Origin of the sequence: Pseudomonas sp. FYR_7 (assembly GCF_043106155.1) — a bacterium.
GTDB lineage: Bacteria > Pseudomonadota > Gammaproteobacteria > Pseudomonadales > Pseudomonadaceae > Aquipseudomonas > Aquipseudomonas parafulva_B.
Genome location: NZ_JBICMI010000018.1, coordinates 1 through 54,543 on the forward strand (window position 1 = coordinate 1; position 54,543 = coordinate 54,543).

Here is a 54,543-nt window from a genome sequence, read left to right on the forward strand (position 1 = left end):
CAAGAGCAAGAGCAAGAGCAAGAGCAAGAGCAAGAGCAAGAGCAAGAGCAAGAGCGAAACAGCGCATTACTCTAGAACTGATATTCGAGCAGATTCCAAACTTTAAAGCCACACACAACCCCTGCAGGCGCGGCCCATCGCGGCACAAGGCCGCTCCAATCGATTGCAGGCAATTGGCTAAGAACCCTTATGACCTTTCATATATTCATCAGCCACAGATCACTACAGTTCAATGACTCGAAACCACCGCAATCGAACTGAGACCAATAGTTGAGCGCACCAAAAGATCAAGGCTGCGAAGCGATAGCTTTCTCAATCGCTGCCTTAAACTCGGCATCATCCGGTTTCGTCAAACTCGAAAAACTACCAATCACCTTGCCCTGACGATCAATCACATACTTGTAGAAATTCCACTTGGGCGCACTGCTCTGCCTGGCCAACTCCGCAAACATCGGAATCGCATCCTTGCCCCGCACCGCCTGTTCCTTGGTCATGGTGAACGTCACGCCATAATTCGCATAACACACCTTCGCCGTCTTCTCGCTGTCCGCATCCTCCTGCTTGAAGTCGTTCGAAGGCACGCCCAGCATCTCCAGCCCACGGCCATGGTACTGTTTGTACACCGCCTCAAGCCCCTCGAACTGCGGCGCAAACCCGCAATAACTGGCCGTGTTGATCACCACCAACGGCTTACCGGCAAACCGCTCGCACAACGCGACCTCACCCTTGCCCCGCAACTCCGGCAGCGTGTCCTGCAACACGGCCGGGCATTCGGCCGCCCTGCTGGACGCGCTGGCCATCAACGCCAATACCGGCACCACCATCCACTTCACGCTCATGACATCTCGCTCCTGCTCGATCAACCTTGAACTGGCAGCGTAGCGGCTAACAGACGCCCATGCCCAATTGCATGAGCGCCATGCCGCCCTCGTGCCACCCCCACCAGGCCAGCATCAGCACCAAAAGCGCCACCAGCGCAAGAACCATACGGGTCAATACTGGGTTCATGCCGCCGTTACCTGCAAGCGTGCCACAGGCCGTTCACGGACCGGCCAGTTGAGCGCCGCAGCCAAGACACTCAGCAGGATCGCGATCTGCCAGACCAGGTCATAGCTGCCAGTGCGGTCATACACGACGCCACCCAGCCAACCGCCCAGAAACGCCCCGAGCTGGTGGAACAGGAACACGATACCGCCAAGCATCGACAAGTTACGCACGCCGAAGACCGTGGCGACGATGCCGTTGGTGAGCGGCACCGTGGACAGCCACAACAGGCCCATCGCTATACCGAACAGGTACGCGCTGAATGCACTCACCGGCGCCCAGAGAAACAGCACGATGACGACCGCACGCAGCAGGTAGAGCCCAGTCAGCAAGCGTGGCTTGGACAGGCGCCCGCCCAGCCAACCAGCCGTGAACGTGCCCACGATATTGAACAGCCCCACCAGGGCCAGCACCGTGGTGCCCGTGGTGGCTGGCAGATGCTGGTCCACCAGGTACGCCGGCAGGTGCACCCCGATGAACACCACCTGAAAGCCGCACACGAAAAAGCCCAGCGCCAGCAGCCAGAAACCGGCGTGCCCACACGCCTCACGCAGCGCCTCGCCCAGCGTCTGCTCGTTGCCGTAAGAGGGCAAGGGACGGTCGCGCAACAGGCCTACCAACGGCACGATGAAGGCCACCAGCAGGCCCAGCACCAGCAAAGCCGCCGACCAGCCGAGCCATTGGATCAGGCCGAGGGTGCCGGGCAGCATGGCGAACTGACCGAACGAACCGGCGGCGCTGGCAATGCCCATGGCCATGCTGCGCTTTTCAGGCGGCACGGCCCGGCCGACGACGCCCAGAATGACCGAAAAGGACGTTCCCGACAGGCCAATGCCGATCAACAGGCCGGCGCTCAATGACAACGACCAGGCAGAGTCGGCCATGCCCATCATCGCCAGGCCCACCGCATACAGCACGCCGCCAACCATCACCACCCGCGAGGCGCCAAGGCGATCGGCCAACGCCCCGGCAAAGGGCTGGGCCAGGCCCCAGATCAGGTTCTGCAAGGCGATGGCGAAGGCAAAGACGCCGCGCCCCCAGCCAAAATCGGCGCTCATCGGTGCCAGGAACAAGCCAAAGCCGTGCCTGACGCCAAGTGACAGCGCAAGGATCAGCGCCGCCCCAGTCAACACCCATCCACTGGTTCGCCATACAGACGTCATTGTTATTGTCTCCAGCCCATCGCAAGGTCGTCAGGTGCTGCCGTTGATGAAACCTGGCACTGCAAGGCCATCCACCGCCACGTACGCCAAGTCATCAAGGAAGCATTTGGTTACAGCATGAACGCTGAAGCTGACTGACAGCAAGCAGGACGTCAGCGCAGGTCGTCATTGATCTGTCGCCAGTCGCTTGCGGATGGGTTCGAACGCGGGGGTCGCTTGCCGCGGCAGCGGGTCGGCCAACCCCTGGTCGATCGCCTGCCAGTAGCGCCAGGGCACTTTGGCGGTGCCCAATTCGTAGTCCATCCCGTCCCAGCTGTCTTCGCGGAAACTGTAGAACGCCCAGTGCAAGCGGTACTGATCGAGCACGCCCAGTACGTCCTCCAGGTACTGGCGGCAGCCTGACAGGCGGCGCATGCAGCCAAATTCGCCCACCACCAGGCGGGAACGGGGCACGTTCATGGTATCGGCCCAGTTCAGCGGGGCTTGCAGGTACTGCGCCACGCGCTGGCCGTCCCATTGCTGAAGCTGGCCGGCGAAGGGCACCGCCCCTGGATAGGCCAGCGGCTGTCGGCGGGTCATGTTGGGCGCACTGGTCGCTGCATAGGGTTCGTACATGTGCACGCTGTAGAGCACCCTGTCATCGGGCAGCGGCGCGGGCCAATAGGTGAAGGCATCGGCGGCGGCATACCAGCCCGAATCCACCATGATCGGCGTTACCGCATCCTCCTCGCGTATGGCCGCCGTCAACCGCCGGTACAGCGCCGGCAAATCACGCGCACTGCCTTGCTCGCGCGCATACCAGCGTTGCATGCGCTCCGGGCTGGCATGTTCGGGCAGATCGCTGCGCTTTTCCGGTGCGGGCTCGTTCACCAGGTTGTACGCAGCGACCGCAGGATGATCCTTCAACGCACGGGCGACGTCGCGCCAAAAGGCTGCGGCCTGCGCCCAGTAGGTCTTGTCCTGCCACAGTCGGTCGTCGAAGGTGCCGCTATTGTTCTGCGACCAGCGCATGCCCGGCAATGATAACGGTGCGATCACCACTTTGAGGCCGGCTCGATGGGCCCGATCCAACACCGACCGCAGGGTAGCCAGGTCGCTGGCGGGCAAACCGTGATAGCCATCGGCATTGCCCAATAGAAAGTCCCTCTGCGCAGGTCGCCATTTGTCATAGGACACCCGAACCCAGGTCGCGCCATAAGCCCGGAGGGCATCAAAGTAGGCCTGGTCAGGGGGCAATCGATTGAAGCTGTTGCCCCCATGCCGGGGTTGGTCCCAGAACGCCATGAGATCGGCTGCCTGGGCGGCAGGTGGAGTGAAGCCCAGCAGGGCCAGGAAGAGCAGCCAATAATGCATCACACACGCCTCTTGGAAACAAGCGCCTGAGGGTAGTGCATCCGGTGAAGGCGTTTTACAGGATTAGTTTGCCGGCTTTTTTTCAGATGATCTTTGCAGAAGGCGCCTTCAGAGTCGTCCTACATAATTGGATAAATCCCAAGCCACGCTGCCCCGATTGGCTTACGGGATCACGACAAGGCCCAGCAGAACGGTGAGCTCAAGCAGCTCCAGCAGTGCACCTGCGGTATCGCCCGTGGTACCGCCCAGGCGATTGCACATCAGCCTGCGCAAGGCGACGAACACGACCGCCGTCAGCACCATTGCCCAGCCAGCCAATGTCAGGCCCAGGCCGGCACAGATCAACAGTACCCACCCTGCTGCGCGGCGGGGCATGTGCTCGGCCAGCGCCTGGCCCAACCCGCCAGGCCGCACATAGGGGGTACACAGGAACAGCCCCAGCAGCGCTGCTCGACCGATGACCGGTGCCAGCATCAGTTGCAGGCCAGCTCCCTGCTCGATCAGTGCCCACAAGGCGCAGAACTTGAGCAGCAGCACCAAAACCAGCGTCACCACCGCTGCCGGCCCGCTGCGCGGGTCTTTCATGATCTGCAGCGTGCGTTCGCGATCACCAAACCCGCCTAGCCAGGCGTCTGCGCTATCTGCCAGGCCGTCCAGGTGCAGCGCGCCACTGAGCAGCACCCAGAGGCTCAGCAGCAAGGCGGCATGCAGCGGCGCCGCAACGCCTGCGAGACAGTGGCTGGCCAGCCATAGCAGGAGACCGAACAGCAGCCCGACCAAGGGGTAGTACAACAACGAGCGGCCTACCTGGCGTGGCGTTGGCATGCCGGGCAAGGTGACAGGCAGGCTGCTTAGAAACTGCAGGGCAATCCAGAATGGCAGCATGCTAACCCCCCTCAACCAGCTGGCCATCCTCGCCGACTTGCAAGCGCACCAATGCGCCATGGCCGACTTCCACTTGCAACAGCTGCGCCCTGGGCAGGCCACGCGCGCGGGCCAACAGCAGCCGCATGACACCACCATGGGTGACCAGCAGTACGCGCTTGCCAGCATGCTGGCGGTACAACCCCTCGATGGCCGTCAGGACGCGCTGCGCAAACGCCTGGACCGGCTCGCCATTGGGCGGCGTATAGCCGTAGGGATCAGCCCAGAACTGCCCAAGCGCCTGGGCGTCGTGTTCCATGATCTGCAACGCCGTGCGCCCTTCCCAATCGCCGAAATGCAGTTCTTGCAATGCAGGCTCGCGCTGCACGGGCAGGCCCAGCCTGGCGCCCAGCTCATCGGCAAATCGGCCACAGCGCTGCAATGGCGAACTGGCCAATGCCTGCCAAGGCCCTGCGTCGGCCACGGCGGCGCGCATTTGAGCCCAGCCCTTTTCGGTCAGGGCGTCATCGAGGCTGCCACGCAGACCACCTTGCTCGGTTTCCCCGTGGCGCAGCAGGTCGAGCCTCATGCCGGACGGTCCGCCACGGCAGCCTCGGCAAAGGTCGCCATTTGCCCGTGTAGCGCGCAGGCCAGCCGCAGCAACGGCACGGCCAGCGCGGCACCACTGCCCTCACCCAGGCGCAGCCCCAGAGCCAGCAAAGGCTCGGCCTGCAAGGCGCTCAGCACCGTCTGGTGGCCGGGCTCCGCACCCTGATGGGCGAACAACAGCCAAGCGCGGCACTGGGGGTTGAGGCGCACGGCCACCAAGGCCGCCACCGTGCAGATGAACCCGTCCACCAGCACCGCCACACCCGCCTGGGCACACGCCAGATAAGCGCCGGCCAGCGCCGCCAGCTCGAAGCCCCCCACGCAGCCCAGTGCACGCAGCGGTTCATCGGCCGCCAGGCGGTGCAAGGCCAGAGCCCGCTCGATGACGTGTGCTTTGTGCTGCACGCCGGCACTGTCTAACCCAGTGCCTGGCCCGCTCAGCGTGGCTGGCGGACAGGCGAGCAGTACGCTGGCCAGCGCCGCCGCTGCGGTGGTGTTGCCGATACCCATTTCACCGCCGATGAACAGCTGTGCGCCGTGGGTCGCCGCCCGCAGCGCGCTGTCACGACCTGCCTGCAAGGCGGCCTGCAATTGTGCCTCGCTCAGGGCAGGCTCTCGGGCGAAATTGGCCGTGCCGGGGCCAAGGTGCACGTGGCGAACGCCCGGCAGTGCGAGCGTCGGGTCGACCGTGCCGAGGTCGACCACCTCCAAGGTGGCGTGCAGTTGGCGCGCCAGCACACTGATGGCGGCACCCCCGCCGACGAAATTGCGCAACATCTGGCTTGTCACGGCCTGAGGATACGCCGAGACGCCCTCCTCGACCACGCCGTGGTCGCCGGCGAACAGGCTGATCGCAACGTGCTCGAGCACCGGCCGTTCGCAGCCCTGCAGGCCTGCCAGCTGAATGGCGAGCGTTTCGAGCTGGCCGAGCGAACCGGCAGGCTTGGTCAATTGTTGCTGCCGCTCGCGTGCTGCGGCCATGGCAGCACCGTCGATGGGCCGGCAGGGCATCTGCCACCAGACAGGGTTCATGATGCAGGTCCTTTGAGCGTGAGTGGGAGGCCAGCGACCGTGAGGATCACCTGCTGGCAACGTTCGGCCACCGCCTGGTGCACGACACCGGCCAAATCGACGTAACGTCGCGTCAACTCGCCCATGGGCACCACACCCAGGCCAGTCTCGTTACTGACCAGGATGATGTGGCCGGGCAGGTGTTCAAGGCAGCCCAACAGGGCATCACGTTCCTCGGCCAACCGGCGCGGGTCATCCAGCATCAGCAGGTTGGTCAGCCACAGCGTCAGGCAGTCCACCAGCAGGCAGCGGTCAGCAGCAGCTTCGGCCTTTAGTACAGCAGCCAGGGCCAAGGGTTCTTCGATCAACCCCCACTCCACGGGCCGGCGCTGGCGGTGCAGCTGCACCCGCTCATCGAGCTCGCCGTCCAGCGGCTGACTGGTGGCGATATAGGTCACGGGCAGGCCGCAGTCGGCTGCCCGCTGCTCGGCCAAGCGGCTCTTGCCAGACCGGGCTCCGCCGATCACGAACGTACGCACGTCAGGGTACTCCACACAATTGGCGCAGGCGCTGGGTGTCCAGGTGCTTGTCCACCAGATCAGCCAGGCGTTCGATATCGCGCTCGCGCAACGCCTCGTAGTCGATCAGTTGCACGTCTTCAAGCCCAGCCCAGCGCAGCAGGGCCGCGCAGGAGGCGCTGCCCTCGAACAACCCGTGCAGGTAAGTGGCCAACACCTGGCCGTCCGTGCTGATGGCACCCTCGCAGCGGCCGTCGGCCAGGCGTACCGCCGGGTGCGCCAGCGCAGGGCCAGTGGTGACACCGGCATGGATCTCGTAACCGGTCACGGGCGATGCGTCCAGGTGCAAGGTTCCGGAGACATTGCGCAACTGCTTGTCGGCTTCCAGCACCGTGGCGTAGTCCAGCAGGCCGAGGCCGGGGCTGGAGCCTGCAGCGCCCTCCAGGCCCAGCGGATCGTGCACCTCGCGCCCAAGCATCTGCAGGCCGCCGCAGATACCGATTACCTTGCCGCCATAGCGCAGATGGCGTTCGATGGCCCTGTCCCAGCCACGCGCGCGCAATTGCGCAAGGTCGCCACGCACGCTCTTGGAACCCGGCAGGATGATCAGGTCCGCTGGCGGCACCGGCTGACCAGGGCCAATGAACTGCAGGTCGACCTGCGGGTGCAGGCGCAGCGGGTCGAAGTCAGTGTGGTTGCTGATGCGTGGCAGCACCGGCACGATCACCTTGAGCACGCGCTGCTGCTTTTCGCTCTGGCGCCGGTCGATGCCGTCCTCGGCTTCAAGGTGCAGGTCGGTGACGTACGGCAGCACGCCTAGCACGGGTTTGCCGGTGCGCTGCTCCAGCCAGTCGAGCCCAGGTTGCAACAAAGCGATGTCGCCCCTGAAACGGTTGATGACAAACCCTTTGATCCGCGCCTGCTCGCTGGGCGACAGCAGTTCGAGGGTACCGACCAGGTGGGCGAACACGCCCCCGCGGTTGATGTCGGCGACCAGGATCACCGGGCAGTCCACGGCTTCGGCGAACCCCATGTTGGCAATGTCGCCGGCCCGCAGGTTGATCTCCGCCGGCGACCCTGCGCCCTCGACCATGACCACTGGCCAGCCCTGGCTCAGGCGCTGGTGCGAGGCCAGCACGGCCTGCATGGCGATGGCCTTGTAATCGTGGTAGGCAACCGCGTTCATGCTGGTCACCGCACGGCCATGGATGATCACCTGGGCGCCTGTGTCGCTGTTGGGTTTGAGCAGCACCGGGTTCATGTCGGTGTGCGGCGCCAGGCGACAGGCCTGGGCCTGCACCGCCTGGGCCCGGCCAATCTCGCCACCGTCGGCGGTCACGGCGCTGTTGAGGGCCATGTTCTGCGGCTTGAATGGCACCACGCCGATGCCCTGGCGCAGCAGCCAGCGGCACAGGGCAGTCACCAGGGTGCTTTTGCCGGCATCGGAGGTGGTGCCTTGCACCATCAGGGTCGTCATGTAAGGTCCTTGGGGTAGGCACTCAGGGCCTGGGCCAATCGTCGTTCGTCTGCCTGGCTTGGCGGCAAGCCGAAACGCAAGGCCGCCGGGCGCTCGAACTGGCGCACCAGCACCCCGTGTCGGGCAAGGTGATCGTGCAATCGCGCGGCATGCTCGCACCGCACGTACTGGAACAGGTCACACCCGCCGGCGGGCGCCAGCCCTGCATGGGTGAGCAAAGCCGCCAAGCGTTCGCTGGCGTCTGCACAGCGCTGGCGCTGCAGCTGCTGCATGGCCAGGTCGGTCAGGCTGGCCTGGGCCAGCACCCGGCTGGGACCATTGATGGTCCACGGGCCGAGCAGTTCGGCCAGGCGCAGCAGCAAGCTATGCTCTGCGGCCACGAAGCCCAGGCGCACACCGGCCAGGCCGAAGAACTTGCCGAACGAGCGCAGCACGATCAAACCGGGGCGCTCGGCACTTTCCATCACGCTGTTTCCGGGGCTGTTGTCCATGAAAGCTTCATCGACCACCAGCCAACCACCGCGCGCTGCCAGGCGCTGATGCCATCCCAGCAGCGTGGGCGCAGGCACGACACGGCCGGTGGGGTTGTTCGGGTTGACCAAGACCAGGACGTCGAGGTCGTCGAGCGCGTCGTCGACCTGATGCTCATCGAGCTCGAGCAACGCGTGTCCAACGCGCTGCCAGGCATAGGGATGCTCGGCATAACAGGGCGTCAGCACCCCGACCCGGCTCGGGCTGCGCAACAGCGGCAGGGCCTGGATGGCAGCCTGTGAGCCCGCTACGGGTAGCAGTCGCGTGGCGCCGTAGTAGCTACACGCCGCCTGTTCGAGGCCATCGTCTGTTTCCGGTAGCCGTGCCCAGGCTTCGAGTGGGATCGGCGGTATCGGGAAGGACCAGGGCGCAATGCCGCTGGACAGGTCCAGCCACTGCTCGCGGGCGATGCCGTACTGCCGAACCGCGCGCAGCAGCCGGCCTCCATGTTCAAGCATTCAGATAAGCTCCCAGACAGAACACCAACAGCCACAGCCATACCCCACGCTGCACCAGCGTCCAACCGCCCTCGATGGCATCGGGGCTGGCCGGTGGGCCGTCGCCCAGGCGCGGGCGGTCGTGCAGCTGGCCGTGGTACACCGCCGGCCCGCCCAATTCAACACCCAGGGCCCCTGCCCCGGCCGCCATGACCGGGCCGGCGTTGGGGCTGTCCCACAGTGGCCCCTGGCGCCGCCAGCAGGCCAGCGCCAGACGGGTTTTGCCCAGCACCGCATAAGTAAGCGCGACCAGGCGCGCCGGCACGTAGTTGAGTAGGTCATCGATGCGCGCCGCGCACCAGCCGAAGCGCTCGAAGCGCTCGTTGCGATAGCCCCACATGGCATCGAGGGTGTTGCTCAGTCGATAAAGCACCACCCCTGGCGCCCCGGCCACAGCAAACCAGAACAAGGCGGCGAACACGGCATCGCTGCCGTTTTCCAGCACCGACTCAGTGGCTGCCCGCGCTACCGCCGTCTCGTCCAGCTCACGGGTTTCACGGCTGACCAGATACCCCACCCGCCGCCGTGCTTCTTCCAGATCCCCCTGGCGCAGGGCCGTGGCCACCGGCAGCACATGTTCGCCCAGGCTGCGCAGCCCCAGGGCGCAGTACAACGCCAGCACATCGACCAGCCAGCCGATCACAGGCAGCCAGGAGAGCATGAGGGCCAGCAAGGTCAGGGGCACCACCGCCAGGAACCAGGCGCTCACACCATGACTGCGCCAACCACGCCCGCCGGCATTGAAGCGCCGCTCAAGGCTGCTGGCCATGTTGCCGAACGCAACCAGCGGATGGCGCCGCCGGGGCTCGCCGAACAATGCATCCAGGGCCACACCGGCCACGGTCAGCAACGCCACGCTCATGCGCCTTCTCCCCAACGGTTTTCAAACAGCATCTGGTGCAACGGCCGTTCTTCGGCCCAGTTCTGCATGACCAGCATGGGTGCAGGGTAGAATGCCGCCACCGGCCCCAGGCACAGCACGGCCACGGGTTTGGCGCCGCTGGGCATGCCAAGCAACGCTGCCAGCGCCTTGGGATCGAACAGCGATACCCAGCCCATGCCCAGCCCTTCGGCACGGGCGGCCAGCCAGAGGTTCTGGATGGCGCAGGCGAGCGAGGCCAAGTCCATCTCAGGCAGCGTGCGGCGCCCGAAAATGTGGGGCTCACGGTTGTCCATCAAGGCGGCGACCCACAGTTCGGCGCAATCGTTGATGCCCTCTACCTTGAGCTTCATGAATTCGTCCGAGCGCTCGCCCAGCGCCTGTGCAGTCAACGCCCGCTCGGCCTCCACCAGTGCCTGGATGCGCCCACGCAAGGCCCGCTCGGTGATGCGGATGAACCGCCATGGCTGCATCAAGCCCACGCTCGGTGCCTGGTGGGCTGCGCTGAGTAACCGTGTCATGACCTGCGGCGCCACCTCGCCTTGAACGAAATGGCGCATGTCGCGCCGCTCGCCGATGGCGCGATAGACCGCGGCACGCTCCTGGTCGCTGAACGCATGCTCGCTCATGGGCAAAGCAGCGCTGCGGCCGCCTCCGGGTTGGAGGGGAAGTAGAAGTGCACGTAGGACGCGGTCAAGCGGCCCAGCCGATACACGGCTTCGTTGCCGCGCCCGCCGTTGGGGCTCAACCCACGTGCCAGCGGCTTGAGCGCAGTGCTGGTCAGGGAGTGGTGGTAGGTATGGCCGCGCAGTGTGCCCTCGGGCAGCTCGACCGCTTGCAGGGCCAGGGCCGCCAGGCGCTTTTGCATGGTCGCTTCACCTGGCAGCAACCCGAGCAACTCGACCCTGTCCCCGGCCACGTCGGTCAGCGCGTCGAGCAGATACAGCATGCCGCCGCATTCGGCCAGCAGTGGCTTGCCTTGGGCGTGATGGGCGCGGATGGCCTGGCACATTGAGGTATTGCGCGCCAGGGCATGATGGTGCAACTCGGGGTAACCGCCGGGCAGGTACAGGCTGTCCACTTCGGGCAGCTGCGCATCATGCAGGGGGGAGAAAAACTGCACCTGTGCGCCTAGACGGCGCAACAGGTCCAGGTTGGCGCCATAGAGAAAGGCAAAGGCTTCGTCGCGGGCTACACCGATACGTACACCCGCCAAGGTAGCCTGGGCGGATAGCGGATCGGCCGGCTCGAAGGTGACGGCCGGTGGCAACGCGGCATCGCAGCTGGCGCCCAATGCTTGGGCAGCAGCGTCCAGACGTGCGTCCAGGTCGTTCAACTCGCTGGCCTGCACCAACCCCAGGTGACGGCTGGGCAGTTCGATGCCGCGCTCGCGGGACAAGCCGCCATACCAACGCAGGCCCTCCGTCAGGCTGCCTTCGAGCAGTTGCGCATGACGCAGGCTGCCCACCCGGTTGGCCAACACTCCGGCAAACGGCAGGTCCGGCTGATAACGCGCCAGGCCCAGGGCCAGCGCGCCAAAGGTCTGGGCCATGGCCGTACCATCAATCACCGCCAGCACCGGCACGCCGAAGTGACGCGCCAGGTCGGCACTCGAAGGGGTGCCGTCGAACAGCCCCATCACCCCTTCGATGAGGATCAGGTCGGCTTCACCTGCCGCCTCCCAGAGCAGCCGGCGGCTCTCCTCGGCACCGATCATCCACAGGTCGAGCTGGCGAACGGGTGCACCGCTGGCACGTTCGAGAATCATGGGGTCAAGAAAGTCAGGCCCGCATTTGAACACCCGCACCTTGCGGCCCAGATTCCGGTGCAGGCGCGCCAGCGCGGCAGTGACCGTGGTCTTGCCTTGGCCAGAGGCCGGTGCGGCAATCAGAACGGCGGGGCAATGGCGGGCCTGGCTCACAGCTCGACGCCCTTCTGGGCACGGATACCGGCCTGGAACGCGTGCTTGAGCATACCCATTTCGGTCACGGTGTCGGCCAGCTCGACCATTTCCGGCTTGGCCGCGCGACCGGTGACGATGACGTGCTGCATGGGAGGGCGGGCCTGGATGTCCGACAGCACCTGGTCCAGATCAAGGTAGCCGTGCTTGAGCGCGATGTTGAGCTCGTCGAGCACCACGAACTGCACCGCAGGATCCTGCAGCAGTTGCCGGGAGACGGCCCACGCCGCTTCTGCCGCCGCAATGTCACGCTGGCGGTCCTGCGTCTCCCACGTGAAGCCCTCGCCCATCACGTGGTAGCGCACCTGTTCGGGAAAGCGCCTGAAGAACAGCTCTTCGCCGGTGCTGTTGCGGCCCTTGATGAACTGCACCACGCCGCACTGCATGCCGTGGCCCAGGGCCCGGGCCAGCATGCCGAAGGCCGAGCTGCTCTTGCCCTTGCCATTGCCGGTGAGCACCAGCAGCAGGCCGCATTCGTTAGGGGAGTTGGCAATGCGCTCGTCAATGACCGCTTTCTTGCGCTGCATCCGTGCCAGATGGCGTTCGTCGCGCTCGGTGGCGTCGCTCATGGGAAGTTCTCCGCTGGCTGACACCACGATCGAGCGCCGTGTCAGGGAATGGGCAGGCAAACGGAGCGCGCGCAGGGGCATTGGCCAAAGCCAGAGTGCACCGCGCATCACCCTCCGTGATGCCGTTGGCAGTATCAGGCCGGTCTCCGGGCTCGTGAGCGGGCCACTGGCCCTGACCTGCGCGCCTTCCCGGGGATCGTACCCAGTGGCCCTGCGCGGCCGTCTCTCACCTACCGTTGCGGGGGCAGCGCCGGAATCGCACCCTGCGGGCGCTCACCGACTTCCCAGTTTCACCCTGGCCAGACGTGGCTGGCGGGGCACCTGAAACACGCGCGAAGGTTAGAGGGTTGCACCCGGAGCGTCAATCGACGCGGCTCGCCTGGCGGCACAGCAGCGATCGCCGAGCCGCCGATGCAGCCCCTGCCGCCTGTGCGAATGAACCCGCGGCATTCCCTACCCTCTGAATCAATAGAACCTGCCGAGGACGCCGACCATGAACCGCGTGGCACTGCCTGTTGCACTTGTTGTAAGCCTGGGCTTGAGTGGCTGCGGCGAAAGGGCGCGCCTGACAGTGGCCGACGGCACCGGCCCCGCGCCGCAGCTGCCCTCCCCCGCCAAGACCCTGCTACCCACCGTGAACATCGCGCCAGCCGTCGGCTGGCCCGCCGGACGCATGCCCCAGGCTGCACCCGGGTTGCAGGTGTCGCGCTTTGCCGGTGACCTCGACCATCCGCGCTGGCTCTATGTGCTGCCCAATGGCGACGTGCTGGTGGCAGAAACCAACGCACCTGCCAAACCCGAAGACGCCAAGGGTATTCGCGGATGGGCCATGAAGCGGGTCATGGCACGCGCGGGGGCCGCCGTGCCCAGCCCTGATCGCATTACCTTGTTGCGCGACGCGGACCAGGACGGCGTTGCGGAAATCCGCCATACCTTTGCCGACGGGCTGAACTCGCCCTTTGGGATGGCACTGGTGGGCAACGATTTTTACGTGGCCGATACGGATAAACTGCTGCGTTTTCACTACCAGCCCGGTGCACGCCAGGTAACCGGTCCGGCAGAGGTAGTCACCTCACTGCCAGCCGGCCCGTTGAATCACCACTGGACCAAGAATGTCATCGCAAGCCCCGATGGACGGCGCCTCTATGTCACCGTGGGCTCGAACAGCAACGTGGGTGAAAACGGCCTCGATCAGGAGCAGGGGCGCGCCGCGATCTGGGAGATCGACCCCAGCACCGGCAAGCACCACCTGTTCGCCACCGGCCTGCGCAACCCCAACGGGCTTGCCTGGGAGCCTCACAGTGGCGCGCTCTGGACCGCAGTCAACGAACGTGACGAAATCGGCAGCGACCTGGTACCGGATTACATCACTTCGGTACAAGCAGGTGGATTCTATGGTTGGCCCTATAGCTACTATGGCCAGCATGTGGATGAACGCGTGCAGCCCCAGGATCCTGCCAAGGTCGCCCGGGCACGAGTACCCGACTATGCCGTGGGGCCGCATACCGCTTCATTGGGGTTGGCCTTCGCCGGCTCGGGTGTATTGCCGGCGCGTTTTGGGGCAGGTGCATTGATTGGCCAGCACGGGTCCTGGAACCGCAAGCCGCACAGCGGCTACAAGGTGATATTCGTACCCTTCGACGCCTCGGGAAAGCCGTCGGGCAAGCCCATGGACGTACTCGATGGGTTCCTGAATGAAAGCGGCCAAGCCATGGGCCGCCCCGTGGGGGTTGCCCTGGATGGCCACGGGGCCGTGCTGGTAGCTGACGATGTAGGCAATGCCATCTGGCGCGTCAGCAAAGCTCGGTGATCGGGCTCAGGGGTTCTGGGCCAGGTGCCCTTGTGGGATGACCCGCTTGGCCTGCAGGTAGGCCTTGGCCCAGTAGCTGTTTGACAGATAGTCCAACCGCACCGTACCGCCGGTGCGGGGCGCATGCACGAAGCGCCCGTCCCCTACGTAAATGCCAGCATGGCTCACCTGCGAACCGCCACTGGTCGCGAAGAACACCAGGTCACCGGACTGCAAGGATTTCACATCCACAGTAGGCGCACGCATGCCGATCATCTCCCGCGTGGAGCGCGGCAGGCTGATGCCGGCGGCATCGCGGTAGACGTACTTGATCAGACCACTGCAGTCGAAACCCGAATCGGGCGTATTGCCGCCCCAGCGGTAGGGCGTGCCAACCAGACCAATGGCGCGAATCAGTACGTCATCGGCAGTGGGCGAGAAGCTGGGTTGGCTATAGGTAACCTGAGGCTGCACGACCCGTGTAGGGGCAGGTGCCTGGGGTTGGCTCGAGCAGGCCGCCAATAAGGCTGCCAGGGAAATGAAAGCGAAGCGCGCCATCGTTGTCATGGCCAAAACATCCTGTATGGGAACGCTGGGCCGCAGCGGGATAGAGTTGAGAAATTAGATTAGACGCTTTCTGTAAATACGCACGGCGTCGAGCTTTTTTGCAAAGCAGCGACGCCGTGGTTAGGACACATCAGATTGCCATTAGTTGCGCGCGATATGAGTCGGCGCCATGGCCAAGGCACGTTTGGCCTCAAGGAAGGTCTTGCTCCAGTAACGGTCACCGAGGCTATCGATGCGCACACCGCCGCTACGACGGCTGCTGGAGTGGATGAACTGGTTGTCGCCCAGGTAGATCCCGGCATGGCTGACACGGCCACGGCCATTGGTGCTGAAGAACAGCAAGTCGCCTGGCTTGAGTTTGTTGCGCGCCACCTTCGGCGCATCGACGTTGATCATCTCGCGAGTAGAACGCGGCAAGGTCATGCCTGCCTCCTCGCGGAACAGGTAGCCGATGAAGCCGCTGCAATCGAAGCCGGACTGTTCCGAGGTACCGCCAAAGCGATAGCGGGTGCCGATCAACGACATGCCGCGCTCCAGAATGCTGTCGGCCAGCACGGGCAACTGATAGGGCTTGCTGCTGGAGAAGACCTCCAGTTCATCGTCGGTAGCCACTTCCTGGGGTTCGCCAAACACTGGCGAAGACGAGGCCTTGGCCTTGATCGCCGGCTGTACGGCGACCGGGGTGTGATCCTGGGGCTGGGATACCGGGCCTTGAGCCGCGCAGCCAAAAAGCAGGGTCACGAGTGCGAGTGGCACGAGGGGTGCGAAGCGCTTGAGCATGGGCACAACCGTGTCTGTAATCCTTTAGTGGGGTGGAACTATGCCCACTATAAGTTCCATTTGCAAATTTTATCGAAAAAGATGTGACTTTTCCGTGGGATGGCTCTGGCCCCGTGTTTCCAGGGGCTTACCAGCCGAGGGTTTCCTTCAGGAAAGGAATGGTGAGTTTGCGCTGGGCTTGCAGGGAAGCCTGATCGAGCCGTTCCAGCAGATCGAACAGCGCACTCATGCTGCGCGCGCCGCGGGTGAGGATGAAGTGACCCACTTCGTCGGTCAGGTGCAGGCCGCGCCTGGATGCCCGCAATTGCAAGGCACGTAGCTTGTCTTCGTCAGACAGGCCGCGCATCTGGAACACCAGGGCAAGGGTAAGACGGGATTTCAGGTCAGGCAGCTTGACCGGCAATTCCCGCGGGGAAGCGGAGGCTGCCAGTAGCAGTCGACGGCCGCTGTCGCGCAGGCGGTTGAACAGGTGGAACATGGCCTCCTCCCAGTCCGGCTTGCCGGCAATGACGTGCAGGTCATCGATGCACACCAGCTCGTACTGGGCCAGGTAGTCCAGAAGACCGGTACCGCGCTCGAGCAGCTGCGCCAACGGCAGGTAGACGGCAGGCTCGCCCCGCTGCTGGAAGCGATGGGTGGCCGCTTGCAGCAGGTGCGTGCGGCCCACGCCTTGTTTGCCCCACAGGTAGATGAGGCTCTCGGTCCAGCCGGCGTCGGCTTCGCAAAGCCGCTCGACATACCCCAACGCAGCGGCATTGGCGCCCGGATAGTAGTTGATGAAGGTGGCGTCGTCGCGCAGGCGCACACCCAGGGGCAACTGGATCGGTGGTTTCATGCTCGCGGGCGGTCGACAGGACCGCTGGGGGCCTTTTGTGGACAATCGGCAAAGTCTATACCTGCCAAGCGGGGTGCACAATGACGCCGCTGCAGAGTCCAAGCAAAATCAATGGGTTGCACTATCGCCGCAGCAACCGAGGCTCACCTGCCGGCCTGTCACGGCTGGTCGGGTGCAGGGGGATCGAGGTGGACGGGAGCCGGCGCATCCCCTGCATACATGTCCGACTCCTTGTACAAGCCGTGCACGTGGCGCAGCAGCACCATGATGACCGCCGCCACCGGAAGCGCGAGCAGCACGCCTGTGAAACCGAACAGCTCTCCGCCGGCCAGGATGGCGAAGATCACCGCCACAGGGTGCAAACCGATCCGGTCGCCTACCAACAGAGGTGTCAGCACCATGCCCTCCAGTGCCTGACCGACCATGAAGACCGCGACGATGCCGAGCATGGGATACAGATCGCCACCGAACTGGAACAGCCCTGCCACCAGCGCCGCACCGATGCCAATGATGAAGCCCATGTACGGGACGATGGCCGCCAGGCCTGCCAGCATGCCGATCAACAACCCCAGTTCAAGACCCACCAGCATCAAGCCTGCCGAATAGATGATGCCCAACGCGACCATCACCAGCAGTTGCCCACGCACGAACGCACCCAGCACCTCATGGCACTCGCTGGCCAGCCCAACGATTTGTGGCTCCCTCTGGCGCGGCAACAAGCTGCGCAACTTGGCCATCATCAAGTCCCAGTCACGCAACAGGTAGAACCCGACCACGGGGATCAGCACCATGTTGGCCACCCAGGCCATCAGCGCCAGGCTGGAGGCCGTTGCCTGGGACAAGAGCATGCTGACGATATCGGTGGTTTGCCCCATGTGCGCGCCGATGGCCGCTTTGATCTTGTCGAATTTCCAGAACCCATCGGCAAGGCCCAGACGCCCCTGCACCCATGGCAAGGCGACATGTTCGAGCCAGTCAAGCATCTGCGGCGCCAGCGCGTACAGGCGCACCAACTGCTTGGCCAACATGGGGATGAGCACGAGCAACAGTGCAAGCATCAGCAGCGTGAACAGCCCGAACACCACCACTACGCCCCAGGTCCGCGACAAACCCAGGCGCTCCAGGCGATCGACCAGCGGGTCGGCCAGGTACGCCAGCAGAATGCCGACCAGAAACGGCGTGAGAATATTGTGCAGGCTATAGAGCAGGGCGATAGCGATCAATGCCACGCCCAGCCAGATCCAACGACGCATGTCAGTCATGAACGACCCTCTTACCAACTAAAGCGCAAGCCATCGAACGGTTTGGTGGCGGCCGCAGGCGACACCGATGTCCCGTCTGGGGACGTACCCAATGGCCCCGGGGTCACCTGCGGCGCAGGTGCCTGCTCGGCTGGGACTTCCCTGAGCTTGGCCAATGCCAGCTGAGCCCGGAGTTGTTCGCGACTGGCGGTGACCGAATAGGTCAGCACGTCGCCGTCGACCCGCTTCAACTGCGCGCCGTAGGACTCCAGCACCCGGGCCAGCTCAGCGTAGCGCGGCAGGTTCATGCCCTGGACCTGCATCTGCACCTGACCACTGGCCCCGGGACGCGTTACGTAGCGCGGTGCCAGCCGCGTGCTCACGGCAAGCATCACGGCGTCGGCCAGCGCTGCCGGGTCCGCTCCTTCGGCACTGCCCTGCTCGCGCCCCTCGCCCAGCCACAATTGCCATTTGCCTTGCCATTTGCCGTCGATCTCCTGGGCGTGCACGGCCAACACGGCATCGGCGCCGTAGCGCTGGGAGACCTCACGCAGCGGCCCAGGATCCTTGGCTTCGATATGCTTGGCGTCGGCCACCAGTTGCTCCTGCAGATCGGCCAGCGGCAGACGCAGCGGCAAGCCCCGGTGACGGGCCGCGCGCCGCAACGGCTGGGCGCTAGGCTGGCCGTCCCCTACCAGGCTAGTGCCGTCAACACTCTCGACGAGCCACCAACCCAGAATCGACGGGCGATTGCTGCCCCACAGACTGAGGCCCGCCTTGCGCAGGGCACGTTCGGTGCTGCCAGGGTCGAACTCGACCCGGACGGTTTCGGGTGGCCCTGCGTCGCTGCCCACCTGGTTGACGATCGGTTGCGGATCCTTGCGCAACGCGGCCAGCGCCGGGTTCTGCACGGCCTTGGGGTTGCCGGTCAGGCGCAGCACGAGGGTGTCGAAGGCCTGGCTGGTCGCCGCCGCACGCGCCTCGGCGCCCTGCCCGGCCACCGGCTCGCGCACCTGATAAAGGCCGGAGACGTTCTCGGCCTGGGCCGCCCCTGCGATCAACCACAGACATCCCATGACCCAAGTAGTGAACAAGCGCATCGTTGTGTCCTTGTGCTCTGGAACGGCGAGTTTCAAGCTTCAGCACTCATACCTCAAGCGGCACGGTTAAAGGTAGCACCGGCAAGGCCAGGCTTCTGGCGATCTTGCACCGGCGAGAGCCCTAAATTCACCTGCCCGTCGGCCGGAGGATGGCCGCTGCACGGCAACCCTGATAAAATCGCGCGCCTTCACAGACCACTGATGTCACGGTTAGCCGCTGCATGGCTGCCGGCCCTTGCCGTCAGGGTCGTTTTTACGAATCCCTCCCTCCTAAAGGCCTGGATCAATGAGCAAGCAACCCTCCCTGAGCTACAAGGACGCCGGTGTAGACATCGACGCCGGCGAAGCACTGGTCGAACGCATCAAGGGCGTGGCAAAACGCACCGCACGCCCTGAAGTCATGGGTGGCCTGGGCGGCTTCGGCGCCCTTTGCGAGATCCCGGCTGGCTACAAGCAGCCGGTGCTGGTCTCCGGCACCGACGGCGTGGGCACCAAGCTGCGCCTGGCGCTGAACCTGAACAAGCACGACAGCATCGGCCAGGACCTGGTCGCCATGTGCGTGAACGACCTGGTGGTCTGCGGTGCCGAGCCGCTGTTCTTCCTGGACTACTATGCCACCGGCAAGCTCAACGTGGACGTGGCGGCTACCGTGGTCACCGGTATCGGCGCAGGTTGCGAACTGGCAGGCTGCTCGCTGGTCGGCGGCGAAACGGCCGAGATGCCGGGCATGTACGAAGGTGAAGACTACGACCTGGCAGGCTTCTGCGTAGGCGTGGTGGAGAAGGCCGAAATCATCGACGGCTCGCGCGTGGCCACCGGCGATGCGCTCATCGCCCTGCCATCCTCGGGCCCGCACTCCAACGGTTACTCGCTGATCCGCAAGATCCTCGAAGTCTCGGGCACAGACGTCGAAAGCACCCAGCTCGACGGCCAGCCGCTGACCGAACTGCTGATGGCGCCAACGCGCATCTACGTCAAGCCGCTGCTGCAACTGATCAAGAACACCGGCGCGGTCAAGGCCATGGCCCACATCACCGGTGGCGGGCTGCTGGACAATATCCCGCGCGTACTGCCGGCCAATGCCCAGGCGGTCATCGACGTGGCCAGCTGGAAGCGCCCAGCCGTCTTCGATTTCCTGCAGGAAAAGGGCAACGTCGACGAGCATGAAATGCACCGCGTGCTCAACTGCGGCGTGGGCATGGTGATCTGCGTAGGCCAGGACCAGGTCGAAACCGCCCTGAGCGAACTGCGCAACGCCGGTGAACAGCCTTGGGTCATCGGCCACATCACCGAGGCCGCAGAGGGCGCTGCCCAGGTCGAGCTGCAGAACCTCAAGGCACACTGATGCCGAGCAAGTCCTGCAATGTGGTGGTATTGCTGTCGGGTTCCGGCAGCAACCTGCAAGCGCTGATCGACAGCTGCGCCATCCCGGACAGCGCCGTGCGCATTGGCGCGGTCATCTCCAACCGTGCCGATGCCTACGGGCTGCAGCGTGCAGCCGCTGCCGGTATTGACACCGCGGTCCTTGACCATACCGGCTTCCAGGGCCGCGAAGCCTTCGATGCGGCCCTGGTGGCCTGTATCGATGGGTTCGCTCCGGACCTGGTGGTGCTGGCGGGTTTCATGCGTATCCTCAGTGGCGACTTCGTGCGCCACTACCAAGGTCGCCTGCTCAACATCCACCCTTCGCTGCTGCCTCGCTACAAAGGGTTGCACACCCATAGACGCGCCCTGGAAGCAGGGGATGTCGAGCACGGGTGCAGTGTCCACTTTGTCACCGAGGAACTCGATGGGGGCCCGTTGGTCGTACAGGCTGTCGTGCCGGTGGCACCCGATGACACGGTCCAAAGCCTGGCTCAGCGGGTTCACACACAGGAACACGTCATCTACCCAATGGCTGTTCACTGGTTCGCCAACGGCCGCTTGCGTCTTGGCGAACAAGGTGCATTACTGGATGGCCAGCCCCTGTCGGCCAGCGGTCATTTGATTCGATCCTAGGAGATACTATGCGTCGTGCCCTGCTCTTGGCTCTTGCCGTGCTTGCCCTGCCCCTCCAGGCAGCAGACCTGAAGCCGTTCTCGGCCAGCTACACCGCCGACTGGAAGCAACTGCCCATGAGCGGTACCGCCGAACGTAGCCTGGTCAAGAATGCCGATGGTACCTGGGACCTGAACTTCAAAGCGTCGATGATGATCGCCAGCCTGACCGAGCAAAGCTCGCTGCGCCTGGATAACGACACCTTGCTGCCGCAGCGTTACCACTTCGAGCGCGGCGGTCTTGGCAAGGCCAAAAAGGTCGACCTGAACTTCGACTGGGCTGCCAAGAAAGTGACCGGCAGCGATCGTGGCGATGCCATCACCCTGCCGCTCAACCGTGGGGTGCTCGACAAGTCGTCCTATCAGCTGGCGCTGCAGCACGATGTTGCCGCTGGCAAGAAGAGCATGACCTACCAGGTGGTCGATGGTGACGAGATCGACACCTATGACTTCCGCGTACTGGGTACTGAGAAAGTCACCACCAAGACCGGCCAGGTGGATGCCGTCAAGGTCGAACGTGTGCGTGATCCAAGCCAGAGCAAGCGCATCACCGAGCTGTGGTTTGCCAAGAACTGGGACTACTTGCTGGTGCAATTGCGCCAAGTGGAAACCGATGGCAAGGAATACGTGATCGTCCTGCAGGACGGCACGGTCGATGGCAAGTCGGTTAAAGGTAACTGACACTCAAGCTTGTCGGCGTTGAGCCATAACGCAACACCAAGCCCCGCCCCGTGCGGGGCTTTTATTTGGGCGGGCATAAAGCAGTCGGGCCTAGGCATACCATGGCTACATGAAACTTGTTTCATGGCCGTTTTATTTACTTAGGCTGCTAACAAACTCTATAAATAAGGCGTGCGACAGACTGTCGCACCCAACCAGAAAAAGTGGAGTTTAACGATGACAGTTCAAGTGACCGAACGCGACGAATCGAAAATGTCCCACGAAGGCCTGGCCGCAGGCGTGCGGATCTGGGATGTGCACCAGCAGGGCCAGTTGGTCGGGATGTTCCACAACGAACACGAGGCGCAACAGTACCGTGTCGAACTGGAAGACCTGGAAAAGCAGCGCACCACACAGTGACAGCGATCTTTAGAAAAAACGTGACGTGAATACCCGTCATGGCGCCAGGGGCCGCCTTGCGGCCCATCGCCGCACAATGCGGCCCTGACCACCCGGTGGACGTTCAGACAGGGCCTTGCAGCATTACCACATCAGATCGTCAGGGATCTTGTACGCCGCATACGGATCGTCGTCGTCGGCTTCCTCGACATGGGTATTGAGCAGCAATACCCGGCCCGGGTCGCGTTCCTGGATCTTGACGGCCGCCTCGCGGGGAATGACCTCATAACCGCCCCCGTAGGACACCACCGCCAGCGCACCATGGCTCAATTTGCTGCGCATCAGGGCATTGACCGCGATACGCTTGACCTTTTTGTCGTCGACGAAGTTGTAGTAATCCTCGGTCGTGAGCTTGGGCAGGCGGGTCGCTTCGATCAGTTGCTTGATCTGCGCGGCGCGTGCCTTCTTCTCGGCTTTTTCCTGCTGTTCACGGTTGAGCGCCTGGTCACGCTTGGCCTTTTCGGCCATGGCTTCCTTGGCCAGCCGCTGCTGGGTATCGTCCACCTCGACCTGGCCTTTGTGCTCCAGGCGCTTCTGTTTCTTTTCAGCCTTGTTGGCCTGAGAAACCTGTTTCTGGTTGACCAGCCCGGCTTTGAGCAATTGGTCGCGAAGGGAAAGGCTCATGAATGTTCACTCACTTATGCAACAGCTCAGCCGCAGCTGGGCAGGTTCTTTTCCTGACGCTTGGCTTCACCCCAAAGGGTGTCCAGCGCATCAAGGTTACAGTCTTCAATGGCAGTGCCGCTGTCACGCAACGCCTGCTCGATAAAGCGAAAACGTCGCTCGAACTTACGATTGGCTCGGCGCAAGGCGTTTTCGGGGTCATGCTTCAAGTGACGCGCCAGGTTGACTACCGCGAACAGCAAGTCACCGACTTCATCTTCCAGCGCATCGCTGTCCCCGTCGGCCATGGCCTGCAACACTTCGTCGAGTTCCTCACGCACCTTGTCCACAACCGGCAAGGCCTCGAGCCAGTCGAACCCGACGGTGGCCGCACGCTTTTGCAGTTTGGCCGCCCGGGACAAGGCAGGCAATGCCGTTGGCACATCGTCGAGCAATGACAGCTGTTCTGGACGGCTTTTCTGCGCCCGCTCCTGCGCCTTGATTTCTTCCCAGCGTGACTTGACCTGCGCATCGCTCAGGCTGGGCGTCTCCAGCGGCGCATACAGGTCCCCGGTTGGAAAGACATGGGGGTGTCGACGAATGAGCTTGCGGGTGATGCCGTCCACCACGCCGTCGAACGCGAAACGGCCCTCCTCCCGGGCAAGTTGGCTGTAGTAGACCACCTGGAACAGCAGATCGCCCAGCTCGCCTTGCAAGTCCTCGAAATCGCCGCGCTCGATGGTGTCCGCCACCTCGTAGGCTTCTTCGAGGGTGTGTGGGACGATGCTGGCATAGTCCTGCTTCAGGTCCCAAGGGCAGCCGTATTGCGGGTCGCGCAAGCGGGCCATGAGGTGGAGCAGGTCCTGGAGGGTGTAGGTCATTCAGGCAAGTCCTTGACGGTCGGGCTTGGCGGGCAAACCGGCCCCTAAGGGGCGGGATGCCCGCGAATCGTGCACGCGGGATTCAGGGCGTACGATTACGCCGTGTCTCGATGATGTTCGGCAACTGCGAGATACGCCCCAGTAAGCGCCCAAGGGCATCCAAACCGGGGATCTCGATGGTCAGCGACATCAGCGCCGTGTTGTCTTCCTTGTTCGAGCGGGTATTGACCGCCAGCACGTTGATCTTCTCGTTGAGCAGCACCTGCGACACATCGCGCAGCAAACCGGGGCGATCATAGGCACGGATGATGATATCGACCGGGTAAGTCTGTACCGGAATCGGCCCCCAGCTGACCTGGATCATGCGCTCCGGCTCTTTGCCGGCCAGCTGCAACACCGAGGCGCAATCCTGGCGGTGGATGCTCACACCGCGACCCTGGGTGATGTAGCCGACGATGGCATCGCCAGGCAACGGCTGGCAGCAACCGGCCATCTGCGTCAGCAGGTTGCCCACGCCCTGGATCTGAATGTCGCCACGCTTGCCCCCACGCGGCCCGCTGGGCTTGCGCGGCACCAGCTCGATCTGCTCGATGCGCTCAGGCTCGAGCAGCTGTTGCGCCGCATTGACCAGATGCGCCAGGCGCAGGTCCCCAGCGCCCAGGGACGCAAACATGTCCTCGGCCGTCTTGACGTTGGTCTTCTCGGCCAGGCGCTCGAAGTCGACCTGCGGCAGGCCCAGCCGGCTGAGCTCACGTTCGAGCAGCGTCTTGCCGGCGGCAACGTTCTGGTCGCGCGCCTGCAGCTTGAACCAGTGCACGATCTTGGCCCGCGCGCGCGAAGTGGTGACATAGCCTAGGTTCGAGTTCAGCCAGTCACGGCTCGGGTTACCGTGCTTGCTGGTGATGATTTCGACCTGCTCGCCGGTCTGCAGGCTGTAGTTGAGCGGCACGATGCGCCCGTTGATCTTGGCGCCCCGGCAGTTGTGGCCGATCTCGGTGTGCACCCGATAGGCGAAGTCCAGGGGCGTCGCCCCTTTTGGCAGGTCGATGGCGTGACCGTCCGGGGTGAACACGTACACCCGGTCGGGCTCGATGTCGACCCGCAGTTGCTCGGCCAGGCCCCCGATGTCGCCCAGCTCTTCATGCCACTCCAGCACCTGGCGCAGCCAGGAAATCTTTTCTTCGTAGTGGTTCGAGCTGGGCTTGACGTCGGTGCCCTTGTATCGCCAGTGGGCGCAGACGCCAAGCTCCGCTTCCTCGTGCATGCCGTGGGTGCGGATTTGCACTTCCAGCACCTTGCCCTCCGGGCCGATTACCGCCGTATGCAGGGAGCGGTAGCCGTTTTCCTTGGGGTTGGCGATGTAGTCGTCGAATTCCTTGGGGATGTGACGCCACAAGGTGTGCACGATACCCAGGGCGGTGTAGCAGTCGCGTATCTCGGGGACCAGCACCCGCACGGCGCGCACGTCGTAGATCTGGCTGAATTCCAGGCCCTTGCGCTGCATCTTGCGCCAGATCGAGTAGATGTGTTTGGCGCGGCCACTGATGTCCGCCTTCACCCCGGTGGCCAGCAGTTCGTTCTGCAACTGGTTCATGACATCGCTGATAAAGCGTTCACGGTCCAGGCGACGCTCGTGCAACAGCTTGGCGATCTGCTTGTACTGTTCGGGCTCGAGGTAGCGGAACGAAAGGTCTTCCAGTTCCCACTTGATATGCCCGATACCCAGACGGTGGGCCAGGGGGGCGTAGATGTCGAACACTTCCCGCGCCACCCGCAGGCGTTTCTCGTCATCAGCGGCCTTGACCGCTCGAATGGCACAGGTGCGTTCGGCCAGCTTGATCAACGCCACGCGAACGTCGTCGACCATCGCCACCAGCATCTTGCGCAGGTTCTCGACCTGCGCCTGAGAGCCGAGCACCAGCGACTGACGGGGGCTGAGACTGGCACTGATCGCAGCCATGCGCAGCACGCCATCGATCAGCTTGGACACGACCGGCCCGAAGCGCTGGCTGACTTCGGCCAGGGTGACCTTGCCTTCTCGCACAGCGCGGTAGATGACCGCCGCTACCAGGGAATCCTGGTCGAGCTTGAGGTCCGCGAGAATCTCGGCAATCTCAAGACCTGCCTGATAGCTCGACGTACCATCGGCCCAGGAATGCTTGGCCGGGTTGCCCTTCTTCTCGACTTCCTGGGCAAACTCGCAGGCCTCTTTGAGCGCTGCGCGGTCGAGCGCCGAATCGACGCTGACCACATGGTCCAACCACGCTTCGAGATTGATACTGCCGTCGGTATTGACCGGCTGGTGCACTCTCACCTGTACCATCTTTGTTTTACCTTTCCATACAGCGCACCCTGCGGGTGCACTGGCAATCACCGCACGGCTGCCATTCCCTGGAAGCCGCACCAAGGGGCCAGCTGGCTAGCCCACTTCGAATAACGCCATGGCTTCGACATGCGCCGTTTGAGGAAACATGTCGAGAATCCCGGCCCTTGTTAACCGGTACCCCTGCCCGACCAGCACCTGGGCGTCTCGCGCCAGCGTGGCCGGGTTGCACGATACATAGACCAGCCGCTTGGCCCCAAGACGGGCAATGCCCTGCACCACCTCCCATGCACCGTCGCGCGGTGGGTCCAAGAGTACCGCAGAAAAGCCCTCGGCGGCCCATTCCATGCCCGTCAACGGCTGCGATAAATCGGCCTGAAAAAACTGCGCGTTATGCACATCGTTGCTGCGGGCATTGGCCGCCGCACGATCGACCATGGCCTGTACGCCTTCTACCGCCACCACCTCACGGGCATGCCGTGCCAGCGGCAAGGCAAAATTGCCCAGGCCGCAGAACAGGTCCAGTACCCGCTCTTCAGGCTGCGGAGCGAGCCAGGCCAAGGCCTGCTCGATCATGGCGGTATTGACCTGGGCGTTGACCTGCACGAAGTCGCCGGGGCGCCAGGCCAGTTGCAGCTGCCAGGGCGCCAGGTCGAAACCCAGCGGCCCGGTGGCATCCACCGGCTGCGGCTCGCCTTCACCCTGCAGCCACAACTGCGCGCTGGCCTCGGCGCAGAACGCCTGCAAGCGTGCAACATCTTCGGCCGGCAACGGCGCGACATGACGCACCAGCACCGCCTCGGCCGTGCCGCTGAACAGCTCCACATGGCCCAGCGCCTGGGGCTTGGCCAACGAGCGCAGCACCGTGGGCAAGTGACGCAGGATTGACTGCAAGGGCTGTACCAGCACCAGGCAATCATCGATGGCAACGATGTCCTGACTGGCCTGCGCCCTGAAACCGACTGCCAACTGGCGGGTCTTGGGGTCCCAGCGCACGGCCACACGGGCGCGGCGACGGTAGCCGAAAGCGGCCCCGGTCAAGGGCGCGGCCCATTGCTCGGGCTGCACACCGGCCACCCGTTGCAGTTGCTCGGCCAGGGTGCGCTGCTTGAGCGCTAGCTGAGCCTCATGGGGCAGGTGTTGAAGGTTGCACCCCCCGCACTGGCCGTAGTATTTGCAAGGGGCTTCGCGGCGCGAAGGACTGGCCTGGAGCACCCGTTCAAGCCGCGCTTCGACGACTTTGCCACGGGCATTGAGCACCCTCGACTCGACCTCTTCGCCTGCCAGGGCGCCAGTGACGAACCAGGTGCGCCCTTCATGAAACGCAATGCCGCGACCGTCCCCTGACAGGCGCTCGATGACCAGGCGTTGCTTCTTGCCCACGGGAATCTGGGGGCTACGATTGCCACCGGCTGGCTGAAAGCGCAGGCCGCTGTTGGTTTTCTTCTTGGACATTTAGCTCGGATCGAACAGGCCAGTGGACAGGTAACGGTCGCCGCGGTCGCAGATGATGGCCACCAAGGTGGCATTTTCCACTTCCTGGGACAGGCGCAGCATGGCGGCGACTGCACCACCGGAAGACACGCCGCAGAAAATGCCCTCTTCACGGGCAAGCCTGCGCATGGTCTGTTCGGCCTCGTCCTGGGACATGTCGACAATGCGATCGACCCGGGCGGCGTCGAAAATTTTTGGCAGGTATTGCTGGGGCCAGCGGCGAATACCCGGAATGGCCGCGCCTTCCATCGGCTGCAAGCCGACGATCTGCACCGCCGGATTCTGCTCCTTGAGGTACTGCGAGCACCCCATGATGGTCCCGGTGGTGCCCATGGAACTGATGAAGTGGGTAACGCGCCCCTGGGTCTGCTGCCAGATTTCCGGGCCGGTGCTGGTGTAGTGCGCCATCGGGTTGTCACCGTTGGCGAATTGGTCGAGCACCACGCCACGGCCATCGGCTTCCAGCTGCTGAGCCAGATCGCGTGCCCCTTCCATGCCCTCTTCCTTGGTCACCAGGATCAGCTCGGCGCCGTAGGCTGCCATCGCCGCCTTGCGTTCGGCCGTGGAGTTGTCGGGCATGATCAGGATCATCTTGTAACCCTTGATTGCCGCTGCCATGGCCAACGCGATGCCGGTGTTGCCGGAGGTGGCTTCGATCAGCGTATCGCCAGGCTTGATCTGGCCGCGCGATTCGGCACGGGCGATCATCGACAGCGCGGGACGGTCCTTGACCGAGCCGGCAGGATTGTTGCCCTCGAGCTTGAGCAGCAAGGTATTGCTGGTCTGGCCAGCCAGGCGCTGCAGGCGAACCAGGGGCGTATTGCCGACGCAATCGGCGATGGTTGGATACTGCAAGGTCATGGTGTCTTTCACAATCCGGACGGCGGGGGCGCCCATCATACCGGCAAACCCCGCTTCGCCATATCACGCAATCTGTGGTGCATATAGCTACAGGCTATAAAGCCCGTGCAGTGCCTTGCCCATGCACGGCGCTACATGCCACCGCCGGTGCTGCACCTGCGTACGGACTTAACGCGTGCAATGGCTGGCGAGGGGGAGTAACGTCCCCGCTTGGCCGCCTTGCAGGGCGGCATCCAGGCACATTGACAGGAGGCGAGTGTGCTCGATCGTTTGGGAATTCGCAGCCGCGTGCTGTTGCTGGCGCTGCTGCCAGCCGGGTTGATGGCAGTGGTGCTGGGCAGCTACTTCACCTGGCTGCAACAGAGCGACCTGCGCACGCAACTGCTGCAACGGGGCAAGATGCTGGCCGAGCAGCTGGCGCCGCTGGCAGCCCCGGCCATGGCCCGCAAGGCGCCTGCACAACTGGAGCGCATTGCCGCGCAAACCCTCGAACAGGCCGACGTACGCGCGGTCGCCTTCCTGACACCGGACCGTAGTCGGCTGGCCCATGCCGGCCCGAGCATGCTCAACCAACCGCCCAGCGGCGGCAGCGGTACCCAGTTGCTGCAACGCAGTGGCAACGACGCCACTCGTTACCTGATGCCAGTGTTCGGCCACCACCGTGATCTGGCCACCGATGCCGTGCCTGCCGAAGCCGAACGCTTGCTGGGCTGGGTGGAAATCGAGCTGTCCCATGACGGCACCTTGCTGCGCGGCTACCGCAACCTGTTCACCACGCTGCTTCTGATCCTGGCCTGCCTGGTGGTCAGTGGGCTGCTGGCCCTGCGCATGAGCCGTGCCATCAACACGCCGATCGAGCGCATCAAGCATGCGGTCAACCAGCTCAAGGACGGCCACCTCGAGGAACGCCTGCCGGCCATGGGCAGTCACGAGCTGGACGAACTGGCCCGCGGCATCAACCGCATGGCCGAGACCCTGCACAGTGCCCACGAAGAGCTGCAGCACAGCATCGACCAGGCCACCGAGGATGTCCGGCAGAACCTGGAAACCATCGAAATCCAGAACATCGAGCTGGACATGGCCCGCAAGGAAGCCCTGGAAGCCAGCCGCATCAAGTCGGAATTTTTGGCCAACATGAGCCATGAAATCCGCACGCCGCTCAACGGCATTCTGGGCTTTACCCACCTGCTGCAGAAAAGCGAGCTGATGCCCCGCCAGGTGGACTACCTGAACACCATCGAGAAGTCAGCCGACAATTTGCTCGGGATCATCAACGAGATCCTCGATTTCTCAAAGATAGAAGCAGGCAAGCTGGTGCTCGACAGCATCCCCTTCAACCTGCGCGACCTGATCCAGGACACCCTGACCATCCTGGCACCGGCCGCCCATGCCAAGCAGCTTGAGCTGCTGTGCCTGATCTACCGCGATACGCCCTCCTCGCTGATCGGTGACCCGCTGCGCCTCAAGCAGATCCTCACCAACCTGGTCAGCAACGCGATCAAGTTCACCCGCGAAGGCACCATCGTCGTGCGCGCCATGCTCGAAGACGAGCACGAGGACAGCGCCCAGTTGCGCATCAGTGTCCAGGACACCGGCATTGGCCTGTCGCCTCAAGATGTACGCACGCTGTTCCAGGCTTTCAGCCAGGCTGACAACTCCTTGGCCCGCCAGCCAGGCGGCACCGGCCTGGGGCTGGTGATCTCCAAGCGCCTGATCGAGCAGATGGGCGGCGAAATCGGCGTCGATAGCACCCCTGGCGAAGGTTCGCAGTTCTGGATCAGCCTCAACCTGCCCAAGGCGCACGACGATGCCGAGGAGCTGCCTCTGCAGCCCTTGCTCGGCCGTCGCGCCGCCATCGTCGATGGCCATGCACTGGCGCGGCAGGCCCTGGAGCACCAGTTGCAGGACTGCGGTTTGAGCGTCTGTGTCTTTACCTCCTACGAGCAACTGCTGCAGGCGGTGCAAGCTGCCAGCCAGGCGGGGCAGCCGTTCGACTTCGCCGTGCTGGGCGCCAACGTAGGCTCCCTGGCACCCGAACAGCTGGGTCAGTATTACCAGCACCTGGAGCGGCATCATTGCCAGTGCGTGGTGCTGTGCCCCACGACCGAGCAGGCGCTCTATCACCCTTACCTGTCCAATGGCCACGGCCAACTGCTGTCCAAGCCATCGTGCACGCGCAAGCTGCGCCGCCTGCTGCTGGAAATGGTCCAGCCCCGCCGGTTGCAGGGCGAGGTCAGCGCCATGGTGGGCCAGCAGCGCCAGCCCAAGGTGCTGTGCGTGGATGACAACGCGGCCAACCTCTTGCTGGTGCAGACTCTGCTGGAGGACCTGGGCGCCCGGGTGACGGCTGTCGACAATGGTTACGCGGCGGTACAGGCCGTGCAGAGCGAACCGTTCGACCTGGTACTGATGGACGTGCAGATGCCCGGCATGGACGGACGCGCCTGCACCGAGCAAATTCGCCGCTGGGAAAACACCCAGAGCGGCAACCCGTTGCCAATCGTTGCACTGACCGCCCACGCAATGGCCAATGAAAAACGCGCCTTGCTCCATGGCGGCATGGACGACTACCTGACCAAGCCGATCAGCGAGCGGCAACTGGCACAGGTGGTGATGAAGTGGACTGGGCTGAGCCTTGGCTTGTCGCCGCAGATGCCGGCGAGCCTGCCCACTGGGCCTGACGAGTTGAAGGTGCTCGACCATGACGAAGGCCTGCGCCTGGCGGCAGGCAAAGCCGATCTGGCCGCCGACATGCTGAGCATGTTGCTGGCCTCGCTGGAAGATGACCGCGCCGCTATTCGGGATGCACGTCAAGCGCATGACCGTCGTACGCTCATCGAGCAGGTGCACCGGCTCAACGGCGCTTCTCGCTATTGCGGCGTGCCTCAGCTGCGTGCCGCGTGCCAACGCAGCGAGACCCTGCTCAAGCAGGACAGCCCCTTGGCTGGGGAGGCGCTCGATGAACTGGACAACGCGATCAGCCGGCTGGCAGCCGAGGCCAGGCTGAGTATTTGAGGGCAGCCGCCCTTTCCACTGACCCAGTGCCTATGCACAAGGAGCCACCATGCGCGCCCTGCTGTTCAGCAGTCAGCACTATGACCAGGAGAGTTTCACCCAGGCCGCCGTGGGCGGCGGCGTGGCACTGCATTTTCAGTCCGCGCGTCTTACGGCCGATACCGCGCCGCTGGCCCAGGACTACGAGGTCGTCTGCGCGTTCATCAACGACGAGCTCGACGCGGCGGTGCTGCAATGCCTGGCGCGCGGTGGTACGCGCCTGGTGGCCTTGCGTTCAGCCGGGTACAACCATGTCGACCTGGCTGCGGCCCAGCGACTGGGAATAGATGTGGTGCGGGTACCGGCCTATTCGCCCCAAGCCGTGGCCGAGCACGCCGTGGCACTGATACTGGCGCTCAATCGGCGCTTGCACCGGGCCTACAACCGCACGCGTGAAGGCGATTTCACCTTGCACGGGCTGACCGGTTTCGACTTGCATGGCAAGACTGTCGGGGTCGTCGGCACCGGCCAGATCGGCGCGGCCTTCGCACGCATCATGGCCGGCTTCGGCTGCCAACTGCTGGCCTACGACCCCTGCCCCGACCCGCAGCTCGAGGCCTTGGGCGCGCGCTACATGAGTTTGCCAGCGTTGCTGAGCCAGGCACGCATCATCAGCCTGCACTGCCCGTTGACGCCAGGCACCCGGCACCTGATCAATGCCCAGAGCCTGGTCCACCTGCAACCTGGCGCCATGCTCATCAACACCGGACGCGGGGCGCTGGTCGATACGCCGGCACTGCTCGATGCGCTCAAGAGCGGCCAGCTGGGCTACCTGGGCCTGGACGTTTACGAAGAAGAAGCCAAAGTGTTCTTCGAAGACCGTTCGGACCTGCCCCTGCAGGACGATGTGCTGGCGCGCCTGCTGACATTCCCGAATGTGATCGTCACGGCCCATCAAGCCTTCCTCACCCATGAGGCCTTGCAGGCCATTGCCCAGACGACGCTTGAGAACATTGCTTGCTGGGCGGCAGGCAGGGCGCAGAACCTGGTGACCGGTTAATGCTAGGATACGCGGCATTTAGGGAGGACCCATGGTCGAACACGATTTTCGCTACACCCTCTTCAACCCGCAGCACACGCTGATCGAGTGCCGAGCCCTGGTGCCCGGCCGTTACCAGGTTACAGGCAACGGTGGCTCGATGCACAAGGGCGACACCCTGCTGGTCACTCTCAAGGGCAGCAAGGACTTGGCCATGCGCCTGACCGTGGACAGCGTCCGCCACCTGATCAACCCGCGCGGACAGTGGGTTGCCGTGGCCAACGGGCCAGTCTTCCATGAACTGGAGATCCTGGCCTGGCAAGTGGCGTGCGACAGCTGCGATGCGGTACTGGACTTCGAATTTGCGGTCGATGCCAAGCTGGGCAAGGCAGCGCGTCAGCCTGCAGCCAGCGCCCGCATCGCCGAACTGGGCTGGGCAAGCCAGGACGCCCGGCACCTCTGCCCCCGTTGCCAGGAGCCTGCACAATGAAAAACCTGCTTACCAGCGCACTGATTGCCACCGGCCTGCTTGGCTGCGCGACCGCCCCTTCGGACCTGCAGCAAGACCGCAGCTACGTACTGGAGTGGATCGGCGAGCGCCCCCTGATCGACAACAGCCACTTGAGCATGACCTTGGGCAGCGACGGGCGCGCCTATGGCAATGCCGGCTGCAATCACTGGTTCGCGGCCTACACCCTCGATGGCGAGCGCTTGAGTTTTGGTAGCGTCGGCAGCACCCGCAAGCTGTGTGCACCGGCTTTGATGGAACAGGAAAAACGCTTCCTGCAGGCCCTTGGCAAAGTCACCCGCTGGGACCTGGCGCCGGATCAGCAATTGCGCTTGTGGCCCACCGACGGCAAGCCGCTGCGCCTGTGGCCTGAAGAGGGCTGAGCGGGCGGGCTGTTGCCCGCGGGGCCTGGCTTGACAGGTCAGCGCCCCGTTCGCTCAGGCCGTGCCAGCGTCACCCCTGTTTCAGGGCCTTGATCTTGGCCTTCAAGCCTTCGAGCGTCTGCTCACCGAGCAATTGCTCACGCACCTTGCCCTTGTCATCAATGATGTAGGTCACCGGCAGCGCCTCGCTGCGGGGCAGGTCATAGCGCTCGGCGGGGTCCTGGGCCAGCACGGTGAAATCGATGCCCAACGTATCGGCCGCCTGCTTGAGGTCCGCGCCTTGCAGGCCATCGAAATTCACCCCCACCACCTTGATGCCGTCAGCGGCCCATTGCTTGGCAGCCGCATTGAGCTCGGGAATTTCGGTACGGCACGGCCCGCACCACTCCGCCCAGTAGTTGAGCACCAGCCAGTGCCCGTCTACCTGTTCGGCCTTTACCGTGTTGCCGTGCTGGTCCACGCCATAATCGGCACCGCAACCACCGAGCAACAGGCTCGCGGTGATGGCCATTACTGCTGCCAGACGCCTTGCCATGGGTCAATCCTTCTCGAGTTTTAGAGCAAATGGGTCAGTCGCTGCGGTTAGAATACCGGTCACACCTTGCTGGATGCGACCCCACATGACTGACCTGACGCTCTATCATAACCCGCGCTGCTCCAAATCCCGCGGCGCGCTGGAACTGCTCGAGGCCCGCGGCCTGGCGCCTACCGTGGTGCGCTACCTGGAAACGCCCCCCGATGTCGCCACGCTCAAGGTGCTGCTGGACAAGCTGGGCATCCCGCCCCGTCAACTGTTGCGTACGGGCGAGGACGACTACGCTCAACTCAATCTGGCCGATCCGACACTCAGCGACGCCCAGCTGATCGACGCCATGGCGACCCACCCCAAGCTGATCGAGCGGCCAATCCTGGTAGCCGGCGACAAGGCCGTGATCGGCCGCCCACCCGAAAATATCCTGGAGATCCTGCCGTGAGCGAACCCTATATCCTGGTGCTCTACTACAGCCGCCATGGCTCGACCAGCGAGATGGCCCGGCACATCGCCCGTGGCATCGAACTGGGCGGCATGGAAGCACGCCTGCGCACCGTACCGGCCGTGTCCAGCGAATGCGAGGCGGTCGCGCCCGACGTGCCGGCCAGTGGCGCGCCCTACGCCACCCTCGACGACCTGCGCCACTGCTCGGGGCTGGCCCTGGGCAGCCCTACCCGCTTCGGCAACATGGCCGCTGCGCTCAAGTACTTCCTGGACGGTACCAGCCCCTTGTGGCTGGGCGGCGAGCTGGTGGGCAAGCCCGCCGGTGTGTTCACCTCCACCGCCAGCCTGCACGGTGGTCAGGAGAGCACCCTGCTGTCGATGATGCTGCCCCTGCTGCACCACGGCATGCTGGTACTGGGCCTGCCCTATAGCGAGTCAGCCCTGATCGAGACCCGTGGCGGCGGCACACCCTACGGGGCGAGCCACCACGCCGGCGCCGATGGCAAGCGCGACCTCGATGAGCACGAAATCGCTTTGTGCCGCGCCCTGGGGCAGCGCCTGGCAACCACGGCCAAAGCCTTGGAGACCACGCGTGGCTAAGGCGCGAAAACCGCTGCCTGCGCAGGCATGGCTAGCACCTCGGGTACGGGTGACCCGGGCGCTGAGCTTGGCGTTCGTGCTGGGCTTGATCGCGCTGCTGGTGGTGAACAACCTGTGGTTCGCCAATCTGCATGGCGCGCGGGTGAGCGTGATCCTGGCCATCGAACTGCTGCCACTGCTGCTGGTACTGCCAGGCATGGTCAGCGCCAGCGCCCGCGCTCATGCCTGGGCCTGTTTCGTGGTCAACATCTACTTCATCAAGGGGGTGGTGGCAGCGTTCGATCCTGCGCGGGCTCTGTTTGGCTGGCTTGAGCTGTTGGTCAGCCTGGGGCTGTTCACGGCCGCGCTGCTGTATGTGCGCTGGAAGTTCCAGTACCAAAGGCGCCTGGCCGGCGAAGGCAACTGATGGGGGGCGGGCCCGCCCCCGCCGGCTCAGTGATTGACGGTATGGGCCAGCATGACCGACAGCTGGCACAACGGTCGGCCGCTTTGTTCGTGCCACTGGTTGAAGGCGTCCTGCACCAGGGCCAGGTCGCGCTGGCTGGTGGGCTTCTTGTCGATGACCTTTTGCGCGATCAGCGCTGCCGCCATATCGTCGGTCGGCACGAAGGTGTCCTTGCCGACCATGCGCAGGAAACGCGGCGCGGACAAACCGCCCAACTGATTACCGTGCTTGGTCAGGTATTTCCATAAACCCACGATATCGGTTACTGGCCAATCGGCGATGAAGTTCCCGAAGCTGCCCCACTGCTTTTCGATATCCAGCACCATCTGGGCGTTGCGTGGCACGCTCTTGAGCTTGCCCAGGTGCCGGATGATGCGGGTGTCCTGCATCAGCCGCTCAAGGTGCTCGGCACTCATCAGCACGACCTTTTCCGGGTCGAAGCCGAAGAACACCTGCTCGAACGCCGGCCACTTGGCGTCCACCAGGCTGTGCTTGAGCCCGGCGCGAAATACGCGCAGGGCAAGGGTCGACAAGTAGCGATCAGCGCTGGTCGCCCGTAGCTGCTCCGAGCTGCGAGGTTGCGGCAGGGCCGCCTCCAGGGCGCGGGCAGAGCCGAAGCGGTTCAGGCAGAACTCGTGCAGCCACTGATAGTCACGCATGGGTCAGATGTTCACCACGTCAAGAAAGCGCGGGGTGGCGTTTTCATCGATCGTCAGGCTGGTGAAATCGAAGAGGTTGCGGTCGGCCAGCTGCGACGGTGCGACATTCTGCAAAGCGCGGAAAATGCTTTCGGTCCGGCCTGGGTGCTTGCGCTCCCATTCGACCAGCATGTCCTTGACCACCTGACGCTGCAGGTTTTCCTGCGAGCCGCACAGGTTGCAGGGGATGATCGGGAACGCCTTCATGTCCGAGTACGCCTGGATATCCTTCTCGCTGCAGTAGGCCAGCGGACGGATCACCACGTTACGGCCGTCGTCGGCGCGCAGTTTTGGCGGCATGCCTTTGAGGGCACCGTTGAAGAACATGTTGAGGAAGAATGTTTCGACGATGTCGTCACGGTGATGACCCAGGGCCATCTTGGTGGCACCGATTTCATCAGCGAAGGTGTACAAGGTGCCGCGGCGTAGGCGCGAGCAGAGCGAGCAGGTGGTCTTGCCTTCCGGGACCAGTTCCTTGACCACCGAGTAGGTGTCCTTTTCGACGATGTGGTACTCGACACCCAGTTCCTTGAGGTAGGCCGGCAGCACGTGCTCCGGAAAGCCTGGCTGCTTCTGGTCCATGTTCACCGCCACGATCTGGAACGAGATCGGCGCCACCTTCTGCAGGTGCAACAGAACATCGAGCATGGTGTAGCTGTCCTTGCCGCCGGACAGGCAGACCATGACCTTGTCGCCATCCTCGATCATGTTGTAGTCGGTGATGGCTTCGCCAGCGAGACGACGCAGGCGTTTTTGCAATTTGTTCTGGTTGACCGAAAGGGTGCCCATAGCGCTTGAATCCGCGAGGTGTGACAAAAGCCGGCTATTTTACGCACAATTGCAGCAGGGCTGTAGGCATTCCGACAAAGACTTCAGGGCGATCACGCTCAAATAACCCATCGTGTGACCAATGGCTGGGTGAGTGCACGGCCGCTGCGGCATAATGGCCGCCAGAGGATTCATTGCCCCATGCCCGAACTGCTCATCCAACGCGTCGAAATCTGCTATCAGCAGGCCGAGCGCTTTTTTGATCGCGCCTTCCCCCGCCCGCAGGTCAGTTTCAAGCTGCGCGGGCAAAAAGCCGGGGTGGCCCACCTGCACGAAAACAAGCTGCGTTTCAACCTGCAGCTATACCGCGAGAACCACGAAGACTTCCTGCGCCAGACCGTAGCGCACGAGGTCGCCCACCTGGTCGCTCACCAGGTCTTTGGTGACGGTATCCAGGCCCACGGCCAGGAGTGGCAGTTGATCATGCGCGGCGTCTACGAACTGCCGCCGGCGCGCTGCCACAACTACGCCGTCAAGCGCCGCGCGGTGACCCGCTACCTCTACCGCTGCCCCTGTCCGCAAAGTGAGTTTGCGTTCACGGCGCAGCGGCACGCATTGGTGGGCCAAGGCCGGCGGTACCTGTGCAAACGTTGCAGGCAACTGCTGGTCTACAGCGGCCAGACGCGGGTCGAATAGCGGGCTTGGTCACGAAACAGGCAAAAAAAACGATCCGTTGACGTGGGGTCAACGGATCGTCTGGTCATGCTGGGCGCGTCTTTATTTCTCGACGAACGCCCGCTCGATCAGGTAATCGCCCGGCTCGCGCATGCGTGGGGAGATTTTCAGGCCGAAGCTGTCCAGCACTTCGCTGGTCTCATCGAGCATGCTCGGGCTGCCGCAAATCATCGCGCGGTCATCCTGCGGGTTGATCGGCGGCAGGCCGATGTCGCTGAACAACTTGCCGCTGCGCATCAGGTCGGTCAGGCGGCCCTGGTTCTCGAAAGGCTCGCGGGTGACGGTCGGGTAATAGATCAGCTTTTCGCGTACGGCTTCGCCGAAGAATTCGTTCTGCGGCAGGTGCTCGGTGATGAACTCGCGGTAAGCCACTTCGTTCACGTAGCGCACGCCGTGGACCAGGATCACCTTCTCGAAACGCTCGTAGGTTTCCGGGTCCTGGATCACACTCATGAACGGCGCCAGGCCAGTACCGGTGCTGAGCAGGTACAAGTGCTTGCCGGGGTTGAGGTCGTCGAGCACCAGCGTACCGGTAGGCTTCTTGCTGATGATGATCTCATCGCCTTCCTTCAGGTGCTGCAGCTGCGAGGTCAGCGGGCCGTCGGGCACCTTGATGCTGAAGAACTCCAGGTGTTCTTCCCAGTTCGGCGAAGCGATGGAGTAGGCGCGCATGAGCGGACGGCCGGAGTCCTGCTGCAGGCCGATCATCACGAACTGACCGTTCTCGAAGCGCAGCCCCGGATCACGGGTGCACTTGAAGCTGAACAGCGTGTCGTTCCAGTGGTGCACACTGAGGACACGTTCGTGGTTCATGTTGCTCATCTAATGGGGCTCCTGAAGAAAGTCGCAGCGCGCAAAAGGCGCAGAGTTGCGCGATAGTTTAGGGGCAGCGACAATATCTGTTAACTGGATTATCAAGATATGTGTTATCGGTTATATCGATATGCGATTCACACTACGTCAACTTCAGGTCTTCGTGGCCGTCGCCCAGCACCAGAGCGTTTCACGCGCTGCAAGTGTGCTTGCGCTGTCGCAATCGGCTGCCAGCACCTCCATCACCGAGCTTGAACGCCAGAGCAGCTGCCAGTTGTTCGACCGGGCGGGCAAGCGCCTGAGCCTCAACGCCTTGGGTCATCAGTTGCTGCCACAAGCCGTGGCACTCCTGGACCAGGCCAAGGAAATCGAGGACCTGCTCAACGGCAAATCAGGGTTCGGCTCCCTCGTGGTGGGCGCCACGCTCACCATTGGCAACTACCTGGCAACCCTTCTGATCGGCAGCTTCATGCAGCGACACCCCGAAAGCCAGGTGAAGCTGCACGTACAAAATACTGTGCATATCGTGCAACAGGTGGCACACCACGAAATTGACCTGGGTCTGATCGAAGGTGATTGCAATCATCCGGACCTTGAGGTGCAGCCTTGGGTGGCGGATGAACTGGTAGTGTTCTGCGCCCCCCAACATGCACTGGCCAAGCAGGGCCGCGCCGACATCGCCACGCTGGCCCGTGAGGCGTGGATCCTGCGCGAGCAAGGCTCGGGCACGCGCCTGACGTTCGACCAGGCCATGCGCCACCACCGCGCACAGCTGGACATCCGCCTGGAACTGGAGCACACCGAGGCCATCAAGCGCGCCGTGGAATCGGGCCTGGGCATCGGATGCATCTCACGCCTGGCCCTGCGCGATGCCTTTCGCCGTGGCAGCCTGGTGGCAGTGGAAACACCCGAGCTGGACTTGATGCGCCAGTTCTACTTCATCTGGCACAAGCAGAAATACCAGACCTCGGCGATGCGCGAGTTTCTGGAACTCTGTCGCCACTTCACCGCTGGCGTCACGCGCAGCGACGAGATCGTGCTGCCGCCTATAGCCTGAGCCGTGCAGGCGCAGCGCCCCGCGTTGTAGCCCTACAGAAGGATCACGCCCCACACGATCGCGACCATGCACAACGACACCAACTGGGCAGCGCTGCCCATGTCCTTGGCGTTCTTGGACAAAGGGTGGCGTTCGAGGGAAATGCGATCGATCGCCGCCTCCACCGCCGAATTGAACAGCTCGACAATCAGGCCAAGCAGGCACACCGCGATCATGATCGCCCGCTCCGCACGGCTTACCGGCAACCAGAAGGCAACAGGCACCAGCACGATGTTGAGCAGTACCAGCTGGCGGAATGCAGCCTCGCCCTTGAAGGCGGCGCGCAGCCCGTCCAGGGAATAGCCCGCGGCGTTGAGGATTCGTTTCAGACCAGTCTGGCCCTTGAAAGGTGATGGCGTCATGGGGTTCGCTTAGCTACGAAAGGGCCGGCAGACTAGGCTGGCAAGGGTCAAAAAAGCGTGAAGGCCTGGGTAATCAGGTGCTAGCAACCGATTCAAGTTGTTGCAGCAACAAAGCGGCCTGGGTGCGCGTGCGCACACCCAGCTTGCGGAAAATGGCCGTCACATGGGCCTTGATGGTGGCTTCGGACACACTCAGCTCGTAGGCGATCTGCTTGTTCAGCAAGCCCTCGCAGACCATCGTCAGTACCCGGAACTGCTGCGGCGTCAGGCTGGCGAGCCCTTCGCTGGCAGCCCTCGCTTCAGCAGGCACATCGACCTTCTCGAACGCCTGTGGTGGCCACCACACTTCGCCATCGAGCACTTTGCGCACCGCATCCTGAATCACTTCGAGGGTGCTCGACTTGGGAATGAACCCGCTGGCGCCGAACTCGCGGGACTTGACCACGACCGCAGCCTCCTCCTGCGCCGAGACCATCACCACCGGTATCTGCGGGTACTGCCCGCGCAGCAGGACCAAGCCGGAAAAACCGTAGGCACCTGGCATGTTCAGGTCGAGCAGCACCAGGTCCCAGTCTGCCTTTTCGCTCAGGCGGTTCTCCAGCTCTGCAATACTTGCCACTTCCACCAGACGCACGTCCGGGCCCATGCCCAGGGTGACGGCCTGGCGCAGTGCACCGCGAAACAGCGGGTGGTCATCGGCAATCAGGATTTCGTATGTGGCCATCGATCTAAGGATCCTGTTCTGTACCAGGGGCCCGTCGGCACGGGCGCACTGGCGGGAATCGGCGCCAAGGATGCCGAGCGGCGACGGCATAGGTCAAGCCAGCCTGCCAGTCGCTCAATCCGCCTTGGCGGCATCCCGGTCATTATGAACCAAAGCCGGTAGGCTGCCCCTTGGACTATAGGAAGGTATGCAGGCGCTGGTGAACAGCATCCTGTTCATCCAGGGGCAGGCGGCTTTTGCCACTGAGGTAGTGCAAGCTGAAGACGTCCAGGTAGGCGTCCAGCGCCTGTGAGGCGAGGTGATCCCCGGCCAGGTCCAGGCACATGGCGGCCACTTCCGCCGTACAGAAATGGTCATCGCGCCGCGAGCGGCGCAGCCGGTAGCGTGACATCTGCTCGGGCTGCAGGCTCAACACCGGAAAACGCTCCAGGTAGGGGCTTTTGCGAAACATCTTGCGCGCTTCGGTCCAGGTGGCGTCGAGCAGGATGAACAGTGGCCGCTTGCCAGGCGAGCGCACCACGTCCGTCACGACGCGCTCCGGCGCCACGAATTCACCCGGGAACACGATGTACGGCTGCCATTGCGGGTCATCGAGCAACGCCAACAAGCCCTCGTCCACCGAGGTGCGCAGCCAGCCAAAGGCGGATGTGTCTTCGATCAGGTCAGCGATGAGCCAGCCGGTATTGGTTGGCTTCAGCGGCTCGGTATCGTGCATCAAAAGGCAGATGCCCGACTCGGCACTGACGTTGGGTTTCCAGTCACACAGGCAATGCGTGGCAATAACCCGGCAACCTGGGCAACGCTCGGCCCGGGAGCCGCGTGCGATAAAGGGTTTGTTGCTGCGCGCCAGGCGTTCGGCGCGCAGCCGCGCGACGGCATGGCTCATGCCGGCACGCATTGCAGAAAAAAGGTGGCAGTCACTGCAGTGGCTCGATTGAAAACGGCTGGCAGTTTACCAGAATGCCGGCCATTTGCTGTGCAGACGACCGGAGCGCCCCTATACTCGCGATTTCAAGCGCCACGCGGGCGGCAGCGATGAGGGAACGCCGTCTGCCTACGCCTGTCCAAGCGCCAGTCACCGAACCAGGAGAGATCCATGCTGCGCCTTATCGCCCCCGCCCTGAGCTTGTTGCTCGCACTGCCACTTGCAGCCCAGGCGGCTTCCAAGCAGGACTATGACCTGAACACGATGCTGCAGAAGGTTGCCAAGGAAAGCAGCGTTGGCACACCCCGCGCCATCAACGAAGACATTCTCGACCAAGGCTATACGGTCGAAGGCAAGGCCCTGATCAACCACCTCAGCGTACGCGCTGACCATGCTGCGCGCATGCAGGCCAACCCTGAGCAGGTGCGCAGCCAGTTGGGCGACAGCGTTTGCCGCAACACCGGGTTCCGCAACCTGATGTCCAAAGGCGCAGTGATGGTGTACCGCTTCACGGTCTACAAGACCAATCAGCCGTTGATGGATCAGGCCTTCGACAGCGCTAGCTGCGTTGCCGGTAACAAGAAGAAGTAAAGTTTCGAATACCGCTCAAGCCCCGTCCGGGCGCCCCTCCATGCGCCCGACACCCTTATACGGGCTGGGCGTGCCCCGTGCTATAGGGCTAGATTGATAAGGAGCAGAAGGAGAAGTTGCATGCCCTATCAATCGAATGAACTGCTTTCCAGCCACTTCCGCGATCATGACATCGACCTGAGCTACATCGACGCCCAACTCGAACGCGTAGCCCCCGATAGCCCCAACCTGCCCCTCTATCGCGACATGATGCTGACGATCCTGCGCATGGCCCACGACGACGCCGACCGCTGGAGCACCAAGATCACCCTGCAAGCGCTGCGCGAACTCGACCAGTCCTTTCGCGCACTGCGTCGCCACAAGCACCGCCGTAAGGTCACTGTGTTCGGCTCGGCGCGTACGCCGCTGGAGCACCCCATGTATGCCCTGGCCCGTGAGCTGGGTGCTGCGCTGGGCCGCTCGGACTTGATGGTCATCACCGGTGGCGGCGGCGGTATCATGGCCGCCGCCCATGAAGGCTCCGGCGCCGACAACAGCCTTGGCTTCAACATCACCCTGCCCTTCGAACAACATGCCAACCCAACCATAGAAGGCACCGACAAGCTGCTGTCGTTTCACTTCTTCTTCATTCGCAAGCTGTTCTTCGTCAAGGAAGCGGACGCGCTGGTGTTGTGCCCCGGAGGGTTCGGTACGCTCGATGAAGCACTGGAAGTGCTGACGCTTATCCAGACGGGTAAGAGCCCCCTGGTACCGGTGGTACTGCTGGACTCACCGCAGGGTACCTTCTGGCAGGACTGCCTGGCGTTCATTCGCCACCAGCTGCAGGACAATCGCTACATCCTGCCAGGCGACCTTAAGCTGCTGCGCCTGGTGCACAGTGCCGAGGAAGCTGTTGAGGAAATCAATCGGTTCTACCAAAACTACCACTCCAGCCGCTGGCTGAAACGCCAGTTCGTCCTGCGCATGCACCGGCCACTCGCACCCGAAGCGTTACAGGCGATTGACGAGCAATTTGCCGATCTCTGCCTAAGCGGCAGCTTCGAGCAAACGCCTGACAGCAACGTCGAAAACGAAACCGGGGATTTTGGGCATCTGACACGCCTGTGCTTCGCTTTTACCGGCCGCGATCAAGGCCGACTGCGAGAGCTGGTGGACTTCATCAATCTGCCGCAACATTGGGCTGTTGCGCCGTCAGCCTGCCATGAACAGCACTTGCCGGATCTCTCTTAGGCGCAGGCAGTGGGTTCAATCGTCCCAGCCTCGCCCGCTGAGCAGCTTTCCAATCATATCCATGGGGAAACCACGATAAGCGAGAAAGCGCATTTGCTGCGCACGCGCCTTGGGATCCTCAGGGCGTTGCCCGGCATATTTGCGCTGCCATACTTCATACAGGCGCTCGCCCCAGTCGATATGACTCTCGCGAAGCGCTGCATCGATATCACCACGCGCCAAGCCGCGCTGCCCGAGCTCCTCACGGATTCGGGCAGGGCCATAACCAGAATTGGATCGATAACGAATGAAGCTTTCCAGATAGCGAGCTTCACTCAGCAAACCTTCTTCGCTCAGCCGATCAAGCTCATGCTCGATCAGCGTCTGCAAAGCCCCGCGCTGAAGTAACTTGCGGGTCAATTCCACGCGACCATGCTCACGTCGCGCAAGCAGGTCCATGGCTGCCCGCCGAATGGCGACGGGGGTGTCGAGTACGGCAGGCATGTTCAGCTAAGGTCGCGTGATCAATAGCCAGCTTCGGCTTCGGCCACGTCACCCGCATCGGCCTGTGCGGCCGCAGCCTTGGCAGCAGCGGCTACGGCACCAGCATTGAGCAGCTTGTCACGGATCTGCTTCTCGATCTCGCTACCGATAGCGGGATTCTCGTGCAAGTACTTGGCAGCATTCGCCTTGCCCTGACCAATCTTGTTGCCTTGGTAGCTGTACCAGGCACCCGACTTCTCGACCAGGCCCTGAGAGACGCCCAAGTCGATGATCTCACCGTTACGGTAGATACCTTTGCCGTACAGAATCTGGAATTCTGCTTGACGGAACGGTGGCGCCACCTTGTTCTTGACGATCTTGACGCGGGTTTCGCTACCCACCACCTCGTCGCCTTCCTTAACTGCACCGGTGCGACGGATATCCAGGCGAACCGAGGCATAGAACTTCAGTGCGTTACCGCCAGTGGTGGTTTCTGGGCTACCAAACATCACGCCGATCTTCATACGGATCTGGTTGATGAAGATGACCAGGCAGTTGGCGTTCTTGATGTTACCGGTGATCTTGCGCAATGCCTGGGACATCAGGCGAGCTTGCAGGCCCACATGCATGTCACCCATTTCGCCTTCGATTTCAGCCTTGGGTACCAGGGCAGCCACGGAGTCGACAATGATGACGTCGACGGCGTTGGACCGTACCAGCATGTCGGTGATTTCCAGCGCCTGCTCACCCGTATCGGGCTGCGAAACCAGCAGGTCATCTACGTTGACGCCCAGCTTGCCGGCGTACTCGGGGTCAAGGGCGTGCTCGGCATCGACGAACGCACAGGTGGCGCCACTTTTCTGGGCTTCGGCGATGACCGAGAGCGTAAGCGTGGTTTTACCTGACGATTCCGGGCCGTAGATTTCGACGATACGGCCTTTCGGCAGACCGCCAATACCCAGCGCGATGTCCAGCCCCAGAGAGCCGGTGGAAATGGAAGGGATGGCCTGGCGCTCATGGTCGCCCATGCGCATGACGGCGCCTTTACCGAATTGACGTTCGATTTGACCCAGGGCCGCAGCCAAGGCGCGCTTCTTGTTGTCGTCCATTGAAATCCTCACGTGTTCGACTTGGCCCTGATGGCCGGATAACTGTATAAGTAGCCAGTATTATTCCACAGGCGAGCGCCCGAGCAAACCCCCGATTTCGATTTAACCGGTGCCAAGCTGTAACAAGCCTTCTAAGGCGGCGACGACGGTTTGGTGCCGCACGCCCTCGCGGTCGCCTTCGAACTGACGACGCACGCTGACGACCCGCTGCCCATCGCCCCAAGCCAGCCACACGGTACCTACGGGCTTGTCAGCCGAACCGCCGCCAGGACCGGCCACCCCGCTGACTGCTACGGCGAAGCGGGCGCCGCTGGCCTGCTGCGCGCCCGCGACCATGGCCTCGACCACCTCCTGGCTTACCGCGCCCACGTGCTTGAACAGCGCCTCGGGCACCCCGAGCTGACGCGTTTTCTGCCGGTTGGAGTAAGTCACGTAGCCGGCTTCGAACCAGGCCGAGCTGCCGGCGATCCGGGTAATGGCCTCGGCAATGCCGCCGCCGGTACAGGATTCGGCAGTGCTCACCTGTGCCCCCAGGCGCTGCAGGTGGTCACCCAGGCGAGTGGCGAGTGTGGTAATCGGATCCATGCGAAAGCTCCTTGAAGACTGACCACTACCCTATCACCCCAATAGAGAGGCTGGCCGGGCAAACGTTCAGGTTTTCCAAGCTCCTGCCGCAGCGCCCAGGGTGGACATGCGCGGCGTTCGGCGCCTGCATCGCACCGAAAAAGCCTGTACCATTGCCGGTTTACCCTCGCCAACCAGATCACCCGCTGTAGGCCGACCATGTCCGATCTCTCCGCACATACCCCAATGATGCAGCAGTACTGGAAGCTGAAAAACCAGCATCCTGACCAGCTGATGTTCTATCGCATGGGCGACTTCTACGAGATCTTCTATGAAGATGCGAAAAAGGCCGCCAGCCTGCTGGACATCACCCTGACCGCGCGCGGTCAGTCCGCCGGCCAGTCCATTCCCATGTGCGGGGTGCCGTTTCACTCCCTCGAGGGTTATCTGGCCAAGCTGGTCAAGCTGGGCGAATCGGTTGTCATCTGCGAGCAGATCGGCGACCCGGCCACCAGCAAGGGGCCGGTCGAGCGCCAAGTGGTGCGCATCATCACGCCAGGGACCGTCAGCGACGAGGCATTGCTCGATGAGCGCCGCGACAACCTGATCGCAGCGCTGCTGGGCGACGAGCGTCTGTTTGGCCTGGCCGTGCTTGACATCACCAGTGGTCACTTTGGCGTGCAGGAGATCAAAGGCTGGGAAACCCTGCTGGCTGAACTGGATCGCCTCAACCCGGTCGAGCTGCTCATCCCGGATGACTGGCCACGCGACCTGCCTGCCGAGAAACGCCCCGGCGCGCGTCGCCGAGCGCCTTGGGACTTTGACCGCGACTCGGCGCGCAAGGCGCTCTGCCAACAATTTGCCACCAAGGACCTCAAGGGCTTTGGCTGTGACAAGCTGACCCTGGCCATCGGCGCCGCCGGCTGCCTGCTGGCCTATGCCAAGGAAACCCAGCGCACGGCGTTGCCGCACCTGCGCAGCCTGCGTCACGAGCGGCTGGACGACACAGTCATTCTCGACGGCGCCAGCCGCCGCAACCTGGAGCTGGACGTCAACCTGGCAGGCGGGCGCGACAATACCCTGCAATCAGTCGTCGATCGTTGTCAGACCGCCATGGCCAGCCGCCTGTTGAGCCGCTGGCTGAACCGCCCGCTGCGCGACCTCAAGGTCATACAGGCCCGCCAAGATTCGATCCGCTGCCTGCTCGACAGCTACCGGTTCGAAAAGCTGCAGCCCCAGCTCAAGGAAATCGGCGACATCGAGCGCATCCTGGCCCGTATCGGCCTGCGCAATGCCCGCCCACGCGACCTGGCGCGCCTGCGTGACGCACTGGGTGCCCTGCCCGAGCTGCAGAATGCCATGACCGAGCTTGAGGCGCCGCACCTTGCACGCCTGGCCGCGATCACCGGCACCTACCCGGAGCTGGCCAGCCTGCTGGAGCGTGCGGTGGTCGACAACCCGCCAGCCGTAATCCGTGACGGTGGCGTGCTCAAGGCTGGCTATGACAACGAGCTCGACGAGCTGCTGGCCATCAGCGAGAACGCCGGTCAGTTCCTGATCGACCTCGAGGCACGTGAGAAGGCACGCACCGGCCTTGCCAACCTCAAGGTCGGCTACAACCGTGTGCATGGCTATTTCATCGAGCTGCCTTCCAAGCAGGCCGAACAGGCACCGGTCGACTATATCCGCCGGCAGACCCTCAAGGGCGCCGAGCGCTTCATCACCCCGGAACTCAAGGCGTTCGAGGACAAGGCGCTGTCGGCCAAGAGCCGCGCCCTGGCCCGGGAAAAGATGCTCTACGACGCGCTGCTCGAGACCCTGATCAGCCACTTGGCGCCACTGCAGGACAGTGCCGCCGCCCTGGCTGAACTGGACGTACTCAGCAACCTGGCAGAGCGGGCCCTGAACCTGGACCTGAACTGCCCACGCTTCGTTGAAGAACCGTGCCTGCGCATCGAGCAGGGGCGTCACCCCGTGGTAGAGCAGGTGCTCACCACGCCGTTCGTGGCCAACGACCTGGGCCTGGACGACAGCACCCGGATGCTGATCATCACCGGGCCGAACATGGGTGGTAAGTCCACGTACATGCGCCAGACCGCACTGATCGTGCTGATGGCACATATCGGCAGCTTCGTGCCAGCGGCGCGCTGCGAGCTGTCGGTGGTCGACCGCATCTTCACCCGCATTGGCTCCAGCGACGACCTGGCAGGGGGGCGCTCCACCTTCATGGTGGAAATGAGCGAAACCGCCAATATCCTGCACAACGCAACCGACCGCAGCCTGGTGCTGATGGACGAAGTAGGCCGCGGCACCAGCACCTTCGATGGCCTGTCGTTGGCCTGGGCAGCAGCCGAACGCCTGGCGCGCCTGCGGGCCTACACCTTGTTCGCTACCCACTACTTCGAACTGACCGTGTTGCCCGACAGTGAGCCGCTGGTGGCCAACGTGCACCTCAATGCAACGGAGCACAACGACCGCATCGTATTCCTGCACCACGTGCTGCCAGGGCCTGCGAGCCAGAGTTATGGCCTGGCGGTCGCGCAACTGGCAGGTGTACCGGCGGTGGTCATCCAGCGCGCTCGGGAGCACCTGTCGCGCCTGGAAACCACCAGCCTGCCACACGACTCGACCCAAGTCCCGAAAGCGCAGGATGCACCGCAAGTGCCGCACCAGAGCGACTTGTTCGCCAGCCTGCCCCACCCGGCGATCGAGAAGCTGGGCAAGCTGCAGCTCGATGACATGACACCGCGCCAAGCTATCGAAATGCTATATCAACTAAAGAACCTGTTATAACGGCAGCCATGACAAGCTGGTAGAATCCGCCGCGGTTTGCTGGTACTGCACGGTTATTAGCCTGGCCTGCAGCCAAAACCCGCAAACCGCGCGGCCTGAGAGGAAGGGCCGCCGCCGTCGCCTGAGGAGAGAACTAGAAATGACCTTCGTCGTCACCGACAACTGCATCAAATGCAAATACACCGACTGCGTGGAAGTCTGTCCGGTGGACTGCTTCTACGAAGGCCCGAACTTCCTGGTCATCCACCCGGATGAGTGCATCGACTGTGCACTGTGCGAACCAGAGTGCCCGGCACAAGCCATTTTCTCGGAAGACGAAGTGCCATCGGGCATGGAGAACTTCATCGAGTTGAACGCCGAACTGGCTGAGATCTGGCCCAACATCACCGAGCGCAAGGATGCACTTCCTGATGCTGAGGAGTGGGACGGCAAGCCAGGCAAGATTGCCGACTTGCAGCGCTAACGTCGCGTGAACAAACGAAAAGGCCCGCAAGGGCCTTTTTGCTGTAGCGCGAAAGACCAGTGATGCAAATGTGACCGCCGCCACGCTGGCTTCTGATACAGCCGTTCCCAAGCGCTGTGCAGTATGCGCTTGGATCAAAGGCCTCCGAACCCAAAAAAAAGGCAAAAAAAAGGGGCGGTTCGACCCGCCCACATTTTTTCCGTAGTCCCTGCTTGTCCTGTACATCGTCCTGATGAAATCGCTTCTTGCGATGTCCTTGGCTCTCTTCCTGAGTGCCTGTGCGTGTCCCTGTGCACAGTTCGAATACTAGCGACCTGAGCGGGATGTGCAACGAGTCCTCCTCACAGGATGTTGCGGCCTACAAACTTTCACATATCTAAATACTTCAATATTTTCAATGAGTTAAGAAGCTATTGCTTTTGAAAACGACATTGGTTTACTGCTACACCCTTCAACAGCTTACGTAACGAGTAAGCAAATGCTTACAGGCCGAACTGCCACTGTGAGCACAATGCTGAATGCGCCTGTGAAACTGCAAACCGGTACGAACGCCTCTGACCGCGCAAGGCTCGTCGATGGCATGGTTCTTCAAACCCCAGACGCAAAAACGCCCCTTTTTATTGGGGCGTTTCTGAACGCAGCGCAAAACCCGGGACTAACGAAAAAGCGACTCGCTGGATAGGCCGTTCTTTTCCAGAATCTCACGCAGCCGCTTGAGCCCCTCGACCTGTATCTGCCGCACCCGCTCGCGGGTCAGGCCTATCTCCAGACCGACGTCCTCCAACGTACTGCTTTCGTGCCCACGCAAGCCGAACCGGCGCACCACCACTTCACGTTGCTTGTCGGTCAGTTCACCCAACCACTGATCGATGCTCTGCGACAGGTCATCGTCCTGCAGCAGCTCGAACGGGTCTGTGGGTCGATCATCCGTCAGAGTGTCGAGCAGCGTCTTGTCCGAGTCAGGGCCCAGGGACACGTCCACGGAGGAAACCCGCTCGTTGAGACCCAGCATGCGCTTGACCTCGGCAACCGGCTTCTCGAGCAAGGCGGCGATCTCTTCCGGCGAAGGCTCGTGGTCCAGCTTCTGGGTCAGCTCGCGCGCCGCGCGCAAGTAAACGTTGAGTTCCTTGACTACATGGATGGGCAGGCGAATGGTGCGGGTCTGGTTCATGATCGCCCGCTCAATGGTCTGCCGAATCCACCAGGTGGCGTAGGTCGAGAAACGAAAGCCCCGCTCAGGGTCGAACTTCTCCACCGCGCGAATCAGCCCCAGGTTGCCTTCCTCGATCAGATCGAGCAACGACAACCCTCGGTTCACGTAGCGGCGCGCGATTTTCACCACCAGGCGCAGGTTGCTTTCGATCATGCGCTTGCGGCCAGCGGGGTCGCCCTTTTGCGACAAGCGCGCAAAGTGCACTTCTTCTTCCGGCGAAAGCAGGGGCGAAAAGCCGATCTCGTTGAGGTACAACTGAGTCGCATCAAGCGCCCGGCTGTAATCGATGTACTTGTGTTGTTTAAGCGAAGAGCCTGATTTGGCCCTGGTCCGAACCGAAGGTACAGCAGGTTCGTCTGACACCACATCCGTTTCCAAAACGATGCCCGTCTCCATGAGTAGAACGTCATCGTCGATGTCAAACTCCGGCGCTTCTTTGCTGAGAGCCATTGTTATAGTCCTTTGCTGAGTTCGAACTCAGACTCGAGCGGCGCCTGTCTCCCTGGCAGCGCTTGAGCCTGTCCCCTCCATGTCAGCGGAACAGACTGGAAACAACAATCAACGGCGTGGCAGGAACTGGAGAGGGTCGACGGGTTTGCCCTGGCGGCGAATTTCGAAATGCAACTTCACCCGATCTGTGCCTGTAGACCCCATTTCAGCAATCGACTGCCCTGCCTTGACCTGCTGCCCCTCTCGTACCAAGAGCCTGCGGTTGTGGCCGTAGGCACTGACATAGGTATCGCTGTGCTTGATGATGATCAGCTCGCCGTAGCCCCTCAAACCACTCCCGGCGTACACCACTGATCCACTGGCCGCAGCAAAAACAGGCTGTCCCAAATCACCGGCGATATCAATGCCTTTATTCAAACTACCGTTTGAAGCAAATTTGCCGATCAAAACCCCGTTCGCCGGCCAGGTCCAACCACCGGCCGCACGCTCGGCCGCAGGCACGGTAGCGACCACCGGCGCGCTCGCCGAGCTGGATGTGGTGACGGTCTTGGTGGTCGTGGCAGGGGTAGATGCCGTGGCACCCACAGGACGGCGAGTGACCGTGGTCCGGCTGGACGAGGACGGGCTGGCCACCACGGTGGTGCTGCCCGAAGCCCCGCTGCTGAAGCGAATCGGCTGGCCAGGGCGAATGGTATACGGCGGGGCGATACCGTTGCGTGCCGCCAGCTCCTTGTAGTCCCAACCGTAGCGAAACGCGATGGAGAACAGCGTGTCGCCTGGCTTGACCACATACTGACCGGAGGTCACGGTCGGCCGTTTGGGCGCGCTGCTGTTGCGGTCGACGACACGCGCACTGTTGCTGCCAGAGCTCGAACACCCCACCAGCAGTGTGCCCATGGCCAGTACCAGCACCAAGAGCCTGAGACCCGAGCTGTCCTTGCGCTGCCGAAAGACTGTGTGACCCACCCGCGCTCCCCTCATGGTGCCGAAAACGTTTCAAGACAAGAATGCAATATTGTTGCAATTATAACGAAGCTCACCGGTCTTGGCAGGCGGCTGCAACACACTCGCGCAACGTGTGTGCACCGCCAGATAGACAGGTCGATCCTGCAAGAATTCGACGCAGGTGCAAAAATAGCCCGTCGATGCCCCGATGAATCAGGCCACCGGCCCATTGAGCAGGGGCACGAAGCGTACCGCTCCGAGTACGCGGCGTGAGAACCCGTGTTCTTCTCGTACGATGAGCATCAACTGCTGCACCTCACCGGGTGATCCTACTGGAATCACCATCCGCCCACCCGGCGCCAATTGATCGAGCAGCGCCTGGGGCACTTCCGGCGCAACGGCGGTGACGATGATGCCATTGTAGGGGGCCAGTGCCGGCCACCCTTCACAACCATCGCCCCAACGAAACACCACGTTGCGCAGGTTCAGCTCCACCAGGCGTTCCTTGGCCCGGTCCTGCAGAACCTTGATGCGCTCGACCGAGAATACCCGCTCGACCAATTGCGCCAGCACGGCGGTCTGGTAGCCCGAGCCCGTGCCGATCTCCAGCACCTTATCCAGCGGGCCCGCCTCCAGCAGCAATTCGCTCATGTGCGCCACCATGAACGGTTGCGAAATGGTCTGGTTGTGGCCGATGGGCAGCGCGGTATCTTCATAGGCCCGATGGGCCAGTGCCTCGTCCACGAACAGGTGGCGTGGCGTGCGGCGAATCACATCGAGCACCTGGGGGCTGGACACGCCCTCCTCGCACAGCCGCTGGATCAAGCGCTCGCGGGTGCGTTGGGACGTCATGCCGATGCCCCGACGCAACATATCGTCCTCACGCATCAAAGCAAGCCCTCCAGCCAGCCATCGAGCTGCTCGAAGGCGTCGTTGAAGGTTCGGTCAAGCTGCAACGGGGTGATGGAAACATAGCCTTGCATCACCGCATGGAAGTCAGTACCCGGCCCGCCGTCCTCGGCATCACCGGCAACTGCGATCCAGTAGCCTTCCTTGCCACGCGGGTTGACCACCTTGGTGGGTGCCGCAGCCCGCGCCCGATGACCCAGTCGCGTCAGCTGGATGCCACGAATGCGCTCGAGCGGCAGGTTGGGTATGTTGACATTGAGGACGGTACGCGGCGGCAGCGCCAGGCGCGACTGTGCCTCGACCAGACGACGGGCGATATGAGCCGCGGCCGGCAGGTTGTCCGGTTGGCGCGAAAGCAGCGAGAACGCGAGCGACGTACCGCCCAGGAAGCGCCCCTCCAGCGCTGCGGCCACCGTACCCGAGTACAGCACGTCATCGCCCAGGTTGGCCCCCAGGTTGATGCCCGACACGACCATATCCGGGGTGTACGGCAACAGACCGTTCAGCCCCAGGTGCACGCAGTCGGTCGGCGTACCATTGAGGCTTATGAAGCCGTTGGCCAGCGTCTGCGGGTGCAGCGGCCGATCCAACGTCAGTGAGCTGCCGGCGCCGCTCTTGTCTTGGTCAGGTGCAATGACCGTGCACTGCGCGTAATCGGCAAGCGCAGCGTGCAGCGCGGCGATGCCTGGTGCGGTCACACCGTCGTCGTTCGAAATCAGAATACGCATGGGCTGTCCGTCTGCCCTGCCGACACCAGATCCACCACCTCGCGCACCACGACGGTGGCGAAGCATCCGGCCGGAAGGACGAATTCCAGTTGCAGGATATCAGGCTCGGGATAATGCCACGTAAGGCCAGTAATAGGGAGCCGCAGAATACGCCGTTCGTGATCCATGCCCGCCTTTGCCAACCACTGGCACAGCGCGGGATGGGCGGCACCGACCGAATTCTCCAACGCCCCGGTTCGAGCGCCGGCTGGCGAATCACCCTCGCCCCACAGAGGGCCTGTAGGGTGCAGGTCGAGAACAGCCAGGCGAGGATCGGCGCATTCGGCCTCAGCAGCGGGGAAAAAACTGCGGCTGTTGGTGAACGCCAGCAGATCGCCCACTTGCGCACGGGTCCAGCTGCCATCGTTTACCCGTGCGGCCAGCACCTGGTTGAACAGGTAGCTGCGACCGGCTGAAAGCAGGCGCGAGCGAACGTTACGTTGCTCAGGCAAGGCCTGGCGCTCGGCCCAACCCAGGGCGTCATGCACGTTGCCGCCGGCATGCCCGAAGCGCTGGGTACCGAAGTAATTGGGCACACCGTTCGCCTTAAGCTGGGCCAGGCGCGCATCGACAGCCTGATGATCGGCTGCCAGTTGGGTCAGGCGCAGCGTGAAGCCGTTGGACGAATGCGCGCCGCGCTGCAATTTACGCTGGTGGCGCATCTGCTTGAGCACGCGCAGATTGGCATCCTCGGCCCGCGACAGGTCTGGGTCGGCCTTGCCCGGCAAATGCAGGCTGAACCACTGGCGGGTCAAGGCCTGACGGTCCTTGAGCCCGGCGTAGCTGATGGCGCGCGCAGGCACGCCGGCGGCCCTGGCCAGGCGGCGGGCCGCTTCCTCGGTATTGAGCTCACGCTTTTCCACCCATAGCCACAGGTGCTCGCCTTGGCCAGACAGCGGGATATCAAGCACTTCGTCGACCTGAAAATCTTCGGCAACGGCCTTGAGCACAGCCGTGCCCAGGGCTTGCCCCGATGCCCTTGGGCCCAACAGATCCAATTCGGTCATGCCGGCAGCAACAGGGCAACCGCGTGCACGGCGATCCCCTCCTCACGCCCGGCGAAGCCCAGCTTCTCGGTCGTCGTGGCCTTGACGTTGACTTGGTCGAGGCCCACCGCGAGGTCGTCGGCGATGCGCTGGCGCATGACCTCGATGTGGGGTGCCATCTTCGGCGCCTGGGCAATGATGGTGGCGTCGACGTTGCCCACTTGCCAGCCCTTGGCCCGAACGACATCCAGCACATGACGCAGCAGCACGCGGCTGTCGGCGCCCTTGAATTGCGGATCGGTGTCGGGGAAGTGCTTGCCGATATCACCCAGTGCGGCGGCGCCGAGCAATGCATCGCTCAGGGCATGCAGCAGCACGTCACCATCGGAATGGGCCAGCAGGCCGAACTTGTGGGGGATACGCACCCCGCCCAGGGTAATGAAATCACCGTCGCAGAACCGGTGCACATCGTAGCCGTGGCCAATACGCATAAGAAAACGCCCTGAATGAGTCAGGGCGTGATTCTACCTGCATTTGCCACGCCAAGGTGCAGAGCCGGCGAACGTCGCCGGCTGGCTGCCCTACGGCTACACCCGTCCCAGGGCTACCGCGTGGTGGCGCAGGTGCTCCTCGATGAAGCTGGCGATGAAGTAGTAGCTGTGATCGTAGCCAGGCTGCAGGCGCAGGGTCAGCTCATGACCGCCTTTGCGCGCCGCTTGCTCCAGGGCCTCAGGCTTGAGCTGCTTTTCGAGGAAGTCGTCGCGATCGCCCTGGTCCACCAGCAACGGGGGGCACTGCCCCGACGGGGTTTCGGCCAGCAACACGCTGGCATCCCACTCGCGCCAACGGGTGCGCTCTTCACCCAGGTAGCGGCTGAAGGCCTTTTCGCC

General features: G+C 63.1%; 59 protein-coding genes and 1 riboswitch (1 of these 60 only partly in view). Of the genes, 18 read left to right on the forward strand and 41 right to left on the reverse strand.

The features are described from left to right. Window positions 1–287: 287 nt before the first annotated feature. The 14 genes from ACF8R3_RS04260 to cobO all read right to left on the reverse strand — a co-directional run bounded on the left by ACF8R3_RS04260 (window position 288) and on the right by cobO (window position 12,476). Complete coding sequence (locus ACF8R3_RS04260; RefSeq protein WP_196185642.1) at window positions 288–839, reverse strand: glutathione peroxidase; 552 nt, start codon at window positions 837–839, stop codon at window positions 288–290. Between the two features lie 46 nt (window positions 840–885). Then, window positions 886–1,008: a hypothetical protein gene (locus ACF8R3_RS04265; protein WP_256675178.1), complete on the reverse strand. Its 123-nt coding sequence runs from the start codon at window positions 1,006–1,008 to the stop codon at window positions 886–888. Further along, entirely contained in the window at window positions 1,005–2,207 is a 1,203-nt protein-coding gene (locus tag ACF8R3_RS04270) for an MFS transporter (RefSeq protein ID WP_196185641.1), read from the reverse strand. The genes ACF8R3_RS04265 and ACF8R3_RS04270 overlap by 4 nt, the downstream gene beginning before the upstream one ends. 165 nt (window positions 2,208–2,372) lie before the next feature. Further along, window positions 2,373–3,491, reverse strand: coding sequence for a glycoside hydrolase family 5 protein (locus tag ACF8R3_RS04275; protein ID WP_392515072.1), 1,119 nt, complete (start codon window positions 3,489–3,491; stop codon window positions 2,373–2,375). A gap of 231 nt (window positions 3,492–3,722) precedes the next feature. Further along, window positions 3,723–4,445 carry an adenosylcobinamide-GDP ribazoletransferase gene (locus ACF8R3_RS04280; protein ID WP_196185639.1) on the reverse strand — a complete coding sequence of 241 codons (723 nt, stop codon included), beginning with the start codon at window positions 4,443–4,445 and terminating at the stop codon, window positions 3,723–3,725. 1 nt (window position 4,446) lies between these two features. Next, on the reverse strand, window positions 4,447–5,013 hold the full coding sequence (gene cobC, locus ACF8R3_RS04285) for an alpha-ribazole phosphatase family protein (protein ID WP_392515033.1): 567 nt from the start codon (window positions 5,011–5,013) through the stop codon (window positions 4,447–4,449). Next, window positions 5,010–6,065 carry a nicotinate-nucleotide--dimethylbenzimidazole phosphoribosyltransferase gene (gene cobT / locus ACF8R3_RS04290; protein ID WP_196185638.1) on the reverse strand — a complete coding sequence of 352 codons (1,056 nt, stop codon included), beginning with the start codon at window positions 6,063–6,065 and terminating at the stop codon, window positions 5,010–5,012. The genes cobC and cobT overlap by 4 nt, the downstream gene beginning before the upstream one ends. Beyond that, on the reverse strand, window positions 6,062–6,583 hold the full coding sequence (cobU, locus tag ACF8R3_RS04295) for a bifunctional adenosylcobinamide kinase/adenosylcobinamide-phosphate guanylyltransferase (protein WP_058605360.1): 522 nt from the start codon (window positions 6,581–6,583) through the stop codon (window positions 6,062–6,064). The genes cobT and cobU overlap by 4 nt, the downstream gene beginning before the upstream one ends. Before the next feature lies 1 nt (window position 6,584). Beyond that, window positions 6,585–8,039 carry a cobyric acid synthase gene (locus tag ACF8R3_RS04300; protein WP_058639483.1) on the reverse strand — a complete coding sequence of 485 codons (1,455 nt, stop codon included), beginning with the start codon at window positions 8,037–8,039 and terminating at the stop codon, window positions 6,585–6,587. Further along, on the reverse strand, window positions 8,036–9,028 hold the full coding sequence (cobD, locus tag ACF8R3_RS04305) for a threonine-phosphate decarboxylase CobD (RefSeq protein WP_196185637.1): 993 nt from the start codon (window positions 9,026–9,028) through the stop codon (window positions 8,036–8,038). Before cobD ends, ACF8R3_RS04300 begins: the two co-directional genes overlap by 4 nt. Beyond that, on the reverse strand, window positions 9,021–9,929 hold the full coding sequence (cbiB, locus tag ACF8R3_RS04310) for an adenosylcobinamide-phosphate synthase CbiB (RefSeq protein WP_058605357.1): 909 nt from the start codon (window positions 9,927–9,929) through the stop codon (window positions 9,021–9,023). The genes cobD and cbiB overlap by 8 nt, the downstream gene beginning before the upstream one ends. Then, window positions 9,926–10,582 (reverse strand): 5,6-dimethylbenzimidazole synthase, encoded by a 657-nt coding sequence (gene bluB / locus ACF8R3_RS04315; protein WP_193754411.1) that lies wholly within the window; start codon window positions 10,580–10,582, stop codon window positions 9,926–9,928. Before bluB ends, cbiB begins: the two co-directional genes overlap by 4 nt. Next, complete coding sequence (locus tag ACF8R3_RS04320; protein ID WP_078478967.1) at window positions 10,573–11,868, reverse strand: cobyrinate a,c-diamide synthase; 1,296 nt, start codon at window positions 11,866–11,868, stop codon at window positions 10,573–10,575. Before ACF8R3_RS04320 ends, bluB begins: the two co-directional genes overlap by 10 nt. After that, a complete protein-coding gene (cobO, locus tag ACF8R3_RS04325; RefSeq protein ID WP_027913925.1) occupies window positions 11,865–12,476 on the reverse strand; it encodes a cob(I)yrinic acid a,c-diamide adenosyltransferase in 612 nt (203 codons plus the stop codon). Before cobO ends, ACF8R3_RS04320 begins: the two co-directional genes overlap by 4 nt. A 119-nt stretch (window positions 12,477–12,595) precedes the next feature. Continuing rightward, a riboswitch (cobalamin riboswitch) is annotated at window positions 12,596–12,816 on the reverse strand. A 153-nt stretch (window positions 12,817–12,969) separates the two neighbouring features. Between cobO and ACF8R3_RS04330 the strand changes: the two genes are divergently transcribed. Further along, complete coding sequence (locus ACF8R3_RS04330; RefSeq protein WP_392515035.1) at window positions 12,970–14,286, forward strand: PQQ-dependent sugar dehydrogenase; 1,317 nt, start codon at window positions 12,970–12,972, stop codon at window positions 14,284–14,286. A 6-nt stretch (window positions 14,287–14,292) separates the two neighbouring features. On the opposite strand, the gene ACF8R3_RS04335 is transcribed toward ACF8R3_RS04330, so the two are convergent. The 5 genes from ACF8R3_RS04335 to ACF8R3_RS04355 form a co-directional block, all read right to left on the reverse strand. Further along, a complete protein-coding gene (locus ACF8R3_RS04335; protein ID WP_058605353.1) occupies window positions 14,293–14,832 on the reverse strand; it encodes a C40 family peptidase in 540 nt (179 codons plus the stop codon). Between the two features lie 141 nt (window positions 14,833–14,973). After that, window positions 14,974–15,612 (reverse strand): C40 family peptidase, encoded by a 639-nt coding sequence (locus tag ACF8R3_RS04340; RefSeq protein ID WP_028686867.1) that lies wholly within the window; start codon window positions 15,610–15,612, stop codon window positions 14,974–14,976. Window positions 15,613–15,739: 127 nt separating this feature from the next. Then, window positions 15,740–16,447 (reverse strand): DnaA regulatory inactivator Hda, encoded by a 708-nt coding sequence (gene hda, locus ACF8R3_RS04345; RefSeq protein WP_027913921.1) that lies wholly within the window; start codon window positions 16,445–16,447, stop codon window positions 15,740–15,742. A gap of 158 nt (window positions 16,448–16,605) precedes the next feature. Further along, a complete protein-coding gene (locus tag ACF8R3_RS04350; RefSeq protein ID WP_058639487.1) occupies window positions 16,606–17,709 on the reverse strand; it encodes an AI-2E family transporter in 1,104 nt (367 codons plus the stop codon). A gap of 11 nt (window positions 17,710–17,720) precedes the next feature. Continuing rightward, window positions 17,721–18,788 (reverse strand): DUF2066 domain-containing protein, encoded by a 1,068-nt coding sequence (locus tag ACF8R3_RS04355; protein ID WP_392515037.1) that lies wholly within the window; start codon window positions 18,786–18,788, stop codon window positions 17,721–17,723. 286 nt (window positions 18,789–19,074) lie between these two features. Here ACF8R3_RS04355 and purM point away from each other — a divergent pair, with 286 nt between their 5' ends. The 4 genes from purM (at window position 19,075) to ACF8R3_RS04375 (ending at window position 21,904) form a co-directional block, all read left to right on the forward strand. Further along, on the forward strand, window positions 19,075–20,133 hold the full coding sequence (purM, locus tag ACF8R3_RS04360) for a phosphoribosylformylglycinamidine cyclo-ligase (protein WP_058639489.1): 1,059 nt from the start codon (window positions 19,075–19,077) through the stop codon (window positions 20,131–20,133). Beyond that, on the forward strand, window positions 20,133–20,786 hold the full coding sequence (gene purN, locus ACF8R3_RS04365; RefSeq protein ID WP_058639490.1) for a phosphoribosylglycinamide formyltransferase: 654 nt from the start codon (window positions 20,133–20,135) through the stop codon (window positions 20,784–20,786). The genes purM and purN overlap by 1 nt, the downstream gene beginning before the upstream one ends. A gap of 8 nt (window positions 20,787–20,794) precedes the next feature. Beyond that, complete coding sequence (locus tag ACF8R3_RS04370) at window positions 20,795–21,505, forward strand: DUF3108 domain-containing protein (RefSeq protein WP_058639491.1); 711 nt, start codon at window positions 20,795–20,797, stop codon at window positions 21,503–21,505. A 216-nt stretch (window positions 21,506–21,721) separates the two neighbouring features. Beyond that, window positions 21,722–21,904 (forward strand): hypothetical protein, encoded by a 183-nt coding sequence (locus tag ACF8R3_RS04375; RefSeq protein ID WP_023534042.1) that lies wholly within the window; start codon window positions 21,722–21,724, stop codon window positions 21,902–21,904. Window positions 21,905–22,027: 123 nt separating this feature from the next. Here ACF8R3_RS04375 and ACF8R3_RS04380 read toward each other — a convergent pair whose 3' ends face one another. The 5 genes from ACF8R3_RS04380 to cysM form a co-directional block, all read right to left on the reverse strand. Next, entirely contained in the window at window positions 22,028–22,567 is a 540-nt protein-coding gene (locus tag ACF8R3_RS04380) for a DUF2058 domain-containing protein (RefSeq protein WP_058639492.1), read from the reverse strand. 26 nt (window positions 22,568–22,593) lie between these two features. Beyond that, entirely contained in the window at window positions 22,594–23,427 is an 834-nt protein-coding gene (mazG, locus tag ACF8R3_RS04385) for a nucleoside triphosphate pyrophosphohydrolase (RefSeq protein WP_392515039.1), read from the reverse strand. Window positions 23,428–23,509: 82 nt separating this feature from the next. Then, window positions 23,510–25,750, reverse strand: coding sequence for a GTP diphosphokinase (gene relA / locus ACF8R3_RS04390; protein ID WP_058605345.1), 2,241 nt, complete (start codon window positions 25,748–25,750; stop codon window positions 23,510–23,512). A gap of 96 nt (window positions 25,751–25,846) precedes the next feature. After that, the gene (gene rlmD / locus ACF8R3_RS04395; protein ID WP_392515041.1) at window positions 25,847–27,205 is read right to left on the reverse strand and encodes a 23S rRNA (uracil(1939)-C(5))-methyltransferase RlmD; all 1,359 of its coding nucleotides are present in this window, start codon (window positions 27,203–27,205) and stop codon (window positions 25,847–25,849) included. After that, complete coding sequence (cysM, locus tag ACF8R3_RS04400; protein WP_058605367.1) at window positions 27,206–28,105, reverse strand: cysteine synthase CysM; 900 nt, start codon at window positions 28,103–28,105, stop codon at window positions 27,206–27,208. 258 nt (window positions 28,106–28,363) lie between these two features. Between cysM and ACF8R3_RS04405 the strand changes: the two genes are divergently transcribed. Genes ACF8R3_RS04405 through ACF8R3_RS04420 form a run of 4 tightly spaced genes read left to right on the forward strand, consistent with a single transcriptional unit; the run spans window position 28,364 to window position 33,029 of the window. Next, window positions 28,364–31,120: a response regulator gene (locus ACF8R3_RS04405; RefSeq protein WP_145256163.1), complete on the forward strand. Its 2,757-nt coding sequence runs from the start codon at window positions 28,364–28,366 to the stop codon at window positions 31,118–31,120. Between the two features lie 49 nt (window positions 31,121–31,169). Then, complete coding sequence (locus tag ACF8R3_RS04410) at window positions 31,170–32,159, forward strand: 2-hydroxyacid dehydrogenase (protein WP_078478971.1); 990 nt, start codon at window positions 31,170–31,172, stop codon at window positions 32,157–32,159. Window positions 32,160–32,190: 31 nt separating this feature from the next. Beyond that, complete coding sequence (locus ACF8R3_RS04415; RefSeq protein ID WP_078478972.1) at window positions 32,191–32,628, forward strand: hypothetical protein; 438 nt, start codon at window positions 32,191–32,193, stop codon at window positions 32,626–32,628. Next, complete coding sequence (locus ACF8R3_RS04420) at window positions 32,625–33,029, forward strand: META domain-containing protein (protein WP_058605340.1); 405 nt, start codon at window positions 32,625–32,627, stop codon at window positions 33,027–33,029. Before ACF8R3_RS04415 ends, ACF8R3_RS04420 begins: the two co-directional genes overlap by 4 nt. Before the next feature lie 70 nt (window positions 33,030–33,099). Here ACF8R3_RS04420 and ACF8R3_RS04425 read toward each other — a convergent pair whose 3' ends face one another. Continuing rightward, window positions 33,100–33,564: a TlpA disulfide reductase family protein gene (locus ACF8R3_RS04425; protein ID WP_058639498.1), complete on the reverse strand. Its 465-nt coding sequence runs from the start codon at window positions 33,562–33,564 to the stop codon at window positions 33,100–33,102. Window positions 33,565–33,649: 85 nt separating this feature from the next. On the opposite strand from ACF8R3_RS04425, the gene arsC reads away from it, so the two are divergent. From arsC to ACF8R3_RS04440, 3 genes are read left to right on the forward strand one after another with little or no spacing between them, the layout of a single operon-like run. Further along, window positions 33,650–34,003 (forward strand): arsenate reductase (glutaredoxin), encoded by a 354-nt coding sequence (gene arsC, locus ACF8R3_RS04430; RefSeq protein WP_058639499.1) that lies wholly within the window; start codon window positions 33,650–33,652, stop codon window positions 34,001–34,003. Next, entirely contained in the window at window positions 34,000–34,605 is a 606-nt protein-coding gene (wrbA, locus tag ACF8R3_RS04435) for an NAD(P)H:quinone oxidoreductase (RefSeq protein WP_058639500.1), read from the forward strand. Before arsC ends, wrbA begins: the two co-directional genes overlap by 4 nt. Further along, window positions 34,598–35,011, forward strand: coding sequence for a DUF2069 domain-containing protein (locus tag ACF8R3_RS04440; protein WP_058639501.1), 414 nt, complete (start codon window positions 34,598–34,600; stop codon window positions 35,009–35,011). Before wrbA ends, ACF8R3_RS04440 begins: the two co-directional genes overlap by 8 nt. A 26-nt stretch (window positions 35,012–35,037) precedes the next feature. Here ACF8R3_RS04440 and ACF8R3_RS04445 read toward each other — a convergent pair whose 3' ends face one another. Both ACF8R3_RS04445 and ttcA read right to left on the reverse strand, forming a co-directional pair. After that, window positions 35,038–35,709 (reverse strand): DNA-3-methyladenine glycosylase I, encoded by a 672-nt coding sequence (locus ACF8R3_RS04445; protein ID WP_078478973.1) that lies wholly within the window; start codon window positions 35,707–35,709, stop codon window positions 35,038–35,040. Between the two features lie 3 nt (window positions 35,710–35,712). Then, window positions 35,713–36,537 (reverse strand): tRNA 2-thiocytidine(32) synthetase TtcA, encoded by an 825-nt coding sequence (ttcA, locus tag ACF8R3_RS04450; protein WP_023534071.1) that lies wholly within the window; start codon window positions 36,535–36,537, stop codon window positions 35,713–35,715. Window positions 36,538–36,705: 168 nt separating this feature from the next. Here ttcA and ACF8R3_RS04455 point away from each other — a divergent pair, with 168 nt between their 5' ends. Then, entirely contained in the window at window positions 36,706–37,212 is a 507-nt protein-coding gene (locus ACF8R3_RS04455; protein WP_256674258.1) for a SprT family zinc-dependent metalloprotease, read from the forward strand. Window positions 37,213–37,293: 81 nt separating this feature from the next. On the opposite strand, the gene fpr is transcribed toward ACF8R3_RS04455, so the two are convergent. Next, window positions 37,294–38,073, reverse strand: a complete 780-nt coding sequence (gene fpr, locus ACF8R3_RS04460; RefSeq protein WP_028635022.1) for a ferredoxin-NADP reductase — start codon at window positions 38,071–38,073, stop codon at window positions 37,294–37,296. A 121-nt stretch (window positions 38,074–38,194) separates the two neighbouring features. Here fpr and ACF8R3_RS04465 point away from each other — a divergent pair, with 121 nt between their 5' ends. Then, window positions 38,195–39,121, forward strand: a complete 927-nt coding sequence (locus ACF8R3_RS04465) for a LysR family transcriptional regulator (protein WP_058639504.1) — start codon at window positions 38,195–38,197, stop codon at window positions 39,119–39,121. Between the two features lie 32 nt (window positions 39,122–39,153). Here ACF8R3_RS04465 and ACF8R3_RS04470 read toward each other — a convergent pair whose 3' ends face one another. The 3 genes from ACF8R3_RS04470 to ACF8R3_RS04480 form a co-directional block, all read right to left on the reverse strand. Beyond that, complete coding sequence (locus ACF8R3_RS04470) at window positions 39,154–39,522, reverse strand: diacylglycerol kinase (RefSeq protein WP_058605332.1); 369 nt, start codon at window positions 39,520–39,522, stop codon at window positions 39,154–39,156. A 73-nt stretch (window positions 39,523–39,595) separates the two neighbouring features. Further along, on the reverse strand, window positions 39,596–40,246 hold the full coding sequence (gene erdR, locus ACF8R3_RS04475; protein WP_058605331.1) for a response regulator transcription factor ErdR: 651 nt from the start codon (window positions 40,244–40,246) through the stop codon (window positions 39,596–39,598). 175 nt (window positions 40,247–40,421) lie between these two features. Then, a complete protein-coding gene (locus ACF8R3_RS04480) occupies window positions 40,422–41,132 on the reverse strand; it encodes a tRNA-uridine aminocarboxypropyltransferase (RefSeq protein WP_392515042.1) in 711 nt (236 codons plus the stop codon). A 210-nt stretch (window positions 41,133–41,342) separates the two neighbouring features. Between ACF8R3_RS04480 and ACF8R3_RS04485 the strand changes: the two genes are divergently transcribed. Next, entirely contained in the window at window positions 41,343–41,762 is a 420-nt protein-coding gene (locus tag ACF8R3_RS04485; protein ID WP_058605329.1) for a quorum-sensing-regulated virulence factor family protein, read from the forward strand. Window positions 41,763–41,882: 120 nt separating this feature from the next. Then, entirely contained in the window at window positions 41,883–42,992 is a 1,110-nt protein-coding gene (locus tag ACF8R3_RS04490) for a TIGR00730 family Rossman fold protein (RefSeq protein ID WP_392515044.1), read from the forward strand. A gap of 15 nt (window positions 42,993–43,007) precedes the next feature. Here the strand turns inward: ACF8R3_RS04490 and recX are convergent, their stop codons facing one another. From recX to ACF8R3_RS04505, 3 genes are all read right to left on the reverse strand, one after another. Next, window positions 43,008–43,475 carry a recombination regulator RecX gene (recX, locus tag ACF8R3_RS04495; RefSeq protein ID WP_078478976.1) on the reverse strand — a complete coding sequence of 156 codons (468 nt, stop codon included), beginning with the start codon at window positions 43,473–43,475 and terminating at the stop codon, window positions 43,008–43,010. A 20-nt stretch (window positions 43,476–43,495) separates the two neighbouring features. Beyond that, window positions 43,496–44,563: a recombinase RecA gene (recA, locus tag ACF8R3_RS04500; RefSeq protein ID WP_023534161.1), complete on the reverse strand. Its 1,068-nt coding sequence runs from the start codon at window positions 44,561–44,563 to the stop codon at window positions 43,496–43,498. A gap of 102 nt (window positions 44,564–44,665) precedes the next feature. Further along, on the reverse strand, window positions 44,666–45,148 hold the full coding sequence (locus ACF8R3_RS04505; RefSeq protein ID WP_058639505.1) for a CinA family protein: 483 nt from the start codon (window positions 45,146–45,148) through the stop codon (window positions 44,666–44,668). Window positions 45,149–45,346: 198 nt separating this feature from the next. Here ACF8R3_RS04505 and mutS point away from each other — a divergent pair, with 198 nt between their 5' ends. Together mutS and fdxA are read left to right on the forward strand one after the other, a co-directional pair. Beyond that, entirely contained in the window at window positions 45,347–47,920 is a 2,574-nt protein-coding gene (gene mutS / locus ACF8R3_RS04510) for a DNA mismatch repair protein MutS (protein WP_182138990.1), read from the forward strand. 139 nt (window positions 47,921–48,059) lie between these two features. Beyond that, window positions 48,060–48,383 (forward strand): ferredoxin FdxA, encoded by a 324-nt coding sequence (gene fdxA / locus ACF8R3_RS04515; RefSeq protein ID WP_023534129.1) that lies wholly within the window; start codon window positions 48,060–48,062, stop codon window positions 48,381–48,383. 655 nt (window positions 48,384–49,038) lie between these two features. On the opposite strand, the gene rpoS is transcribed toward fdxA, so the two are convergent. The 7 genes from rpoS to fghA all read right to left on the reverse strand — a co-directional run. Continuing rightward, on the reverse strand, window positions 49,039–50,046 hold the full coding sequence (gene rpoS / locus ACF8R3_RS04520; protein ID WP_023534146.1) for an RNA polymerase sigma factor RpoS: 1,008 nt from the start codon (window positions 50,044–50,046) through the stop codon (window positions 49,039–49,041). A gap of 108 nt (window positions 50,047–50,154) precedes the next feature. Beyond that, the gene (locus ACF8R3_RS04525) at window positions 50,155–51,012 is read right to left on the reverse strand and encodes a peptidoglycan DD-metalloendopeptidase family protein (protein ID WP_326383755.1); all 858 of its coding nucleotides are present in this window, start codon (window positions 51,010–51,012) and stop codon (window positions 50,155–50,157) included. 192 nt (window positions 51,013–51,204) lie between these two features. Then, entirely contained in the window at window positions 51,205–51,843 is a 639-nt protein-coding gene (locus tag ACF8R3_RS04530; RefSeq protein WP_167339267.1) for a protein-L-isoaspartate(D-aspartate) O-methyltransferase, read from the reverse strand. A 35-nt stretch (window positions 51,844–51,878) separates the two neighbouring features. Then, complete coding sequence (surE, locus tag ACF8R3_RS04535) at window positions 51,879–52,628, reverse strand: 5'/3'-nucleotidase SurE (RefSeq protein ID WP_058605322.1); 750 nt, start codon at window positions 52,626–52,628, stop codon at window positions 51,879–51,881. Continuing rightward, window positions 52,616–53,674 carry a tRNA pseudouridine(13) synthase TruD gene (truD, locus tag ACF8R3_RS04540; protein WP_197843885.1) on the reverse strand — a complete coding sequence of 353 codons (1,059 nt, stop codon included), beginning with the start codon at window positions 53,672–53,674 and terminating at the stop codon, window positions 52,616–52,618. The genes surE and truD overlap by 13 nt, the downstream gene beginning before the upstream one ends. After that, complete coding sequence (ispF, locus tag ACF8R3_RS04545) at window positions 53,671–54,144, reverse strand: 2-C-methyl-D-erythritol 2,4-cyclodiphosphate synthase (protein WP_058605320.1); 474 nt, start codon at window positions 54,142–54,144, stop codon at window positions 53,671–53,673. Before ispF ends, truD begins: the two co-directional genes overlap by 4 nt. 96 nt (window positions 54,145–54,240) lie before the next feature. Next, a protein-coding gene (gene fghA / locus ACF8R3_RS04550; protein WP_167339241.1) for an S-formylglutathione hydrolase crosses the window boundary here: on the reverse strand, window positions 54,241–54,543 show its final stretch. The gene runs 552 nt beyond the window's last position; 303 of the gene's 855 nt are visible here — the last part of the coding sequence; its start codon lies off the right edge, out of view; its stop codon occupies window positions 54,241–54,243.

Coding starts and splice junctions, on each gene's coding strand:
- ACF8R3_RS04260 (WP_196185642.1), bottom strand. CDS start 839: ATGAGCGTGAAGTGGATGGTGGTGCCGGTATTGGCGTTGATGGCCAGC.
- ACF8R3_RS04265 (WP_256675178.1), bottom strand. CDS start 1,008: ATGAACCCAGTATTGACCCGTATGGTTCTTGCGCTGGTGGCGCTTTTG.
- ACF8R3_RS04270 (WP_196185641.1), bottom strand. CDS start 2,207: ATGACGTCTGTATGGCGAACCAGTGGATGGGTGTTGACTGGGGCGGCG.
- ACF8R3_RS04275 (WP_392515072.1), bottom strand. CDS start 3,491: ATGGCGTTCTGGGACCAACCCCGGCATGGGGGCAACAGCTTCAATCGA.
- ACF8R3_RS04280 (WP_196185639.1), bottom strand. CDS start 4,445: ATGCTGCCATTCTGGATTGCCCTGCAGTTTCTAAGCAGCCTGCCTGTC.
- cobC (WP_392515033.1), bottom strand. CDS start 5,013: ATGAGGCTCGACCTGCTGCGCCACGGGGAAACCGAGCAAGGTGGTCTG.
- cobT (WP_196185638.1), bottom strand. CDS start 6,065: ATGAACCCTGTCTGGTGGCAGATGCCCTGCCGGCCCATCGACGGTGCT.
- ACF8R3_RS04300 (WP_058639483.1), bottom strand. CDS start 8,039: ATGACGACCCTGATGGTGCAAGGCACCACCTCCGATGCCGGCAAAAGC.
- cobD (WP_196185637.1), bottom strand. CDS start 9,028: ATGCTTGAACATGGAGGCCGGCTGCTGCGCGCGGTTCGGCAGTACGGC.
- cbiB (WP_058605357.1), bottom strand. CDS start 9,929: ATGAGCGTGGCGTTGCTGACCGTGGCCGGTGTGGCCCTGGATGCATTG.
- cobO (WP_027913925.1), bottom strand. CDS start 12,476: ATGAGCGACGCCACCGAGCGCGACGAACGCCATCTGGCACGGATGCAG.
- ACF8R3_RS04330 (WP_392515035.1), top strand. CDS start 12,970: ATGAACCGCGTGGCACTGCCTGTTGCACTTGTTGTAAGCCTGGGCTTG.
- ACF8R3_RS04335 (WP_058605353.1), bottom strand. CDS start 14,832: ATGACAACGATGGCGCGCTTCGCTTTCATTTCCCTGGCAGCCTTATTG.
- ACF8R3_RS04340 (WP_028686867.1), bottom strand. CDS start 15,612: ATGCTCAAGCGCTTCGCACCCCTCGTGCCACTCGCACTCGTGACCCTG.
- hda (WP_027913921.1), bottom strand. CDS start 16,447: ATGAAACCACCGATCCAGTTGCCCCTGGGTGTGCGCCTGCGCGACGAC.
- ACF8R3_RS04350 (WP_058639487.1), bottom strand. CDS start 17,709: ATGACTGACATGCGTCGTTGGATCTGGCTGGGCGTGGCATTGATCGCT.
- ACF8R3_RS04355 (WP_392515037.1), bottom strand. CDS start 18,788: ATGCGCTTGTTCACTACTTGGGTCATGGGATGTCTGTGGTTGATCGCA.
- purM (WP_058639489.1), top strand. CDS start 19,075: ATGAGCAAGCAACCCTCCCTGAGCTACAAGGACGCCGGTGTAGACATC.
- purN (WP_058639490.1), top strand. CDS start 20,133: ATGCCGAGCAAGTCCTGCAATGTGGTGGTATTGCTGTCGGGTTCCGGC.
- ACF8R3_RS04370 (WP_058639491.1), top strand. CDS start 20,795: ATGCGTCGTGCCCTGCTCTTGGCTCTTGCCGTGCTTGCCCTGCCCCTC.
- ACF8R3_RS04375 (WP_023534042.1), top strand. CDS start 21,722: ATGACAGTTCAAGTGACCGAACGCGACGAATCGAAAATGTCCCACGAA.
- ACF8R3_RS04380 (WP_058639492.1), bottom strand. CDS start 22,567: ATGAGCCTTTCCCTTCGCGACCAATTGCTCAAAGCCGGGCTGGTCAAC.
- mazG (WP_392515039.1), bottom strand. CDS start 23,427: ATGACCTACACCCTCCAGGACCTGCTCCACCTCATGGCCCGCTTGCGC.
- relA (WP_058605345.1), bottom strand. CDS start 25,750: ATGGTACAGGTGAGAGTGCACCAGCCGGTCAATACCGACGGCAGTATC.
- rlmD (WP_392515041.1), bottom strand. CDS start 27,205: ATGTCCAAGAAGAAAACCAACAGCGGCCTGCGCTTTCAGCCAGCCGGT.
- cysM (WP_058605367.1), bottom strand. CDS start 28,105: ATGACCTTGCAGTATCCAACCATCGCCGATTGCGTCGGCAATACGCCC.
- ACF8R3_RS04410 (WP_078478971.1), top strand. CDS start 31,170: ATGCGCGCCCTGCTGTTCAGCAGTCAGCACTATGACCAGGAGAGTTTC.
- ACF8R3_RS04415 (WP_078478972.1), top strand. CDS start 32,191: ATGGTCGAACACGATTTTCGCTACACCCTCTTCAACCCGCAGCACACG.
- ACF8R3_RS04420 (WP_058605340.1), top strand. CDS start 32,625: ATGAAAAACCTGCTTACCAGCGCACTGATTGCCACCGGCCTGCTTGGC.
- ACF8R3_RS04425 (WP_058639498.1), bottom strand. CDS start 33,564: ATGGCAAGGCGTCTGGCAGCAGTAATGGCCATCACCGCGAGCCTGTTG.
- arsC (WP_058639499.1), top strand. CDS start 33,650: ATGACTGACCTGACGCTCTATCATAACCCGCGCTGCTCCAAATCCCGC.
- ACF8R3_RS04445 (WP_078478973.1), bottom strand. CDS start 35,709: ATGCGTGACTATCAGTGGCTGCACGAGTTCTGCCTGAACCGCTTCGGC.
- ttcA (WP_023534071.1), bottom strand. CDS start 36,537: ATGGGCACCCTTTCGGTCAACCAGAACAAATTGCAAAAACGCCTGCGT.
- fpr (WP_028635022.1), bottom strand. CDS start 38,073: ATGAGCAACATGAACCACGAACGTGTCCTCAGTGTGCACCACTGGAAC.
- ACF8R3_RS04465 (WP_058639504.1), top strand. CDS start 38,195: ATGCGATTCACACTACGTCAACTTCAGGTCTTCGTGGCCGTCGCCCAG.
- ACF8R3_RS04470 (WP_058605332.1), bottom strand. CDS start 39,522: ATGACGCCATCACCTTTCAAGGGCCAGACTGGTCTGAAACGAATCCTC.
- erdR (WP_058605331.1), bottom strand. CDS start 40,246: ATGGCCACATACGAAATCCTGATTGCCGATGACCACCCGCTGTTTCGC.
- ACF8R3_RS04480 (WP_392515042.1), bottom strand. CDS start 41,132: ATGAGCCATGCCGTCGCGCGGCTGCGCGCCGAACGCCTGGCGCGCAGC.
- ACF8R3_RS04485 (WP_058605329.1), top strand. CDS start 41,343: ATGCTGCGCCTTATCGCCCCCGCCCTGAGCTTGTTGCTCGCACTGCCA.
- ACF8R3_RS04490 (WP_392515044.1), top strand. CDS start 41,883: ATGCCCTATCAATCGAATGAACTGCTTTCCAGCCACTTCCGCGATCAT.
- recX (WP_078478976.1), bottom strand. CDS start 43,475: ATGCCTGCCGTACTCGACACCCCCGTCGCCATTCGGCGGGCAGCCATG.
- recA (WP_023534161.1), bottom strand. CDS start 44,563: ATGGACGACAACAAGAAGCGCGCCTTGGCTGCGGCCCTGGGTCAAATC.
- ACF8R3_RS04505 (WP_058639505.1), bottom strand. CDS start 45,148: ATGGATCCGATTACCACACTCGCCACTCGCCTGGGTGACCACCTGCAG.
- mutS (WP_182138990.1), top strand. CDS start 45,347: ATGTCCGATCTCTCCGCACATACCCCAATGATGCAGCAGTACTGGAAG.
- fdxA (WP_023534129.1), top strand. CDS start 48,060: ATGACCTTCGTCGTCACCGACAACTGCATCAAATGCAAATACACCGAC.
- rpoS (WP_023534146.1), bottom strand. CDS start 50,046: ATGGCTCTCAGCAAAGAAGCGCCGGAGTTTGACATCGACGATGACGTT.
- ACF8R3_RS04530 (WP_167339267.1), bottom strand. CDS start 51,843: ATGACGTCCCAACGCACCCGCGAGCGCTTGATCCAGCGGCTGTGCGAG.
- surE (WP_058605322.1), bottom strand. CDS start 52,628: ATGCGTATTCTGATTTCGAACGACGACGGTGTGACCGCACCAGGCATC.
- truD (WP_197843885.1), bottom strand. CDS start 53,674: ATGACCGAATTGGATCTGTTGGGCCCAAGGGCATCGGGGCAAGCCCTG.
- ispF (WP_058605320.1), bottom strand. CDS start 54,144: ATGCGTATTGGCCACGGCTACGATGTGCACCGGTTCTGCGACGGTGAT.